The 57,671-nt window shown below is 70.0% G+C and carries 45 protein-coding genes (1 of these 45 running past the window's edge); 18 read left to right on the forward strand and 27 right to left on the reverse strand.

Annotation, left to right across the window (positions count from 1 at the left end):
• The 5 genes from J2847_RS30160 to oxlT (J2847_RS30180) form a co-directional block, all read right to left on the reverse strand.
• A partial coding sequence (locus tag J2847_RS30160) for a Rossmann-fold NAD(P)-binding domain-containing protein (protein ID WP_459208600.1) occupies positions 1-449 on the reverse strand: 449 nt, incomplete at its 3' end.
• Positions 450-636: 187 nt separating this feature from the next.
• The gene (locus tag J2847_RS30165; protein WP_085554488.1) at positions 637-1,086 is read right to left on the reverse strand and encodes a CBS domain-containing protein; all 450 of its coding nucleotides are present in this window, start codon (positions 1,084-1,086) and stop codon (positions 637-639) included.
• A gap of 52 nt (positions 1,087-1,138) precedes the next feature.
• A complete protein-coding gene (locus tag J2847_RS30170; RefSeq protein WP_209782435.1) occupies positions 1,139-2,167 on the reverse strand; it encodes a 2-dehydropantoate 2-reductase in 1,029 nt (342 codons plus the stop codon).
• A 186-nt stretch (positions 2,168-2,353) separates the two neighbouring features.
• Positions 2,354-3,088, reverse strand: coding sequence for a sulfite exporter TauE/SafE family protein (locus tag J2847_RS30175; RefSeq protein WP_325169516.1), 735 nt, complete (start codon positions 3,086-3,088; stop codon positions 2,354-2,356).
• 281 nt (positions 3,089-3,369) lie between these two features.
• Positions 3,370-4,674, reverse strand: coding sequence for an oxalate/formate MFS antiporter (oxlT, locus tag J2847_RS30180; RefSeq protein ID WP_085554485.1), 1,305 nt, complete (start codon positions 4,672-4,674; stop codon positions 3,370-3,372).
• 489 nt (positions 4,675-5,163) lie between these two features.
• On the opposite strand from oxlT (J2847_RS30180), the gene J2847_RS30185 reads away from it, so the two are divergent.
• Positions 5,164-5,604 carry a GNAT family N-acetyltransferase gene (locus tag J2847_RS30185; RefSeq protein ID WP_209782437.1) on the forward strand — a complete coding sequence of 147 codons (441 nt, stop codon included), beginning with the start codon at positions 5,164-5,166 and terminating at the stop codon, positions 5,602-5,604.
• A 93-nt stretch (positions 5,605-5,697) separates the two neighbouring features.
• Here the strand turns inward: J2847_RS30185 and J2847_RS30190 are convergent, their stop codons facing one another.
• A complete protein-coding gene (locus tag J2847_RS30190) occupies positions 5,698-5,895 on the reverse strand; it encodes a hypothetical protein (RefSeq protein WP_209782438.1) in 198 nt (65 codons plus the stop codon).
• Between the two features lie 383 nt (positions 5,896-6,278).
• Between J2847_RS30190 and J2847_RS30195 the strand changes: the two genes are divergently transcribed.
• Both J2847_RS30195 and J2847_RS30200 read left to right on the forward strand, forming a co-directional pair.
• Complete coding sequence (locus J2847_RS30195; protein ID WP_209782439.1) at positions 6,279-6,737, forward strand: CBS domain-containing protein; 459 nt, start codon at positions 6,279-6,281, stop codon at positions 6,735-6,737.
• Positions 6,738-6,833: 96 nt separating this feature from the next.
• Entirely contained in the window at positions 6,834-7,763 is a 930-nt protein-coding gene (locus J2847_RS30200) for a histone deacetylase family protein (protein ID WP_209782440.1), read from the forward strand.
• A 155-nt stretch (positions 7,764-7,918) separates the two neighbouring features.
• Here the strand turns inward: J2847_RS30200 and J2847_RS30205 are convergent, their stop codons facing one another.
• Together J2847_RS30205 and J2847_RS30210 are read right to left on the reverse strand one after the other, a co-directional pair.
• Entirely contained in the window at positions 7,919-9,667 is a 1,749-nt protein-coding gene (locus J2847_RS30205) for a pyruvate, phosphate dikinase (protein ID WP_209782441.1), read from the reverse strand.
• 132 nt (positions 9,668-9,799) lie between these two features.
• A complete protein-coding gene (locus J2847_RS30210; protein WP_233474888.1) occupies positions 9,800-10,570 on the reverse strand; it encodes an NUDIX hydrolase in 771 nt (256 codons plus the stop codon).
• A 210-nt stretch (positions 10,571-10,780) separates the two neighbouring features.
• Between J2847_RS30210 and pyk the strand changes: the two genes are divergently transcribed.
• Positions 10,781-12,253, forward strand: coding sequence for a pyruvate kinase (gene pyk, locus J2847_RS30215; RefSeq protein WP_209782443.1), 1,473 nt, complete (start codon positions 10,781-10,783; stop codon positions 12,251-12,253).
• A 22-nt stretch (positions 12,254-12,275) separates the two neighbouring features.
• Here pyk and J2847_RS30220 read toward each other — a convergent pair whose 3' ends face one another.
• Positions 12,276-12,965, reverse strand: coding sequence for a GntR family transcriptional regulator (locus tag J2847_RS30220; protein ID WP_209782444.1), 690 nt, complete (start codon positions 12,963-12,965; stop codon positions 12,276-12,278).
• Positions 12,966-13,098: 133 nt separating this feature from the next.
• The gene (locus J2847_RS30225; protein ID WP_209782445.1) at positions 13,099-13,737 is read right to left on the reverse strand and encodes a thiamine phosphate synthase; all 639 of its coding nucleotides are present in this window, start codon (positions 13,735-13,737) and stop codon (positions 13,099-13,101) included.
• 405 nt (positions 13,738-14,142) lie between these two features.
• Between J2847_RS30225 and oxlT (J2847_RS30230) the strand changes: the two genes are divergently transcribed.
• The gene (oxlT, locus tag J2847_RS30230) at positions 14,143-15,438 is read left to right on the forward strand and encodes an oxalate/formate MFS antiporter (RefSeq protein ID WP_209782446.1); all 1,296 of its coding nucleotides are present in this window, start codon (positions 14,143-14,145) and stop codon (positions 15,436-15,438) included.
• 58 nt (positions 15,439-15,496) lie between these two features.
• Complete coding sequence (locus tag J2847_RS30235) at positions 15,497-17,188, forward strand: methyl-accepting chemotaxis protein (RefSeq protein WP_209782447.1); 1,692 nt, start codon at positions 15,497-15,499, stop codon at positions 17,186-17,188.
• A gap of 12 nt (positions 17,189-17,200) precedes the next feature.
• Here the strand turns inward: J2847_RS30235 and J2847_RS30240 are convergent, their stop codons facing one another.
• Positions 17,201-18,100 (reverse strand): LysR family transcriptional regulator, encoded by a 900-nt coding sequence (locus J2847_RS30240; protein ID WP_209782448.1) that lies wholly within the window; start codon positions 18,098-18,100, stop codon positions 17,201-17,203.
• Positions 18,101-18,241: 141 nt separating this feature from the next.
• Here J2847_RS30240 and J2847_RS30245 point away from each other — a divergent pair, with 141 nt between their 5' ends.
• From J2847_RS30245 to J2847_RS30255, 3 genes are all read left to right on the forward strand, one after another.
• Positions 18,242-18,862 carry a glutathione S-transferase family protein gene (locus J2847_RS30245; protein ID WP_209782449.1) on the forward strand — a complete coding sequence of 207 codons (621 nt, stop codon included), beginning with the start codon at positions 18,242-18,244 and terminating at the stop codon, positions 18,860-18,862.
• Positions 18,863-18,890: 28 nt separating this feature from the next.
• Positions 18,891-19,808 carry a pyridoxamine 5'-phosphate oxidase family protein gene (locus J2847_RS30250; RefSeq protein WP_209782450.1) on the forward strand — a complete coding sequence of 306 codons (918 nt, stop codon included), beginning with the start codon at positions 18,891-18,893 and terminating at the stop codon, positions 19,806-19,808.
• A 105-nt stretch (positions 19,809-19,913) separates the two neighbouring features.
• Positions 19,914-20,795, forward strand: a complete 882-nt coding sequence (locus tag J2847_RS30255) for a 5'-nucleotidase, lipoprotein e(P4) family (RefSeq protein ID WP_209782451.1) — start codon at positions 19,914-19,916, stop codon at positions 20,793-20,795.
• A 149-nt stretch (positions 20,796-20,944) separates the two neighbouring features.
• Here J2847_RS30255 and J2847_RS30260 read toward each other — a convergent pair whose 3' ends face one another.
• Positions 20,945-21,097, reverse strand: a complete 153-nt coding sequence (locus J2847_RS30260) for a hypothetical protein (protein WP_209782452.1) — start codon at positions 21,095-21,097, stop codon at positions 20,945-20,947.
• A gap of 380 nt (positions 21,098-21,477) precedes the next feature.
• Positions 21,478-22,152 carry a GntR family transcriptional regulator gene (locus tag J2847_RS30265; protein WP_209782453.1) on the reverse strand — a complete coding sequence of 225 codons (675 nt, stop codon included), beginning with the start codon at positions 22,150-22,152 and terminating at the stop codon, positions 21,478-21,480.
• Positions 22,153-22,405: 253 nt separating this feature from the next.
• Between J2847_RS30265 and J2847_RS30270 the strand changes: the two genes are divergently transcribed.
• From J2847_RS30270 to J2847_RS30290, 5 genes are all read left to right on the forward strand, one after another.
• Positions 22,406-23,827, forward strand: coding sequence for an FAD-binding oxidoreductase (locus tag J2847_RS30270; protein WP_209782454.1), 1,422 nt, complete (start codon positions 22,406-22,408; stop codon positions 23,825-23,827).
• A gap of 76 nt (positions 23,828-23,903) precedes the next feature.
• Complete coding sequence (locus tag J2847_RS30275; protein ID WP_209782455.1) at positions 23,904-24,962, forward strand: TRAP transporter substrate-binding protein; 1,059 nt, start codon at positions 23,904-23,906, stop codon at positions 24,960-24,962.
• A gap of 43 nt (positions 24,963-25,005) precedes the next feature.
• Positions 25,006-26,889, forward strand: a complete 1,884-nt coding sequence (locus tag J2847_RS30280) for a TRAP transporter large permease (RefSeq protein ID WP_209782456.1) — start codon at positions 25,006-25,008, stop codon at positions 26,887-26,889.
• A complete protein-coding gene (locus J2847_RS30285; protein WP_209782457.1) occupies positions 26,886-27,266 on the forward strand; it encodes an antibiotic biosynthesis monooxygenase in 381 nt (126 codons plus the stop codon). The genes J2847_RS30280 and J2847_RS30285 overlap by 4 nt, the downstream gene beginning before the upstream one ends.
• Positions 27,267-27,317: 51 nt before the next feature.
• The gene (locus J2847_RS30290) at positions 27,318-28,178 is read left to right on the forward strand and encodes an isocitrate lyase/PEP mutase family protein (protein ID WP_209782458.1); all 861 of its coding nucleotides are present in this window, start codon (positions 27,318-27,320) and stop codon (positions 28,176-28,178) included.
• 402 nt (positions 28,179-28,580) lie between these two features.
• Here J2847_RS30290 and urtE read toward each other — a convergent pair whose 3' ends face one another.
• From urtE to urtA, 5 genes are all read right to left on the reverse strand, one after another.
• Complete coding sequence (gene urtE, locus J2847_RS30295) at positions 28,581-29,276, reverse strand: urea ABC transporter ATP-binding subunit UrtE (protein WP_209782459.1); 696 nt, start codon at positions 29,274-29,276, stop codon at positions 28,581-28,583.
• Between the two features lie 145 nt (positions 29,277-29,421).
• A complete protein-coding gene (urtD, locus tag J2847_RS30300; protein ID WP_209782460.1) occupies positions 29,422-30,168 on the reverse strand; it encodes an urea ABC transporter ATP-binding protein UrtD in 747 nt (248 codons plus the stop codon).
• Positions 30,169-30,171: 3 nt separating this feature from the next.
• On the reverse strand, positions 30,172-31,326 hold the full coding sequence (gene urtC, locus J2847_RS30305; RefSeq protein WP_209782461.1) for an urea ABC transporter permease subunit UrtC: 1,155 nt from the start codon (positions 31,324-31,326) through the stop codon (positions 30,172-30,174).
• A gap of 3 nt (positions 31,327-31,329) precedes the next feature.
• Entirely contained in the window at positions 31,330-32,955 is a 1,626-nt protein-coding gene (gene urtB / locus J2847_RS30310; RefSeq protein WP_209782462.1) for an urea ABC transporter permease subunit UrtB, read from the reverse strand.
• Positions 32,956-33,286: 331 nt separating this feature from the next.
• The gene (urtA, locus tag J2847_RS30315; protein WP_085554465.1) at positions 33,287-34,594 is read right to left on the reverse strand and encodes an urea ABC transporter substrate-binding protein; all 1,308 of its coding nucleotides are present in this window, start codon (positions 34,592-34,594) and stop codon (positions 33,287-33,289) included.
• Between the two features lie 351 nt (positions 34,595-34,945).
• Here urtA and J2847_RS30320 point away from each other — a divergent pair, with 351 nt between their 5' ends.
• The gene (locus J2847_RS30320) at positions 34,946-36,469 is read left to right on the forward strand and encodes a L,D-transpeptidase family protein (RefSeq protein ID WP_209782463.1); all 1,524 of its coding nucleotides are present in this window, start codon (positions 34,946-34,948) and stop codon (positions 36,467-36,469) included.
• 19 nt (positions 36,470-36,488) lie between these two features.
• On the opposite strand, the gene J2847_RS30325 is transcribed toward J2847_RS30320, so the two are convergent.
• The 3 genes from J2847_RS30325 to J2847_RS30335 all read right to left on the reverse strand — a co-directional run bounded on the left by J2847_RS30325 (position 36,489) and on the right by J2847_RS30335 (position 41,682).
• On the reverse strand, positions 36,489-37,394 hold the full coding sequence (locus tag J2847_RS30325) for an SMP-30/gluconolactonase/LRE family protein (RefSeq protein ID WP_209782464.1): 906 nt from the start codon (positions 37,392-37,394) through the stop codon (positions 36,489-36,491).
• Between the two features lie 80 nt (positions 37,395-37,474).
• Entirely contained in the window at positions 37,475-38,611 is a 1,137-nt protein-coding gene (gene nagA, locus J2847_RS30330; RefSeq protein WP_209782465.1) for an N-acetylglucosamine-6-phosphate deacetylase, read from the reverse strand.
• On the reverse strand, positions 38,608-41,682 hold the full coding sequence (locus J2847_RS30335; protein WP_233474889.1) for a response regulator: 3,075 nt from the start codon (positions 41,680-41,682) through the stop codon (positions 38,608-38,610). The genes nagA and J2847_RS30335 overlap by 4 nt, the downstream gene beginning before the upstream one ends.
• Positions 41,683-41,998: 316 nt before the next feature.
• Here J2847_RS30335 and J2847_RS30340 point away from each other — a divergent pair, with 316 nt between their 5' ends.
• Together J2847_RS30340 and J2847_RS30345 are read left to right on the forward strand one after the other, a co-directional pair.
• Positions 41,999-43,852 (forward strand): hybrid sensor histidine kinase/response regulator, encoded by a 1,854-nt coding sequence (locus J2847_RS30340; protein WP_209782466.1) that lies wholly within the window; start codon positions 41,999-42,001, stop codon positions 43,850-43,852.
• A 151-nt stretch (positions 43,853-44,003) separates the two neighbouring features.
• Positions 44,004-44,603, forward strand: coding sequence for a glycine-rich domain-containing protein (locus J2847_RS30345; protein WP_209782467.1), 600 nt, complete (start codon positions 44,004-44,006; stop codon positions 44,601-44,603).
• A 127-nt stretch (positions 44,604-44,730) separates the two neighbouring features.
• Here J2847_RS30345 and J2847_RS30350 read toward each other — a convergent pair whose 3' ends face one another.
• The 4 genes from J2847_RS30350 to J2847_RS30365 form a co-directional block, all read right to left on the reverse strand.
• Positions 44,731-46,278 carry an ABC transporter substrate-binding protein gene (locus J2847_RS30350; protein WP_209782468.1) on the reverse strand — a complete coding sequence of 516 codons (1,548 nt, stop codon included), beginning with the start codon at positions 46,276-46,278 and terminating at the stop codon, positions 44,731-44,733.
• 168 nt (positions 46,279-46,446) lie between these two features.
• On the reverse strand, positions 46,447-47,304 hold the full coding sequence (locus J2847_RS30355; RefSeq protein ID WP_209782469.1) for a ParB/RepB/Spo0J family partition protein: 858 nt from the start codon (positions 47,302-47,304) through the stop codon (positions 46,447-46,449).
• A complete protein-coding gene (locus tag J2847_RS30360; RefSeq protein ID WP_085554691.1) occupies positions 47,294-48,316 on the reverse strand; it encodes an AAA family ATPase in 1,023 nt (340 codons plus the stop codon). The genes J2847_RS30355 and J2847_RS30360 overlap by 11 nt, the downstream gene beginning before the upstream one ends.
• A gap of 91 nt (positions 48,317-48,407) precedes the next feature.
• Complete coding sequence (locus J2847_RS30365; protein WP_209782470.1) at positions 48,408-49,370, reverse strand: replication initiator protein A; 963 nt, start codon at positions 49,368-49,370, stop codon at positions 48,408-48,410.
• Positions 49,371-50,420: 1,050 nt separating this feature from the next.
• Between J2847_RS30365 and J2847_RS30370 the strand changes: the two genes are divergently transcribed.
• A complete protein-coding gene (locus J2847_RS30370) occupies positions 50,421-51,212 on the forward strand; it encodes a MarR family transcriptional regulator (RefSeq protein WP_209782471.1) in 792 nt (263 codons plus the stop codon).
• A gap of 637 nt (positions 51,213-51,849) precedes the next feature.
• Here J2847_RS30370 and J2847_RS30375 read toward each other — a convergent pair.
• On the reverse strand, positions 51,850-56,679 hold the full coding sequence (locus J2847_RS30375; RefSeq protein WP_209782472.1) for an NAD-glutamate dehydrogenase: 4,830 nt from the start codon (positions 56,677-56,679) through the stop codon (positions 51,850-51,852).
• 99 nt (positions 56,680-56,778) lie between these two features.
• A protein-coding gene (locus tag J2847_RS30380; RefSeq protein ID WP_209782473.1) for a LysR family transcriptional regulator crosses the window boundary here: on the reverse strand, positions 56,779-57,671 show its 3' portion. It continues 10 nt past the right edge of the window; 893 of the gene's 903 nt are visible here — the last part of the coding sequence; its start codon lies off the right edge, out of view; it ends in the stop codon at positions 56,779-56,781.

Below are 57,671 nucleotides of genomic sequence, written 5' to 3' on the forward strand. Positions count from 1 at the left end.
ACCGCCTTGTAGCCGGCGAGGTTCGCCTGGCTCGACAGCACGTCCATGACCTGGGCGCGGGTGATGCGCGGCATGAACTCCATGGCGAAGGCGTTCACGCCGGCCTCGGCGTAGGCCTTCACATGCTCGCGGCTGTTGTGCGGGTTCAGGATCGCGAACAGCAGCGCGCCCTTGCGGATCAGGGCGAGTTCGTCGGCCCCGCCCTCCCCGTCGATCAGCGGGCGCTGGACCTTCAGCACGATGTCGGCGCCGGCGAGCGTCGCCGCCGGGTCCGGCGCGATGTCGGCGCCGGCCGCCGCGAAGGCGGCGTCGGGGATGCTGGAACCGAGGCCGGCCCCGCTCTCCACCACAACCTCCAACCCGAGAGTTTTGAATTTCTTGACGGTGTCGGGAGACGCGGCGACGCGGAGTTCGCCCGCGCGGCGCTCCCTGGGTATGGCGATCTTCATGTCGGTTTGGCTTTCGAAAGCCGCCACCGGGCGGCGGTGCGGCCGCACGTGCCCCACCCCGGCCCTCCCCCGCTTGCGCCAGGGGAGGGGGACAGAGCTTTGCGAGGATGCGGCGGCAGTCCCCTCCCCCGCCCGGCGGGGGAGGGTCAGGGTGGGGGCACGTGCCGTCGAGCGCTGCCCCTCTCTCTCACTGGTTGGCGGCGACCGGGTAGTTCCAGGCCTCGCTGGGCGGCAGCGTCGCGTCTTCCAGCTGGCGGCGGATCAGGTCGCGGACGCTGACCACGCCGACCAGGGTGGTCCCCTCCAGCACCGGCACATGGCGGATGCCGTGCTCGTCCATCAGGCTCAGCACATGGCGCACCGTGTCCGACGGGTGGCAGCAGAAGGGGTCGCGCGTCATCAGCGCCGTCACCGGCTGTTTCAGGACGTCCGGCCCACGGTCGACCAGACCGCGCACGACGTCGCGTTCGGAGATCACGCCGACCACCGTGTTGCCCTCGGTCCGGCAGACGTCCTTGACCACCAGGGCGCCGGTGTTCTCCGTCTTCATCAGACGCAGGGCCGTGTCCACCGTCTCGTTGACGCGCACCATGCCGATGCGCGTGCCCTTCTTGCGGAGAATGTCCTCGACTCTCATGACACCCCTCCCCTTCCCGCTGATCTCTTGATGTGTGTGAGCGGCCTCCGCCTTATTGCGCGGCCACGGACGGCACGAGTTCCTTCGCGTCGGCCGGCTGCGGCCGGGTGTAGAGGCCGGCGACCTCGCCGCGCTGCCGCACCAGGGCCAGCACAACGTCGATGGTCGGGGTCGGCACCTCGACCATGCGGCCCATCTCCTGGACGACCGACAGCAGGGCGTCGATCTCCATCGGACGGCCACGCTCCAGATCCTGGAGCATCGAGGTCTTGTGGGCGCCGACGGCCCCGGCGCCGTTGATGCGGCGCTCGACGTCGACGCGGAAATGCACGCCCAACCGGTCGCCGATCCGCTTGGCCTCCAGCATCATCGCCTTGGCGACGGCGCGGGTCTCCGGATCGCCGCAGATCACCTCCAGCGTCGCATGGGTCAGCGCGCTGATCGGGTTGAAGCACAGGTTGCCCCACAGCTTCAGCCAGATCTCGTCGCGGATGCGGTCGAGCACGGGCGCGCGCAGGCCGCCGGCCTCCATCATTTTCGACAGCGCGACCACGCGGTCCGACATGGAACCGTCCGGTTCGCCGAGCGAGAACTTGTCGCCGTAGATGTGCTGGATGACGCCGGGCGCCACCACCTCGGTCGCCGGGTAGACGACGCAGCCGATGGCGCGCTGCGGCCCGAAGCCGTTCCACTGCGCCCCGCCGGGATCGACCGAATCCAGGATGCGCCCGTCGAAATCGCCGCCGGTGCCGTAGAAATACCAATAGGGGATGCCGTTGACGGCGGTGACGACGGCGGTGTCCGGCCCCAGCAGGGGCTGGATCGCCGGCACGACGCCGGGGACCGAATGGGCCTTCAGCCCGATGATCACATAGTCCTGCGGTCCCAGCTCCGCCGGGTTGTCGGTGCAGCGGGGATGGACGGTCGTCTTCTCCTCCCCCACGATCAAGGTCACGCCGTTCTCGCGCATCGCCGCGAGATGGGCGCCGCGCGCCACCAGGCTGACTTCCGCCCCGGCCTGGTGCAGCCGCACGCCGAGATAGCCGCCGATGGCGCCGGATCCGTAAATGCAGATTTTCATGCCCGATCCCTCTCCCCCGTTATCGGCCCTTTTGGCCAGGCAGCCTTTGCAGCGGCGGCCAACAGTCTGTTGCTCAAACTGTGCGTGGAGTTTGGTATACCACATACCGTATGTCAACGCAGAAAGTGGGGGCACCGCCGAGAATGCGTGGCGGGGACGCTCACCAAAGGGGTGGAAACCGGCGGGCTACGCTCCTTTCGTGAAGAAGTAGACGGTCAGCGCGACGCCGATCGCCACGACGCCGGTCTTCAGCCGCTTGGGATCGATCCGCTTGGCCCCCAGCGCCCCGGCGTAGCCGCCGGCCACCGCCGCCACCGCCATCGCCAGGGTTTCCGGCCAGGACACCGCCCCGGAGATGGCGAAGGCGGCCACCGCCGCCCCGTTCATCAGCATCGCCAGCAGGATGCGCAGGCCGTTCATGGCGTGGATGTCGCGCAGCCCGAACAGCGTCAGCGCCGCCAGCATCAGGAAGCCGATGCCGCCGCCGAAATAGCCGCCATAGATGGAGATGAGGAACTGCACCACCAGCACGCCGCGCCCGCCGAGCCGCAGCCGCGCCACCATGCCCGGCGCGTAATGGCCGATGGCGAAGACCGAGGTGGCGAACAGCAGCAGCCATGGGACGAAATCGGCGAACAGCGCGTTGGGCGTCACCAGCAGCAGCAGGGCGCCGACCAGCCCGCCGATCAGGCTGAGCGCCGCGAACTGCGGCAGGTTCACCTCGCTGGCCGCGCCGATGTCGCGCCGGTAGGCCCAGCTGCTGGCGGCTTGTCCGGGGAACAGCGCCACCGTGCTCGACGCGTTGGCGCTGACCGGCGGCACCCCGGCGAACAGCAGCGCCGGAAAGGTGATGAAGGCGCCGCCTCCGGCGACCGCGTTCAAGGCCCCCGACGCGAAGCCCGCCATCATCAGAAGACCCATGCCGAGCATCCATTCCCTCCCGTGAAATGTTGCGCCGCCAAATTCCGGGCGCTTCCGGGCCCCGAATTTGGGCGTTGACCGCCCGAACCGTATTCCGTATACAGAATATCAAGAAGACGAAGCGGCTCTCGAAACTCGAACGGTCCACCGGGGGACGTCCAGAACGCCAAACGACCGACGCCATGGCCGGGGCAACGGCCACAACGTCGGTGCGTTTGCTGGCAGACCCTTCTGGGGACCTTGCCCGGTCAGTCTCCCCGACGCGACCGGGCCCGATTCCTTCAGTCGGCGCCCTCGGTGGCCAGCTTGCCATGGACCGGAGCGGATTCGGCGATCTGCCGGGCGCGCATCGGCTTCAGCACGAACAGGGCGAGGAAGGCGGCGATGGCGTTGACCGCGGCGGCGAAGAAGAACACCGCCTGCCAGCTTCCCGTGGAGGCCACGGCGACGTTGGCGAAGGGCACGACCAGCGACGCGGTTCCCTTGGCGGTGTAGAGCAGGCCGGCGTTGGTCGTCGCGAACTTGGAGCCGAAGCTGTCGCCGCAGCAGGCCGGGAACAGGCTGTAGATCTCGCCCCAGGCGAAGAAGACCAGGCCGGTCAGGATCACGAAGGCGACCGGGTTGTGACCCCACTGGTTCAGCGCCAGGATGCCGACGCATTCGATGGCGAAGGCGATGAACATGGTGTTCTCGCGCCCGATGTTGTCCGACACCCAGCCGAAGAAGGGGCGGGTCAGGCCGTTCAGCACGCGGTCGATCGACAGCGCGAAGGTCAGGGCCGGCAGGGTCAGGCCCATGATGCTGACGGGAACGCCGTCGAGGTGGAAGTCCTTGGCGATGGGACCGAGCTGCGCGGTCGCCATCAGGCCGCCCGCCGCCACCATGGCGAACATCAGATACATCACCCAGAAGGTCGGGGTCTTCAGCATCTCCTGCGGGGTGTAGTTGCGGCGGGTCTGCACGAGGCCCGACTTGTCGACCTTGGGCAGCTGGTCGGCGCGCGGCTCGGCCAGGAACCAGGCGAGCAGGAAGACGATGCCGCCCTGGCCGAGACCGAAGGTCATGAAGGTGGCTTCATAGCCGGACGAGGCGATCATGTTGGCGATCGGCACGACGGTGAGCGCCGAGCCGGCGCCGAAGCCGGCCGCCGTGATGCCGGCCGCCAGACCGCGCCGATCCGGGAACCACTTCAGCGCGTTGCCGACGCAGGTGCCGTAGACGCCGCCCGCCCCGATGCCGCCGATCGCCGCGCCCAGATAGAGCATCGCCAGCGAATCCGCGACGGAATTGATGGCCCAGGCCAGCGCGCAGAGGGCGCCGCCGACGACCACGACGATGCGCGGCCCGAACTTGTCGACGAACCAGCCCTCGACCGGCACCAGCCAGGTCTCGGTGACGACGAAGATGGTGAAGGCGACCTGAATCGCCGCGCGGCCCCACTGGTGCTTTTCTTCGATCGGGGTGACGAACAGGGTCCAGCCATATTGGAGATTGGCGATCATCGACATGCAGATGACGCCGATGACCAGCTGCATCCAGCGGCCACCGAGAGGCCCGTTCTGGGCCCCGGTTTGGGACTGGCTCATTCTTCTGTTTCTCCTTTGAAGCGTGCTCTCTTCCAGGTCGGGCGTTGTTTTTGTTCGATGTTCCTGCTTTGGCACTTTTGTTCGAAGGCGGAGGAAGCGCGGCGGAATGCGGCGCCGCGGCCTCCACAGCCCCTTCTTGGGGTGTTTCGAAACCCGGCCAGACGTGAATTTCTGAGCTTCATATCTGGAATTATCAATATGGTATACCAGATGCCGACCCCTTGTAAACCGATTAGTGGCATCACCAACTGTTTTAACCCCCATCAGTCGGAAGCCCCCTTTTCCGCCTTGATGGATGGCCGCGCTCTGGCATATGGTATGCCAGAGCGCAGCCAAGAGCGGAGTCCGGACCGTCGTCCAGACCCGAGCCGCGCTCCGAGCCCCTGGCCCCGCGACCACGGCCACCCGTTTCCCCGCTGTGGATCACGGGCCCCCGGGCGGTTCCTTTCCATCCCCACCGACACGCCTCAAAAGAAGGAGACGAGCGCCATGGAGCAGCAAACCGTCGAGATCGTCCTGGCACGGGACGACGCCGACATCGCGGCCAGCTTTCCGGTCATGAAGGAATTGCGGACCCATCTGGCCGACGCCGACGTCTACCGCGCCCAGGTGCGCCGGCAGATGGACGACGGCTACACGCTGGCCCTGGTGCGCATCGACGGCGAGGTCGCCGGCTGCGGCGGCTTCCGCGTTCACGAGACGCTGTCGCGCGGGCGCTACATGTATGTCGAGGATCTGGTGACCGCCTCGCAGAAGCGGTCCTACGGGCTGGGCGACAAGCTGTTCGACTGGTTGGCCGCCGAGGCGCGCGAGCGCGGCTGCGCCCAGTTGGAGATCGTCTCGGGCGTCCAGCGCGGCGAGGCGCACCGCTTCTACCACCGCAAGCGGATGACCATCAAAGCCTTCCAGCTCGTGCTGCCGCTGACCTGAACGGGACGGCACGCGAACCGGCCAAACCAAAAAGGCGGCCCCCTGCGGGGCCGCCTTTTCCCATGCCGGCCGGACGCCGGATATCGAGCCGGATCAGAAGGCGCGGGGGAAGCTGGCCCAGGTCGGACCAGGAACCTCGTCCTCGCCTTCCACCGGGTTGGCCCGGCGCAGGCGGCTGGCGGTGAAGTCGCCGGCGGCGGCCTCGGCGGCGCCGACCCGTGCGGCCAGGATGTGGTGGACGGTTCCGGCGAAGACGGACAGGACAAGCGAGAGAGCCAGCATTTCCAACATGTTCGTCGCTCCAGTGCCTCGGTGGTCAGAATGTTTTCTTCTTGTGCCGTCTCCCTTATGACGCACCGCACCATATGGGACAAGAGCTTTGGCATACCAAGCACCAGATGCCCGATATGCAGCTTGCGCATTCCGCAACGCCGTTAGGCATGCGCCACAAACATACCGTATCGCGGAATATCTTTAAAATCCCTGTTTGCCCGACGATGCCCGCAGCGCGATACGCCGGCTGCAAAATTGTTTGATTGGCGTACTGTATTTGGTATACCATCATTCTCGGTCAACGGGTCCCGATGGCGCGGCCACCGCCCCGCGCGACCGTCCCCGCCATCGGCGCCGAGACGCGCCGGCATCCAAGGGCCAACCTCCAGGGAGGGCACGCCATGAAGGTCGAACACATCCTGCGCACCAAGGAGTCCCGTGTCGTCGCCGTCCGCACCAGCGCGACCGTCGCCGAGGCGATCGGCCTGATGAAGGCGGAGAACATCAGCGCCCTGGTCGTCAAGGAGGTCTGCCGGACCGAGGGCAACACGCTGGCCGGCGTGCTGTCCGAGCGCGACATCGTCCACGCCCTGCTGGAGCGCGGCTCCGGCCTGCTCACGATGCCGGTCTCCCACCTGATGACCCGCGCCCCGGTCACCTGCGCGCCGCAGGACAGCCTGCATCACGCGCTGCACCTGATGGACCGCCACCACATCCGCCACCTGCCGGTGCTCGACGACGGGCATCTGGTCGGCGTCGTCAGCGCCCGCGACTTCACCCGCCTCCAACTGGAGGAACTGAGCGCCGTCGCGGATCCACGGCCGGCCAACGCCCCCGCCACGGCGCATCCGATCCACTGATTGGGTCCGCCGGCTGTTTCGTTCCGCCGACCGATCCCGCGCCGCCGCCATGCCCGACCGCAGGCGGCGGCGCGTTCCCATGGGAGATTGCGCTCCGTGACGACCCTGATCTTCACCCACCCCGACTGCCTCGCCCATGACACCGGCCCCGGTCATCCCGAGGGGCCGCACCGGCTGGCCGTGATCTGGGAGGTTCTCGACCGCGACGAATTCAAGGGGCTGGAGCGCCGCCCGGCGCCCGAGGCCACGACCGGCCAGCTCGCCCGCGTGCATGACCGCGCCTATGTCGACGCCGTGCTCGCCGCCATGCCCGTCCAGGGCTACCACCGGCTGGACGGCGACACGCTGCTGTCGCCGGGGTCGCGCGGCGCCATCCTGCGCGCCGCCGGGTCGGTCTGCGCGGCGGTCGACGCGGTGATGGCCGGCGAGGCCACCAACGCCTTCTGCGCCGTCCGCCCCTGCGGCCACCACGCCGAGCCGGCCCGCGCCATGGGATTCTGCGTCTTCAACAACGTCGCCGTCGGCGCGCTGCACGCCCGCGAGCGCCACGGGCTGTCGCGCGTCGCCGTGGTCGACTTCGACGTGCATCACGGCAACGGAACCCAGGCGATGTTCGCCCAGGACGCCGGCCTGTTCTTCGCCTCGACCCACCAGTCGCCGCTCTACCCCGGCACCGGGGCGTCGTGGGAGCGCGGGGTCGCCGACAACATCCTCAACCTGCCGCTGGATCCCTACAGCGGTTCGGCCGAGTTCCGCCAGGCGGTCGAGCGCGTCATCCTGCCGGCGCTGGAGGCCTTCGCGCCGGAGCTTCTGCTGATCTCCGCCGGCTTCGACGCCCACGCCCGCGACCCGCTGGCCCAGCTCGGCCTGACCGGCGCCGATTTCGAATGGGTGACGCGCAAGCTGGTCGAGGTCGCCGAGCGCCAATGCGGCAACCGCGTCGTCTCCGTCCTCGAGGGCGGTTACGACGAAACCGGACTGGCGGAGGGCTGCGCCGCCCATCTGCGGGCATTGACGCGCGCCTGATTCCGTTCCCCCTCCTTTTCCGTCATGGCCGGGCTTGTCCCGGCCTTCCACGGGCCATCCACGGGCGCGCTTCAAGGTCGTGCGCGGATGCCCGACACAAGGCCGGGCATTGACGATGTTTGGAGAAGATCAGGGAATAGCCGGCAAACGGGCTGTCAGGCGGCCGTCCACTCCAGCAGGCGGGCGACCGCGCCGTCCGGCGCGGTCCGCACCAGCGGAGCGGCGCCGAGCAGCACGATCCCGCTCGACCCGTCGATGGTGAGCAGGTCGCCGGCGCGCACCGTCACGCCGCCGACGGTCATGACGCCTTGCTCCGGGTCGATGCGCAAGGCACGGGCGCCGGCGACGCAGGGCCGCCCCATGCCGCGCGCCACGGTGGCCGCGTGGCTGGTGAAGCCGCCGCGCGCGGTGAGGATGCCCACGGCCGCCTGCATGCCGCGGATGTCGTCCGGCGCGGTTTCCGGCCGGCACAGCAGCACCGGCACGCCGGTGCCCGCCAAACGCTCCGCGTCCTCGCTGGTGAAGGCGGCATGGCCGGTCACCGCCCCCGGCGAGGCCGCCAGCCCGACCGCCAGCGCGTCCGCCGCCGCGTCTTCCGCCACCGCCGGGCGCAGCAGCTCGTCGAGCGCGCGGGGATCGACCCGCCGCACCGCCTCGGCGCGGGTGATGATCCCGGCCTCGGCCAGATCGACGGCGATGCGCACCGAGGCGGCCGAGGACCGCTTGCCCGCGCGGGTCTGGAGAATGAACAGCCGGCCGGATTCGACCGTGAACTCGATGTCCTGCATGTCGCCGAAGGCGCGCTCCAGACGGTCGGCGACGGCGCGCAGCTCGGCGAAGACCGCGGGCATGCGACGCTCCATCGAGCGGTCGGCCGCCGCCCGCGCCGTCTCCTGCCCGGCCGCCAGCGGATCGGGGTTGCGGCCGCCCGCCACCACGTCCTCGCCCTGCGCGTTGGCGAGGAACTCGCCGCACAGGCCCGGCTCGCCGGTCGAGGGGTCGCGGGTGAACAGCACGCCGGAGCCCGAGCGGTCGTCGCGGTTGCCGAACACCATCGCCTGCACCGTCACCGCCGTGCCGCCCTCGTCGGACAGCCCGTGCAGCGCGCGGAAGGCGATGGCGCGCGGGTTCATCCAGGAGCGGAACACAGCGCCGATGGCGGCGCGCAGCTGCTCGGCCGGATCCTGGGGGAAGGGCGTGCCGCAGGACTCCTCGACCGCCCGCCGGTAGAGCGGCAGCAGGGCGCGCCAGTCCTCCGCCGTCAGGTCGGCGTCACGGGTCAGGCCGCGCGCCGCCTTGTGGGCATCGAGCAGGTCGTCGAAGCGGTGGGCCGGCACGCCCAGCACCACCGGCGCGTAGGTCTGGATCAGCCGGCGGTAGCAGTCGTAGGCGAAGCGCGCGTCGCCGTGGCGGTCCGCCAGCCCCTCCACCGTCGCGTCGTTCAGGCCGATGTTGAGCACGGTGTCCATCATGCCGGGCATCGACGCCCTGGCGCCCGAGCGCACGGCCAGCAGCAGCGGCGCCTCCCGCCCGCCGAAGCGCGCCCCGGCCCGCGACTCCAGCGCCGCCAGCGCCGCGTCGATGCGCCGCTCCAGCGCCGCCGGCGGGCGGTCGCCGGCGGCGCGCACGCGCTGCCCGGCGTCGGTGGTGATGGTGAAGCCCGGCGGCACCGGAATCCCCAGCCGCGCCATGGCCATCAACCCGGCGCCCTTGCCGCCCAGCCGCTCGGGATCGGCGGGCCCGCCCGCGGCCCCCGCGCCGAACTCGGCGATCCAGGAGGCGGCGTCGGCGGTGGCGGCGTCCGGTGCGACCGGTTTGAGAAGCGTGGACCCGAACGCAACGACGGAGGCCGCGACGGAACAAGCCGAAGCGCTGATGACCCTCACATCCAAGCCCGTGTCCATGATTGCATCCCTCTCACTGCCACCCGGATCGTCCGGATTGCCACACCGAAGCCTGTCGGCAACGGCCGCACTGCACAACAGCACTTTCTGGCAATTTTCACAATGCGGAAAGTGTGTCAAACTTTCGCATTCTTACCCAAGTGTGACCTTTTCAACCGGGGTGTCGACCGGATCGAACCCGCATCCAACCGGAATGCGGAACACCGCTCCGGCCGGCGTCTCCACCAGTCGGGGCTCGATCGGGCGCAAGTCGGCGCGCTCCGCCTCGCCGAGGGCCGCCGCCACGCCGGGGCAGTCCGCCAGCCGCGTCAGGATCATGCGGGTGACGAAGACCAGACGGCGGCATCCGGCCGCCGCCTCGTCCAGCGCGCGGCGCGGCGTGGTCCACAGGCCGGCGACCGCCTCGCCGCCGTCGACCAGCGGCTCCTGCCCTGGCGGGGCGGGGGCGAGAAGGAACAGCGTGTCGTAGCGCCGAGCCTGGGTGTCGGGCGTCACCCAGCGGGTGAAGGGCACCGCAAGATGCGGTGCCGGGAGCAGCCCGGACCCGGCCAGCGCCCCGGAAAAGGGTGTTCCCGCCGCCAGGGCGGCGCGCAGGGCCGCCAGCCGGCCGGGATCGGGCGGAGCCTCGGCCAGCAGCATCCCGCACTCCTCGAACGCCTCGCGGAGCGCGGCGACACGCCACGGCAGGTCGTCGGGAGCGGCCCCCGGCCACAGGGCGCGCCAGGACGGCGCATGGTCCCCCGGCTCCAGCCCGCCACCGGGAAAGACGGTGGCGCCGGGGGCGAAACGCAGCGCGCCGTGCCGCTCGATCATGAAGCATTCCAGCCCGTCGACGCCGTCGCGCAGCGGGATCAGGGCCGCGGCCGGGCGCGGCGTGGCGGGTTCGGCGGGGAAAACATTCATGCATGCCAGTGTGGACCGGACCGGACCGGCCTGTCCATACGGCAGCGTCCGGATACCGCCGTCCTGCCACCATACGGAAAAGCCCCGCGCTGCGGTTGACCGGCTTGGCCCGGCGAACCCAGCATCCCGCCGACACCGCATTCGCCGCCCCCGCCCGCTCCAGCGACACGAGAGCCGGAGGCCGGGGTGGCCAAGGAAGGCTCAACCGCCATGCCGTTCCACCGCAGCACCAAGATCGTCGCCACCCTCGGCCCGGCCAGCTCGACCGAGGCGCAGATCGTCGCCCTCGCCGAGGCGGGCGTGAACGTGTTCCGTCTCAACGCCAGCCACGGCACCCAACCCGAGCATGCCGAGCGCTACGCCCGCATCCGCGCCGCCGAGGAACGGCTGGGCCGCCCGATCGGCGTGCTGCTCGACCTCCAGGGGCCGAAGCTGCGGGTCGGGACCTTCGGCTACGGGCCGGTCGATCTCGTCATCGGCGACCGCTTCCGCCTCGACCTCGACCGCCGGCCGGGCGACCGGAGCCGCGTCGCCCTGCCCCACCCGGAGGTCTTCGCCAGCCTGGAGCCCGGCCACGACCTTCTGCTGAACGACGGACGCATCCGCCTGCGCGTGCTGGCCTGCGGCGCCGACTTCGCCGAGACCGAGGTGCTGGCCGGCGGCGCCCTGTCCGACCGCAAGGGCGTCAACGTCCCCGGCACGGCGCTGGCCCTGACCGCCCTGTCGGAGAAGGACCGCAGCGACCTCGCCTTCGGGCTGGAGCTGGGGGTGGACTGGATCGGGCTGAGCTTCGTCCAGCGTCCGGAGGACATCGAGGAGGCGCGCGCGCTGATCGGCGACCGCGCCCAGGTGATGACCAAGATCGAGAAGCCGGCGGCATTGCCGACGCTCGACCGCATCATCGAACTGTCCGACGCGGTGATGGTGGCGCGCGGCGACCTCGGCGTCGAGCTGCCGCCGGAGGACGTGCCCGGCCTTCAGAAGAAGATGATCCGGATGAGCCGCGCCATGGGCAAGCCGGTGATCGTCGCCACCCAGATGCTGGAATCGATGATCGGCGAGCCGACCCCGACCCGCGCCGAGGCGTCGGACGTCGCCAACGCCGTCTATGACGGGGCCGACGCGGTGATGCTGTCGGCCGAGTCGGCGTCGGGCCGCTACCCGGTGGAGGCGGTGGCGATGATGAACCGCATCATCCGCCGGGTGGAGAAGGATCCGCTCTACCGCCGCATCATGGACGCCGACCACCCCAAGCCGGAGGCGACGGCGCCCGACGCGCTGACCGCCGCCGCCCGCCAGATCGCCGAGACGATCTCCGCCGCCGGCATCGTCACCTTCACCACCACCGGCTCGACCACGCTGCGCGCCTCGCGCGAGCGGCCGACCGTGCCGATCCTCGGCCTCAGCGCCCGGCGCGAGACGGCGCGGCGGCTGTCGCTGGCCTGGGGCGTCCACGCGGTGTGGACCGACGACGTGCAGAATTTCCCGGAGATGGTCGGCCGCGCCGCCAGCGCCGCGACCGCCGCCGGGATCGGCGAGACCGGCCAGCCGCTGGTCGTCACCGCCGGCGTCCCCTTCGGCACGCCGGGCATGACCAACAGCCTGCGCGTCGTGACCATCGACGCGGAGGACGATGCGCCGCCGGCCGCCGTGGAGACGGCACGGCAGGCGGAGACGGTGTGAGAAACCGTCCGGGGGCGGCCGCTCAGGTCAGGAAGTCGCAGTGCTTCTCGACATGGGCGGCCAGCCCGATGGTGTGCTCGCGGACCAGGCGCTCGGCAAGGTCGGCGTTGCGCTCCTCCAGGGCGGTGATGATCGCCTTGTGGTCGTGGATCGAACGCTCGGCCCGGTTCTCCTGGCCGATGGTCAGCTTGCGGATCGCCCGCATGTGGATGAACAGGTTGTCGGTGACGTCCTGGATCAGCTTCGAGCCGCTGAGCTGGATGATGCTCTTGTGGAAGGCGATGTTGGCGTCGGAATATTCGCTGACATGGTCCTTCGGGCTGCGCTTCTCGAAGTTGCCGAACAGGTCCCACAGCTTGTGGATCTCGGCGGCCGGGGCGTGCTCCGCCGCCATGCGCGCCGCCATGCTCTCCAGCGCCGCCCAGACCTGGATCATCTCGATGATCTCGGTCTTGGTCTTGCGGATGACGAAGATGCCGCGGCGCGGCTGGAGGCGGATGAAACCCTCCTGCTCCAGCAGGGTCAGCGCCTCGCGGATCGGCGTGCGGCTGACGCCGAGCTTGTCGCTGAGCTGCCGCTCGTCCAGGCGGATCTCCTCGTTGTGGTCGTAGATGTCCATCTCCGTGATCGCCTGCTTCAGCGCGTGATAGACCTGACTGCGGAAGGTCGTCCCGGTGTCGAGCGGCTGCACGTTGAGCGATGGAACGGTCATGGTCCTCGGTGTCCTTCAGGTCCCGCCGCGACCGGTCGCGTCGCGGCACGCCGATCTGGGGTGCGTCGGCTTCTCGTATCTCACATACCAGATGCATCCAATGCCCTGAAAAGTCCAGGACTATCCGGCCGATTCACCCCGTCGGGGAGGGGACGGGCAGGCTTGCCAGCAGCCCGGCCACCGCCGGCGGATCGCGCATCGCCAGCCCCATCGCGGCGACGCCGGCGGCCCCCGCCTCCCGGCAGGCGATGGCGGCGGCGGGGCTTTCCACCCCGCCCAGCGCGATGACCGGAAGCCCCGCCCCGGCGGCCATGCGCCGCAGCCCGTCCGCCTCCAGCCAGGGGCCGTAGCCCGGCTTGCTGGCCGAGGGAAAGATCGGCGACAGGGTGGCATAATCGGCCCCGCCGGCCGCCGCGCGGGCCAGTCCGGCGGCGTCATGGGCCGAGACGCCGACCAGCGCCCCCGGCCCCAGCAGCGCCCGCGCCGCCGCGAGCGCGTCCGGAATGTCGCCACCATCCGGCAGATGCACCCCCGCCGCCCCGGCGGCCAGCGCCAGCGCCGGATCGCCGTGCAGCGTGACCAGCGCCGACCATCGTCGCGCCCGACCGACCAGCGCGCGGGCGAGGTCCAGGCGGACGGAGTCGGGCAGATCCTTGTCGCGCAACGACAGCCAGCGCACCCCGAGCTCGAAGAGGTCGCCGGCCAGTTCCGGCAAAGGGCGGATGGCCTGCTTGCGGTCGGTGATGACGAGGAGCGGGGGGAAGGGCGGCATGCCTCATCATGCCCCGCCTCCGCGTGCGCCGCCGCAATTTTCCGGAATGTGGAAAGGCTTTTTGGACAATTTGCCTCACGAACAATCTCAGCCGACCCTGTCGAACGGCAGACAGCCACCGCCACCGCATCTCCTCTTCGCACAGGACCCATCGCTTGCTGTTGACACAATCCGTAATACGGATGATCGTGAGGGCGGGCATGGGGCATCTGGCATGCCAGTCGCGTCGGCCAGCCTGTGATGGCGGGCATCCTGGCACCGGCGCGCCTGACGATTGGCAAGCGAAACCGCCGCTCCATCCCGTTTTACCCAGGCCGACACAAAAGCCGAGGCAACAGCCGTCAAGGCGGCGGTCCGGGCGTCCGAACAGAGAAAAACATTCGGGTGCATGCGGGAGGAGACAGAATGCTGCTGGGAGGAGCGCGCACCGCCGGACCAATCGGCGGGCGGTGGATGCAATTGCTGATCGGCGTCGTCTGCATGTCGATGATCGCCAATCTCCAATATGGCTGGACCCTGTTCGTCGAGCCGATCGACGCCAAGACCGGCTGGGGCCGCACGGCGATCCAGGTCGCCTTCACCATCTTCGTCGTCACCGAGACCTGGCTGGTGCCGGTCGAGGGCTGGTTCGTCGACCGGTTCGGGCCGCGCATCGTCGTGCTGCTGGGGGCGGTGCTCTGCGCGCTGTCCTGGATGCTGAACGCGATGGCCGATTCGCTGGTCCTGCTCTACATCGCCGCCGCGATCGGCGGCATCGGGGCGGGCGGCGTCTACGGCACCTGCGTCGGCAACGCGCTGAAATGGTTTCCCGACCGGCGCGGTCTGGCGGCCGGCATCACCGCGGCCGGCTTCGGCGCCGGCTCGGCGCTCACCGTCGTGCCGATCGCCACCATGATCGCGTCCTCGGGCTACGAGGCGACCTTCATGGCCTTCGGCGTCGGCCAGGGGCTGGTGGTCTTCGTGCTGGCCTGGTTCATGGTCGCCCCGCCGAAGGAGAGCGCCACGGCCGCCACGGCGGCGGCCCCGGTCCGCCGCCACTACGCCCCGCAGGAGATGCTGAGGACCCCGGTCTTCTGGGTGATGTACCTGATGTTCACCATGGTGGCGGCGGGCGGCCTGCTGGTGACCGCGCAGCTCGGCCCCATCGCGGCCGACTACAATCTGGAGAAGACGCCGGTCAGCCTGCTCGGCCTGACCTTGCCGGCCCTGACCTTCGCGCTGTCGATCGACCGTGTGCTGAACGGGCTGACCCGCCCCTTCTTCGGCTGGGTGTCCGACCACATCGGGCGCGAGAACACCATGTTCATCGCCTTTTCCATCGAGGCGGTGGGCGTCATGGCGCTGTCGGCCTACGGCAGCGACCCGGTGGCCTTCGTGCTGCTGACCGGTCTGGTCTTCTTCGCCTGGGGCGAGATCTACAGCCTGTTCCCGGCCTGCTGCGGCGACACCTTCGGCTCGAAGTTCGCCGCGACCAACGCCGGGCTGCTCTACACCGCCAAGGGCACGGCCGCGCTGCTGGTGCCGCTCGGCAACGTCATGGTGGCGGCGACGGGAAGCTGGCAGACGGTGTTCCACACGGTCGCCATCGTCAACGCGCTGGCCGCCTTCCTCGCCCTGTTCGTCCTGAAACCGATGCGGACCCGCACCGTCGCCGCCGCGACGCGCAGCGCCCCGCGCCTGACGACACGCCTCGCCGACTGAAGGGCCGACCGAGGAACGTGACGGGCTCCGGGGACACCGCAAATCCCGGAGCCCCGTCATGAACCGCCTGTTCCAGCGCCTGCGGATCGGCGCCAAGATCCACGTCCTGGTCGGGCTGATGACCATCGTCGCGGCGCTGGTCGGCCTCGTCGGCATCGACACGCTGCTGGCCCACGACGCGCTGGTCGCCGACATGCGGCTGGCCTCGTCGCGCGCGGTGATGGGAGAGCGGGTCAACGGGCTGATGCTGTCGGTGGTGATGGATTCGCGCGGCATCTACATGGCCCGCGACCGCGCCGAGGCGGAGAAGTTCGCCCGGCCGCTGCTCGATGGCCTGGGCGCGCTCGACGCGGCGATGGCGCGCTGGCGCGGCTTCCTGCCGCCCGGCCGCCGCGGCGAGCTGGACGCCGCCGACGCCCGCGCCCGCGAGTTCATCCGCTTCCGCTCCGAACTCGTCCGGCTGGCCCGCGAGGACACTCTGGCGGCGGCGCGTGCCTACGGCGACAACGACGCCAACCGGACCAACCGCAAGGCGCTGAACGACCTCGTCCAGGGGCTGGCCGCCCGCAACGCGGCGGAGGTCGGGGAGCTCAACGCCGCCATGGACGCCCACACCCGCCAGCGCCTGGGCGTCATGCTGGCGATCCTGGCCGGCGGCACGCTGGGCGGCACGGCGCTGGCCTCGGCGGTCGGCCGCCTCACCATCGCCCGGCCATTGCGGCGGATGACCGGCGCCATGACGGCGCTGGCCGCCGGTGACACCGCCAGCGCCTGCCCGACGCACGACAGCCGCGACGAGATCGGCGACATGGGGCGCGCGCTCCAGGTCTTCCGCCGCAACGCCCTGGACCGCGAGCGGCTGGCCGCCGAGCACGCCGCCGCCGAGGCCGCCCGCGACCGCCGCGCCCTGGCGGTGGAGGCGCTGACCGGCGCCTTCGCCGGAACCGCCACCCGCGTCTTCGGCACGGTGGTCGATTCGGCGACGGCGCTCGACGGCACCGCGCGCAGCCTGACCCAGCTGGCCGACCGGACCAACCGGCAGGCCGCGACCTGCGCCGCGACCGCGCGGCAGACCTCCGTCAACGTCGAGAGCATGGCGGCGGCCACCGACCAGATGGCGGCGACGGTGCGCGCGATCGCCGATCAGGTCGTGCAGTCCACCGCCATCGCCGGCGAGGGCAAGCGGCAGGCGGAGAACACCGGCCTGACGGTGCGGGCGCTGGCCGAGGCCGCGAGCCGCATCGGCGAGGTGGTGACGCTGATCCACGACATCGCCAGCCAGACCAACCTGCTGGCGCTCAACGCCACCATCGAGGCGGCCCGCGCCGGCGAGGCCGGCAAGGGCTTCGCGGTGGTCGCCGGCGAGGTGAAGGCGCTGGCCAGCCAGACCGCTCGGGCCACCGACGAGATCGCCGCCCAGATCGCCGCCATGCGCGACGCGACCGGCGGGGCGGTGCAGGCCATCGCCGCCATCGGAGCGACCATCGAGGCGATGCACGCGGTGGCCGGATCGATCGCCGCGGCGGTCGACCAGCAGACCGCCGCGGCCGGCGAGGTTTCCCGCAACGTGCGGCAGGCGGCGACCGGCACGCGGCACGTCTCGGCCAGCCTCGCCGAGGTCACCCGCGCCTCGCACGACACCGGGGCCGCCGCCGCCCAGGTGCTGGACGCCGGAGAGACGCTGTCGCGCCACGCCCGCGAGTTCCAGGCGGAGATGGACCGCTTCCTCGCCGGCATCCGCGCCGCGTAGGACCTCTGGCGCCTAACCGCGCAGCACCGCCAGCGCCGACAGCCCCTCCACCGCGTGGTCGAGGAAGGCGCGCACCCGCCCCGGCATGAAGCGCGCCGTCGGCACCACCACCTGCACCGGCAGCGGCGGCGGCTCGCTCTCCGGCATCAGCCGCACCAGCGTGCCGGCCGCCAGATCCTCCGCCACCTGGTAGGACAGCGGGCGGGCGATCCCCTGCCCCTCGCGCGCCGCCAGCAGCGCCGGCTCGATGTGGCTGACCGCAAGGCGCGGGGACAGCCGCACCACCCGCTCGCGCCCATCCAGCGTGAAGCGCCATTCCGCCGGAACCGGGCGCGGCACGCTGACGATGACGTCGTGCCCGGCCAGATCCTCCGGTGTTTCGGGAACGCCGCGTTCGGCGAGGTAGGCCGGGCTGGCGACCAGATAGCGGCCGACCTGCCCGACGCGGCGGGCGACCATTCCGGAATCCGGCAGGTTTCCGATGCGGATGGCGACGTCCAACTCCTGCTCGATCAGGTCGAGGTTGCCGTCGGACAGCACCAGTTCGACCCGGACGTCGCGGTAGAGGCGCATGAAGCCGATGACCAGCGGCGTCACATGCTTGCGCCCGAACATCACCGGCGCCGTCACCCGCAGCCGGCCGTGCAGCGGGCGCTCGGTTCCGGCGGCGAGCAGCGCCTCGTCGTAATCGGCGAGCAGCCGGCGCGCCTGCTCGGCCAGCCGTCGTCCGGCCTCGGTGGGGGCGAGGCTGCGCGTCGTCCGCTCGATCAGGCGGACGCCGAGCCGCTCCTCCAGCGCGGTCAGGCCGCGCGTCACCGCCGCCGCCGAGCGGCCCAGCCGCTTCGCCGCTCCGGCGAGGCTGCCGGCGTCGAGGATGGCGACGAACAGCGCAAGCTCGTCCAGGCGGTCCATGATCCTCCCGGCGATCCTTCCGGCTTCCGCAAGAGTTCCTTGCGATGAGAGCGCATTCCCCATGGGCGACGCAAGTGGTTCCCTGCAATCGCCAACCGGCACCCAAGCCCTCAACGGCCAAGCCCCCAACGGGAGACTCCGATGACCGAATCCGGGATCACGCTCTACGGCATGTCACTGTCCGGCCACGCGCACCGCGCGGAAGCCTTTCTGAACATCCTCGGCCTGCCGCACCGCTACGTGGAGTGCTACGACCAGCTCCGCAGCGACTCCTTCCTCGCGCTGAACCCGCTGGGGCAATTGCCGGTCCTGGTCGACGGCGACGTCGTGGTGCCGGATTCCAACGCCATCCTGGTCTATCTCGCCGCCCGCTACGACGAGACCGGGCAGTGGAACCCGGGCGATCCGCCGACCGCCGCGCGCGTCCAGCGCTGGCTGTCGGTCGCCGCCGGCGACATCCGCTTCGGGCCGGCGCGGGCGCGCATCCTCACCCTGTGGGGCGGGCCGGAATCGATGGCCGACGCCCAGGCCGCCGCCACCCGAATCCTGCGCTTCATGGAGCAGCATCTGGAAACGCGGGACTGGCTGGCCGCCGACCGGGCGACCATCGCCGACATCGCCTGCTACGCCTATGTGGCGCGGGCGCCGGAAGGGCATGTGGCGCTCGATCCCTACCCGGCGGTGCGCCGCTGGCTGGAGCGGGTGGAGGCGCTGCCGCGCTTCACCGCCATGCCGCGCACCCCCATTCCCCAACCCGCCTGACCGGCGACAAGCCACGAGGAGGACGGCCATGCACCCGGATCCGCTCGACGATCCCTTCCATCCCGGCGAACGGGAAGCCCAGGCGCGGGCCGGCTTCCGCGTGCCGTCCGCCCCGATCCGCGACGTGCTGATCCCGCAGCACCGCGACTTCTACCCGCTGCTGCCCTTTCTGCTGGTCGCCGCGGCCGACGCGCAGGGCGCGCCCTCGGCCGGGATCCTGACCGGCCCGCCGGGGTTCGTCACCTCCCCCGATCCGCGCATCCTCCGGATCCGGCCGGAGCATGGGGCGTGGGACGGCTGGCCGGGCGGCCCCGCCCCCGGCGCGGCGGTCGGCGCGCTGGGCATCGATCTGGCAACCCGGCGCCGCAACCGGGTCAACGGCACGGTGATCGCGGCGGACGGGGGCGGCTTCGACCTGATGGTCGAGCAGAGCTTCGGCAACTGCCCGCAATACATCCAGGGGCGGCTGGTGGAGACGGCGGCCCCGGTCGCGGCCCCGCGCGAGCCGCTGGGCGGCCTGGACGCCGACGCCCGCCGCGCCATCGCCGAGGCCGACACGGTCTTCGTCGCCTCCTCGTCCACACCAGGGGTGGAGGGCGGTTTCGACGTGTCGCACCGGGGCGGGCCGGCGGGCTTCATCCGCATCGACGGCGACCGGCTGACCGTTCCCGACTATTCCGGCAACCGCTACTTCAACACGCTGGGGAACTTCCTGGTGAATCCGCAGGCCGGACTTCTGATCGTCGACTTCGCGACCGGCGACGCGCTGCATCTGACCGGCCGCGTGGGCATCGACTGGGAGCCCCCCGGCGACCTGCCGGGCGCCCAGCGCTCCTGGAGCCTGACGGTGGAGCGCGGGTGGCGGCAGCGCGCCGCCATCCCGCTGCGCTGGAGCTTCCGCGACCAGTCCCCGGCGACGTTGCGCATCATCGCCGGGGCGGCATGAGCCTACCGGCATGACTGCGGGGACGCATCGCCAAGCGGCGGAAAATATGCTTCGATGACACTTTCGTTACAGCCATCCGTCACATCCATCGAAGAGGTTCCGCCGATGATCCGATCCGCTGGTGCCGGGCGTTTGCCGATGCGCCTGTCCGGTGCGCTTGCCCTGTCCCTCCTGACCGCCTCCGCCCTGTCTCCCGCTCTCGCCGCCGACCCGGTGCCGCAGAACGACCTGCTGAACGCCGAGCTGTGGATGCAACGCTCGGTCGAGTACAAGGCGAACGCGCTGGCGGTCTACGCGCTGGGCCGGATCCAGCTCGACAAGGCGCTGGCCGACAGGAACTGGACGGCGGCGACCGAGCAGACCGGCGCCTACCAGGATCTGCCGCCGGCCGTGGTGCTGGATCTGGACGAGACGGCGATGGACAACTCGGCTTATCAGGTCGGGCTGGTCACCACCAACGGCGAGTTCTCGCCGAAGACCTGGGACGCCTGGGTCAAGGCCGAGAAGGCGACCGCCGTTCCCGGCGCCGTCGAGTTCACCCAATACGCCGAGTCGAAGGGCGTGAAGGTCTTCTACGTCACCAACCGCAACGCCGACCAGGAGGAGCCGACCCGACGCAACGCGCAGGCGCTGGGCTTCCCGATGGGCGGCAACGTCGACACCTTCCTGATGTCGAAGGAGAAGCCCGACTGGGGCTCGGCCAAGAGCACGCGCCGTGCCTTCATCGCCAAGGACTACCGCATCGTCCTGCTGTTCGGCGACAATTACGGCGACTTCTCCGACGCCTACAACGGCAGCGAGGCCGACCGGCTGAAGGCGTTCGAGGCGGACAAGGAGCGTTTCGGCCGCGACTGGCTGATGCTGGCCAACCCCGGCTACGGCTCTTTCGAGAGCACGCCCTACCAGCACAATTTCAAGCTGTCGGCCGACGAGAAACGGGCGAAGAAGATCGGCGCGCTGGAGCCCTGGGTGGCCCCCACCCAGTAACGCCCTCCACCGGAGAGCCACGGAATCCGGCCGGCCGCCGCACCGTCCTTCCCGGTGTGGCGGTCGGGGGGAGTCGCGTCGCCGCGCGCGTGGCGGCGCGCCAACGGCCTGTCCGGCCCGTTCCGAGAGCCGGCGGCCAGACGGGGCGCTCAGAAGATCAGGCGGACCGCCTGGACGATGGCGACCCACGGGGCGCCGATCGCCACCACCCACACCGCGGCGCGGGCCAGACCATGCATCTTGCGGACCTGCGGCTCGGCGGCAACGGCGGCGTCGAAGGAGGTGGCGTTGAAGGACGACATGGCGGGTGGCTCCGGGTTCGAGGTGATGATCGTGTTGAGGCGATCATGCGGCCCGGATCGTTAACGCCTCTTAAAGATTGGCTCCCGCACCACCGGCGATTGAGTCGTACCCCGGTCGGACGGGCGTCGCTTTCTCCTGAGATGTTTCATTGAAAATCTTCAACGCCAAACAGCTCTGATCGCATAACAAGAATGCCGTTGCGACCTCCAGAAAACTCACTGATGTCAAAGGTCTAAAGTCCAGGAAAGCTTTGAATTGCAAAATTCCGGGCGCGTAGCCTCTCCCTTGCATGACGGCGCCGGTCCATATTTGCAGTTCCCGTACCTCACGTTCCAGCGCCTTGATCCGCTCCTGCTCGTCCGCTCGCAGCGATTGGCGGCTACCGCTGCATCTCGACCAGAGCATCCGCATAGGCGGCCTGGGCGCGCAGGATGTGCTGGGACAGCAGTTGCCTGAGCAGCGCCGAATCCCGCTTCTCAAACGCCTCGATCATGCTGCGGTGCTCGCCGAACGACAAATCCTGCTGGCCGCTGTGCGGAACCGAGAGATGCGCGCGCAACGCCGCCACCCGGCCGGAGATCGTCCGGTAGGCGTTCGCCAGATGCACGTTGCCGCAATGGTTGACGAAGCTCTCATGGAAAACGGTGTCGGCGCGGGCGTAGGCCTTCGTGTCGCCGGCCTCGCGCGCAACCCGCATCATGTCAAGGGCGGCGGCCATGTCGTCCCGCGTCTCCGCCAGCGCCCTCTCCATGCAGCGCTCCAGCGCGCTGGTCTCCAGCAGCAGGCGGAAGGAGGCGAGCTGCTCGACATCCTCCAGCGTCGGCTGGAAGACGAAGGTCCCCTTCTTGGGCACGATCACCACCAGCCCCTGCTGCTCCAGCCGGGTCAGCGCCTCGCGCATCGGGGTGCGGCTGACGCCGAGCGACAGCCCCACCGCATCCTCCGACAGGGCCTGGCCGAAGGACAGCTCGGCGTTGACGATGGCATCGCGCAGCCGCTCCTCGACGATCGTCGACAGGGCCTTGGGAAGCTCGATCTGCAAGCGCGGTATCATTGTCTGTTCCACGGTCCGCCGGTTGCGTGCGTCCTGTCAGGCCCTCATCCGGCGGTCGCCGAACCGCCGGGCCATTATCCAGAGCCAGATCCAGAGATAGTCCCTCCGTCTTCGAAGAGCAATATCTTCCATCTTGGACACTGTATCCAAGGTACAACGTCTTGCACACAGTCATGGGCCGTGATAGAGGGTGTCACCAGCAAACGAGCCGGCCGGGCGCCGGACACACGGAATCATGCGAGGGAAGACGCCGATGGAGATCGTTGCCACCCAGAGGATCCCGGACGTCGAGAGCGGCAGGAGAGTGCCGGACGCGATGCTGGCGGATCTGCGGCAGCTTCTGGGCGCGCGCCTGGCCCTTGGCCTGGCGGAGCGCGAACAGCATGGGCGGGGCGAATCCTACCACGCCACCCAGGCTCCCGACGCCGTCTGCTACGCGGAGAGCACGGAGGAGGTGTCGGCGATCCTGCGTCTCTGCTCCGCTTACGGCGTTCCGGTCGTGCCCTTCGGGGCGGGCACCTCGCTGGAGGGTCATGTCTCCGCCGTGCGCGGCGGCGTCTGCGTCGACCTCAGCCGCATGACGCGCATCATCGCCGTGCGGGCCGAGGATCTGGACGTGACGGTCCAGGCCGGGGTGACGCGCCTCCAGCTGAACGAGGAGCTGCGCGCCACCGGCCTGTTCTTCCCGATCGATCCCGGCGGGGAAAGCACCTTGGGCGGCATGGCGGCGACACGGGCGTCCGGCACCAACGCGGTGCGCTACGGCACCATGCGCGAGAACGTGCTGTCGATGACCGTGGTGACCGCCGACGGCGAGGTCATCCGCACCGGCAGCCGCGCCCGCAAATCCTCGGCCGGCTACGACCTGACGCGGCTGTTCGTCGGCTCGGAAGGCACGCTCGGCATCATCACCGAGCTGACCGTCCGGCTTTACGGCATCCCGGAGACCATCTCGGCCGCCGTCGTGCCCTTCGAGACGGTGGAGGCCGCCGTCGCCTCGGTCGTGTCGGTCATCCAGTGCGGCATCCCGGTCGCCCGCGTCGAGTTGATGGACACGCGCACCGTGCAGGCGACCAACCGCTACTGCGGCCTGTCCTACCGCGAGACGCCGACCCTGTTCTTCGAGTTCCACGGCTCGCCCGGCACCGTCGCCGAGCAGATCGCGATGACGAGGGAGCTGACGGCCGACCACGGCGCGCTGGACTTCGAATCGGCCAGCGATCCCGACACCCGCGCGACCCTGTGGCGGGCCCGGCACGCCGTCCATTACGCGGTCCAGGCCATGCGCCCCAACGCGAAGGTGTGGAGCACGGACGTCTGCGTCCCGATATCGGGCCTGACCCGCTGCATCGCCGAGACCCAGGCGGACATCGCGTCGGCCTCCTTCTTCATCTCGATCGTCGGCCATGTCGGCGACGGAAACTTCCACCTCGGCCTCGTCATCGACCCGTCGGATCCGGCGGAGCTGGAGGAGGCGGACGGCATCAACGACCGGCTGATCCGCCGCGCCATCGGCATGGACGGGACCTGCACCGGCGAACACGGCATCGGCTCGGGCAAGATCAAGTTCATGGAGCTCGAGCACGGCCGCGCCGTCCGCGTCATGCAGGCGGTCAAGGCGGCGCTCGACCCGGCCAACATCCTGAATCCCGGCAAGGTCCTGCCGGCGGCCTGACCGGCCGGCTCCCCCCCCGGAAGCGCAACGCCTTCACAACAAGAACGGCCGACGCCGTCAATTCGAGGAAACATCCATGCAGAACACCCCGATTTCCCGCCGCCGCCTGATCGCCGGCGCCGCCACCCTCGGGACCGGCCTCACCCTGGGCGCCGGAATCGCCGGCCTGGGCATCGCCGGCTCCGGCCGCGCGCAGGCCGCGGCGCCGATCACGCTGCGCGTGTCCTCCTCCGCCCCGCCGGACCGGTTCGGCGCCCATTACCTGTGGTTCAAGCCGTTCCAGGAAGAACTGGCCAAGCGCGTCGGCGACCAGATCAAGCTGGAATATTTCCCCAACGGCCAGCTCGGCCGCGAGGCCGACGTCGTCAACCAGGTGAAGGGCGGCTCGGTCGACATGATCCTGACCGGCGCCTCGATCTGGGCCACCATCGTGCCGGAGTTCGGGCTGCTGGACCTGGGCTTCCTGTTCAACAGCTACGACCATTGCGCCCGCGCGCTCGACACCGGGGTCGGCGCCGCCTACGACGCGATGCTCCAGGAGCGGGCCGGCGTCACCATCCTCGGCTGGGGATTCCAGGTGGGCGCCCGCAGCATCTACACCAACAAGGAGGTCACCACGCTGCCGCAGCTCAAGGGCAACAAGCTGCGGGTGTTGCCGACCAAGGCCTTCATCGACACCTTCAACATCATCGGCGCCACCCCGACGCCGATGCCGATCAACGAGGTCTACACGGCGCTCCAGACCGGCGTCGTCGACGGCTTCGAGCATGATCCGGGCACGGTCCTGTCCTACAAGTGGTACGAGGTGTCGCGCCATTGCCTCCAGACCCGGCACATCTACACGCCGCTGCTGGCCTACATCGGCAAGCGCGGGCTGGCGAAGATCCCGGCCGCGCTGATGCCCCAGTTCCAGCAGGCCGCCGCGGCCGCGACCGCCGCCTGCCGGGCCGAGGTGCCGAAGGTCGAGGAGGAGGCGATGGCCCAGCTTCGCGAGAAGGGCCTGACCTTCCTGGAGGTGAAGCCGGACGAGATGCAGGACCTGAAGCGCCGCATGAGCGAGGAACTCTACACCGCCTACCTGAAGCAGTATCCCGTCACGGCCCCGCTGTTCGAGAAGATCAAGGCCAGCGCTTGATGCCCCCGGCGCTCCTCCCCCCTTCCGAAGCGAGGTGACAGTCATGGACATAGCGTTGCCCCCGCGCGGGGACTACGGCGACACGGCGCTGACCGAGCGCGTGGTCGCCCGGCTCATCACGACGGTCGAATATCTCGGCGCCGCCATCCTCGCGCTGGACATGGTCATCGTGGCCGCCTCCGTCGTCGCGCGCTACTACTTCCACGCCCCCTTCGACTGGGCGGAGGAGATCGCCAGCGGCCTGATGTCGACGATGATCTTCCTGGGGGCGGCCAGCGGCCTCGGCCGCACCCAGCATGTCGGCATCGACGTCGTGGTGAACCTGCTGCCCCCGCGCTGGCGGCCCTTCGTGGCGTCGGTCGCCGCCTGGGGCACCGCGCTGATGGCCGGCATGCTGCTCCACTCGACCTACGCGTTGATGCTCGACACCCATGGGCAGACGACGCCGATCGGCCTGCCGCAATGGTGGTTCCACCTGCCGGTGCTGCTGGGCGTCGCCGTCATGACGGTGTTCGCGGTCAACAATTGCTTCAAGGCGGAGCCGGCCGCGCGCTGGTCGGCGCTGGCCGTCTGCCTGACCGTCGCCGCCGGCATCCTCGGCTGGAACCTGATGCTGCCCGACAACGCCGTGCCGCCGATCCTGCTGCTGTGCGTCACCGCCGTCGGCGGGCTGGCGCTCGGCGTGCCGGTGGCCTTCGCGCTCGGGCTCGGGTCGATGTCCTATTTCCTGATGGATCCGTCGCTGTCGATGCTGATCTGGGCGCAGCAGGTGTCCTCGGGCGCCCACCATTTCGTGCTGCTGGCCATTCCCTTCTTCGTGCTCGCCGGCCTCACCATGGAGGTGAACGGCATGTCGTCGCGGCTGATCGAGCTTCTGCTGCGCATGATCGGGCGGTTCCGGGGCGGGCTGAACCTGATCGTCATCTTCGCCACCATGCTGTTCTCCGGCGTGTCGGGGTCGAAGCTGGCCGACATCGCGGCGGTCGGCAGCGTCATCATGCCGGCGATCCGCAAGACCGGGCAGGACGAGAACGAGACCGCCGGCCTGCTCGCCTGCACGGCGGTGATGGCGGAGACGATCCCGCCCTGCGTCAACCTCATCATCTTCGCCTTCGTGTCCAACATCTCGATCGGGGGCCTGTTCATGGCCGGGGTGATCCCGGCCGTGCTGATGGCGCTGTGCCTGGCCGGCGTCGCGATCTACGCCGGCACCCGCGTCGATCTCGACCGGGTCTTCGTCGAGGTTCCGCGCCGTCCGCTGCTGCCGCTGATCGGCGGCGCCGCCGTGACGCTGGCGATGATCCTGATGATCGGACGGGGCGTCACCACCGGCATCGCCACCTCGACCGAGATCTCGGCCTTCGCCGCGATCTACGCCTTCCTGGTCGGCGGGCTGATGTTCCGCGAGCTGACGCTGAAGATGACGGTCGCCCTGTTCGTGCGGGCGGCCGCGATGACCGGCAGCATCCTGTTCATCGTCGCCGTCGCCTCCAGCCTGTCCTACGCGCTGACGATCGAGCGCATCCCCGACCAGATCTCCACCGCGATGATCGCGCTCGGCCAGCAGTTCGGGCCGCTCAGCTTCGTCCTGGTGTCGATCGTCATCATGTTCGGCTTCGGCATGATCCTGGAGGGCGCGCCCGCGCTGATCCTGTTCGGGCCGCTGCTGACCCCGATCGCCGGGGCGATGGGCATCAACCCGCTGCAATTCGGCGTCATCATGGTGATCGCGATGGGGCTCGGCTTCTTCGCCCCGCCCATCGGGGTCGGGCTGTTCGTCACCAACGCGCTGACCGGGACGCAGATGAAGAACGTCGTGCGGCCGATGGTGAAGTATCTGGCGGTGCTGGTGGCGGCCCTGCTGGTCCTGGTCCTGGTGCCCGACTTCTCGCTGTGGCTTCCCCGCCATCTGGGGATGATCCGATGACGGCGGCATCGGAGGAGCCCACCCCGGTCCTGCGCTGCGCCTTCTTCCGGGGCCGGGTGTCGCCGGGGCGCGAGGCCGAGTTCGAGGCCCTGTTGGCCGAGCGGCTGGTGCCGCTGTGGCGCCGCTTTCCGGGCGCGCTGGAGGTGCGGCTGCTGCGCCCGCTGGACGCCGACGACCACGCGCCGCCGCTCGCCCTGGTGCTCTCCGTCCGCTACCCGAGCCTCCGGGTCATGCGGGAGGCCTTGGCCTCGGACATCCGCGAACGGACGCGGGAACCGACGCGGGACCTGCTGGCGATGTTCGAGGGCGAGGTGTTCCACGCCACCTTCGCCGTCGACGAGCACGGCACCGTCCCGTACGGCCCTGACACGCCATGAAAACCGGGCCGGCGCGTCCGCGCGCCGGCCGCACAGAGCGAGACCAAAGCGATGACTTCCGGCACGGCACTGAAACAGCTCCTCGGTCGCGGCGCGATCGTCATGGCGCCCGGCGCCCAGGACGCCCTGACGGCCCGCCTCGTCCAGGCGGCGGGCTTTCCGGCTCTCTACATGACGGGTTTCGGCGCCACCGCCGTCCGGCTGGGAACCCCGGATCTCGGGCTGATGACCCAGACGGAGATGACGACCCACGCCCGCGACATGACGCGCGCCGTCACGATCCCGGTCATCGCCGACGCCGACACCGGCTACGGCGGCCCCGCCAACATCGAGCGCACGGTCCGGGAATACATCCAGGCCGGGGTGGCCGCCGTCCATTTCGAGGACCAGAGGTCCCCGAAGCGCTGCGGCCAACTGGCCGGCGTCAAGCTGATCTCCGCCGAGGAGAACGTCCGCCGGCTGAAATGCGCGCTCGCCGCGCGCGGCGGCGACGATCTGCTGATCATCGGCCGCACCGACGCGATGGCGGCGGCGGGTCCGGAGGAGGCGATCCGCCGCGCCAGGCTCTACCAGGACGCCGGAGTCGACCTCGTCTTCGTGGACGGCATCAAGACGATCGCCGAGGTCGAGGCCGTCGCCCGGTCGGTCGAGGGGCCGAAGGTCGTCAGCATCGTCGACGGCAACGAAACGACGGCGCTGACGGCCGCCGACCTTCAGGAGATGGGCTTCTCCGTCGTCTTCTACGCGGTGTCGGCCCTGTTCTCGGCCACCCGCGCCATCGCCGAGACGCTGGCGGTGCTGCGCGCCGAAGGGACGCCGAAGTCGCGGGAGTCCGCCATGATGACCTACGCCGACTTCAGCGCCCTGGTCGATCTGGGACGCTTCAAGACGCTGGACGACGATTTCGGCTGAAGGCGCATCCCAGCGTTGGGATCGTTGCCCGCGATCGCGCAGGCGCCTACGCCGACGGCATCCGCCGAGGCCGATCGACCGCCGTTCAGGTCGCCGACCGCTGGCATCTTCTGCACAATCTCACCGATGCGCTGCGTGAGATTCTTACCGGTCTGAGATGAGATGATTTGGGCTTCGATCCGCGGAATTCATCAAGGCCAGCGGCCATGGGCTGCGAAAACAGGCCGAACGCATGGATGCATCCCATCGGCCCTCCCGCGAAAGCGTTCGGCTGCAAGGAAATTGTGAGCGGCAACAATCGCGCGGATGCCCTTGGTTCGTCGCGACGACCTTGGTTGAGAACACGAGAAAATTTTCAGGAGAATGCGACAGCGGGGGCGGCGCCCCTTCCCCCCTTCGGGCTCACACCGTCAGGTAACGGCGGACATCCTCGTCGTTCAGCGAGGCGCGGGCGCCCGACAGCATGACCTCGCCGCGCTCCAGCACCACCCAGTCGTCGGCCAGATCGCGGGCGAAGTCGAAATACTGCTCGACCAGCACGATCGCCATCGTCCCCTTGTCGCGCAGGTAGGAAATCGCCCGGCCGATGTCCTTGATGATGGAGGGCTGGATGCCCTCGGTCGGCTCGTCCAACACCAGCAGGCGCGGGCGCGTCACCAGGGCGCGGCCGATGGCGAGCTGCTGCTGCTGCCCGCCCGACAGGTCGCCGCCCCGCCGCTCCAGCATGGATTTCAGCACCGGGAACAGCTCGAACACTTCGTCCGGGATCGAACGCTGGGCGCGCGGCAGCGGCGCGTAGCCGGTCAGCAGATTTTCGCGCACCGTCAGCAGCGGGAAGATCTCGCGCCCCTGCGGCACATAGGCGATGCCGCGCCGCGCCCGGTCGGCGGGGGCGAGCTTCGTGATGTCCGCCCCGTCCCAGCCGATGGCGCCGCCGCTGACCGGCTTCAGCCCGACGATGGCGCGCAGCAGGCTGGATTTGCCGACGCCGTTGCGGCCGACCAGACAGGTGACCTTGCCGATCTCGGCCTTCATGGAAACACTGCGCAGGGCCTGGGCGGCGCCGTAATGCAGGTCGAGGGAGCGAACGTCCAGCATGGTGTGCGTTTCCTTTTGCGAATACCGGCGCCTGGCTTTCCCCTTTCCATCCCGTCATGCCCGACCGGCACCCACGCGCGAATCCGCAGGTGCGCCCGTGGATGACCGGGACAAGCCCGGTCATGACGACGGAAAGAGGCAGGCCTCAACGGCCCAGATAGGTGTCGATGACTTGGCTGTTGGCGCTGACCGCGTCCAGCGAGCCCTCGGCCAGCACCGAGCCCTCGGCCAGCACCGTCACCTTGACCCCCAGCGCGCGGACGAAGCTCATGTCGTGCTCGACCACGATCACCGAATGCTTGCCGGCGATGCCGCACAGCAGCTCGGCGGTCTGCTCGGTCTCGGCGTCGGTCATGCCGGCGACCGGCTCGTCGACCAGCAGCAGCTTGGGCTCCTGGGCCAGCAGCATGCCGATCTCCAGCCACTGCTTCTCGCCGTGCGACAGGCTGCCGGCCAGACGGTCGCGCTTGGGCGACAGGCGGGTGATCTCCAGGATCTCCTCGATCCGCGCCTTGTCGTCGCGGCCGATGGCGTAGGTCAGCGTCTTCAGCGGGCGGCGCGGCGCCTTCAGCGCCAGTTCCAGATTGTCCCACACGGTGTGCGGCTCGAAGACGGTCGGGCGCTGGAACTTGCGGCCGATGCCGAGGTTGGCGATGGAGGCCTCGCGCAGCCGGGTCAGGTCGGTGGCGCCCTCGAACAGGATGGTGCCGTGGTCGGGGCGGGTCTTGCCGGTGATGACGTCCATCATCGTCGTCTTGCCGGCGCCGTTCGGGCCGATGATGGCGCGCATCTCGCCCGGCATCATCACCAGCGACAGGTTGTTCAGCGCCCGGAAGCCGTCGAAGCTGACCGACACGCCGTCGAGGTAGAGAAGAGTGTCCTCGGCGCTCATCGCTCACATCCCCTTCTGGTCGGCGGTCTTGCCGCCGGGCACGGACTTGTTGCCCGCCCTGTTGCCCGGCAGCTTGGCGGCGAGCTGCGCGCCCAGGCCCAACAGGCCCTTGGGCAGGAACAGCGTGACGGCGACGAACAGGCCGCCCAGCGCGAACAGCCACAGCTCGGGCAGGGCGCCGGTGAAGTAGCTCTTGCCGAAATTCACCAGCACCGCGCCGAGGATGGCGCCGGCCAGCGTGCCGCGTCCGCCGACGGCGACCCAGATCACCGCCTCGATCGAGCTGGCCGGGGCGAACTCGGACGGGTTGATGATGCCGACCTGCGGGACGTAGAGGGCGCCCGCCACGCCGGCCATGCAGGCCGACAGGGTCCAGGCGAACAGCTTGTAGGATTCGGTGTCGTAGCCAAGGAAGCGAACCCGGCCTTCGGTATCACGGACGGCCACCAGCACCTTGCCGAGCTTCGACGCGATGATGCCCGAGGCGATCATGTAGGACAAGGCGAGCGCCACGACGGTGGCCACGAACAGCCCGACGCGGGTCCCCGGAGCCTGGATGTCGGCGCCGAGGATTTCCTTGAAGTCGGTCAGGCCGTTGTTGCCGCCGAAGCCCATGTCGTTGCGGAAGAAGGCGAGCAGCAGGGCGAAGGTCAGCGCCTGGGTGATGATCGACAGATAGACGCCGGTGACGCGGCTGCGGAAGGCGAACCAGCCGAAGGCGAAGGCCAAGGCACCCGGCACCGCCAGCACCATCAGGGCGGCGAACCAGAACTGGTCGAAGCCCAGCCAGTACCAGGGCAACTCGGTCCAGTTCAGGAAGACCATGAAGTCGGGCAGCACCGGATTGCCGTAGACGCCGCGCGGGCCGATCTGCCGCATCAGGTACATGCCCATGGCGTAGCCGCCGAGCGCGAAGAAGGCGGCGTGCCCGAGCGACAGGATGCCGACATAGCCCCAGACCAGATCGAGCGCCAGCGCCAGCAGCGCGAAGCACAGATACTTGCCGAGCAGCGAGACGGTGAAGACCGACATGTGGAAGGGCGAGTCCGCCGGCACCAGCAGCGTCATCACCGGGACCAGCACCGCCAGCAGCGCCAGGATGGTCAACACCACCCCGGCCTTGCGGTCCAGCCCCATCAGGAAAAAGCGCGTCAGCATCGATCAGGCCTCCACCGCCCGGCCCTTCAGCGCGAAGAGACCGCGCGGACGCCGCTGGATGAACAGGATGATGAAAATCAGCACGAGGATCTTGCCGAGCACCGCGCCGGCGTAGGGCTCCAGGAACTTGTTGAGCGTGCCCAGCGTCAGCGCGCCGACAAGCGTGCCCCACAGGTTCCCCACCCCGCCGAACACCACGACCATGAAGCTGTCGATGATGTAGCCCTGGCCGAGGTTGGGGCTGACGTTGTCGATCTGGCTCAGCGCCACCCCGGCCAGCCCGGCGATGCCGGATCCCAGCCCGAAGGTCAGCGCGTCGACCCTGGCGGTGCGGATGCCCATGGCGTTGGCCATCGGGCGGTTCTGGGTGACGGCGCGGATCGACAGGCCGAACCACGTCCGCTTCAGCGCGACCAGCAGGGTGGCGAACACCGCGAAGGCGAAGATGACGATCCACAGCCGGCCGTAGGTGATGGTCAGCCCGCCCAGTTCGAAGGCGCCGGACATCCAGCTCGGCGCCCCGACCTCGCGGTTGCTTGGCCCGAAGATCGAGCGCACCGCCTGCTGGAGCGCCAGCGACAGGCCCCAGGTGGCGAGCAGCGTCTCCAGCGGACGGCCGTAGAGCCAGCGGATGACGCTGCGCTCGATGGCGATGCCGACGCCGCCGGCCACCAGGAAGGCGGCGGGCAGCGCCACCAGGATCGACAGGTCGAACAGGCCCGGCGCATGGGCGCGGAACAGCTCCTGCACCAGGAAGGTGGTGTAGGCGCCGATCATCACCATCTCGCCATGGGCCATGTTGATGACGCCCATCACGCCGAAGGTCACCGCCAGCCCGATGGCGGCCAGCAGCAGCACCGAACCGAGCGACAGCCCGTACCAGAGATTTTGCAGCGCCGCCCAGAAGGCCAGTTTCTGCTCGACCGACGCGACGGCCGCGGCGGCGGCGCTCTTGGCGGCGTCCGAGGCGCCGGAGGCGGCGACCATGGTCAGCAGCGCCAGCGCGTCGCGGTCGCCGCGCCCGGCGAGCGTGGCGACGGCCGCCTGGGTGTCGGGATCGGACGCCCCGGCGGTGAGGATGACGGCGGCGCGCGCCTGTTCCATGGCGCGGCGGACACCGGAATCCGTCTCTTTCGCGAGGGCGGCGTTCAGCGTGTCGAGCGCCGAGGCGTCGCGGCTCTTGAACACCGCGTCGGCGGCGGAGCGGCGGACGGCGGCGTCGGGGCTCATCAGGGTGAGCGCGCCCAACGAGGCGCTGATGGCGCGGCGCAGCGCGTTGTTGACCTTGACCTTGTCGACGGCGCCGGAGGCGGCCGGACCAAGATCGGCGCCGCTCAGCGGGTCGGTCAGGGCGAAATCGGCCCCGGCCTTGCGCGCGACGACGACGGCGCCATCGGCCTTGCGGACATAGAGGTCGCCGGCCTGGAGGGCCTCGATCACCGGAACGGCGGCCGGGTCGCCGGCCTCGGACAGTTGCGCCAGCGCCTTTTCGGTTCCGGCGTAGCCGCCGGTGCCCAAAGCCTGGACCAGGGGCCGGAGATCGGCGGCCAGCGCGGCGGTCGACGTGGCGGCCACCACGCACACGGCCATCAGCCAGCAGGCCATGAACCAGCGGAGAGCGCGTCGCATCGCGGGATCCTTCGGGCTTAAGGGAGGCTTGCGGGGAAGAGTTCTGGAAAAGGAAAACGCTTGCCTCTTCCCTGCTTCACGCCCGCTGCCTTGGCCCTCTCCCCCCCGGGGAGAGGGTTGGGTGAGGGGGGACGCGTCGCGTGCCGTGAACCGGAAGCCAACGGCTGAGCCATTGCTTTTTCCGGCCTACCGGCCGTAACGCCCCCTCACCGGCCCTTCGGGCCACCCTCTCCCCGGGGGAGGAGAGGGTTAAGGCAGCAGGTTGAGAACAGTCAGGAGGAAGGCAAGCGTTGCAACCAGTCGGACGGTCAGACGGTCAGGAACGCGACCCTCACGACCCCTTGCCGCCGCACTTGCCGGTCTTCACGTTGAAGTTGCCGCAGGACATCGGCTTGCGCCAGTCGGCGATCAGGTCCTTGCTGTCCGGCAGGAAGTCCGACCATTCGTCGCCGGGGACCAGGCCGGGGGTCTTGGAGACGGTCTCGAACTGGCCGTTCTCCTGCACTTCGCCGATCAGCACCGGCTTGGTGATGTGGTGGTTCGGCAGCATCGCCGAATAGCCGCCCGACAGGTTGGGCACCGAGACGCCGACCATGCTGTCGATCACCGCGTCCGAATTGGTCGTGCCGGCCGCCTCGACCGCCTTCACCCACATGTTGAAGCCGATGTAGTGGGCCTCCATCGGGTCGTTGGTCACGCGCTTGTCGTTCTTGGTGAAGGCCTTCCACGCCTTGATGAACTCGGCGTTGGCGGGGGTCTCCACCGACTGGAAGTAGTTCCAGGCTGCCAGATGGCCCAACAGCGGCTTGGTGTCGATGCCGGCCAATTCCTCCTCGCCGACCGAGAAGGCGACGACCGGGATGTCCTGCGCCTTGACGCCCTGGTTGCCGAGCTCCTTGTAGAAGGGAACGTTGGCGTCGCCGTTGATGGTCGAGACGACGGCGGTCTTCTTGCCGGCCGAACCGAACTTCTTGATGTCGGCGACGATCGACTGCCAGTCGGAATGCCCGAACGGCGTGTAGTTGATCTTGATGTCCTCGTCCTTGACGCCCTTGCCCTTCAGGTAGGCCTCGAGGATCTTGTTGGTCGTGCGCGGGTAGACATAGTCGGTGCCGGCCAGCACCCAGCGCTGGACCTTCTCCTTCTGCATCAGGTAGTCGACCGCCGGGATCGCCTGCTGGTTCGGGGCGGCGCCGGTGTAGAAGACGTTGCGCGAGGATTCCTCGCCCTCATACTGCACCGGGTAGAACAGCAGGCCGTTCAGTTCCTCGAAGACCGGCAGCACCGACTTGCGGCTGACCGAGGTCCAGCAGCCGAACACGGCGGCGACCTTGTCCTTGGTCAGCAGCTCGCGCGCCTTCTCGGCGAACAGCGGCCAGTTGGAGGCCGGATCGACCACCACCGGCTCCAGCTTCTTGCCGAGAACGCCGCCCTTCTTGTTCTGCTCCTCGATCAGCATCAGCATGACGTCCTTCAAGGTCGTCTCGCTGATCGCCATCGTGCCGGACAGGGAGTGCAGGATGCCGACCTTGATCGTGTCCTGCGCCATCGCCGGCGCCGCCATCCCGGCCATGGCGCCCATCGCCAGACCGGCCAGCGCGCCGACGCCGAACACCGAAGTCACCTGTTTCGTCCGCATGAAGTAGCCCCCTATCAGTGCGCCCCGGTTGCTCCGGGGCTTGCCCACATCGTCGAGGGAAAGGCTATCGCGACTGCGAACGGGCGTATCTACGTCAAATGCCCCATGCGCCCGGCGCAGCTCCATCATGCGCAATCGCGCAAAAGATTTTTCCTGGAAATGGAATAATGCCGGACGCGGAGCGTCGTATCCGCGAAATCCCGTGCCGGCGGGGACCGTTTCGTTGCGATGCAGTCCCGCAACAGCGCGAGAAACAGTGCAGCCGACACCAAATGTCGCTTGCGCCGGCCACGCTCGTGGTCAAAGGATACGCCGGTTGTCTTGTCTCGTTCACGATACGGTCCACGCATCATGCTTTCAGCCAGCCGCCAGACCATCACCCGTTGCACCGCGCTCGGAATCGCCGGCTTCCTGCTCGGCGTGCTGACGGGCGGGCCGGCGTCGGCTGGAACGTCGGGAGCCACGACCTCCACCACCGCTCCGGCCGCCGCCCCGGCGCGCGTCGCGGCGCCGTCGGCACCGCCGCTGGTCGCCGCCTGGGCCGCCCGCATCGAACAGCGCGCGACCGAGATCCAGAACGCCCCCAAGGTCACCGCCACCCGCATCGGCTACGGCGCGGTGGTGAAGAAGGGCGACGGCGGCGTGATCGAGGCCGTGCTGCCGGCGCTGGAGCTTCCCGACGCCACCGGGGCCGAAGCCCTGCCCGGCCTGCCGCCGGTCGAGGCGGCCCCGCCGGTGGTGATCCGCGTGCGCTCGCCGCTGGCCGACCGCGTCGGCAAGGTGGCGCGCCGGCTGATCGAGCTGGGGCATCTGCCCGCCGACCAATGGACCGACAGCTTCGAGGATCCGCTGGAGAACGCCGTGCGCGCCTTCCAGATCGTGGAGGGGCTGCAACCCGACGGCAAGGTCGGCGAGGTGACGCGCCAGGCGCTCGACCGCACCCCGGCCCAGACGGTGGCGATGCTGCGCCGCGCCGTGGCGACGATGCGGGCGCAGGCCGCCTCCATCCCCGAGACCGCGGTGCTGGTCAACCTGCCGGCGCAGACCGTGACCTACATCGAGCGCGGCCGTCCCGCCTTCACCATGCGGGCGGTGGTCGGCCGGCCGTCGCGCAAGACGCCGCTGCTCCAGGACAAGATCACCAGCGTCACCATCAACCCGACCTGGACCGTGCCGCCGACCGTGCTGACTGAGGACAAGCTGCCGGTGCTGCGCAAGAAGGGCAACACCGGCATCAAGAACGCCGTCGTCTATCTCGACGGCGTCGAGGTGGTGACGCAGAACGTCAACTGGTGGTCGGTCGATCCCGGCCGCATCCGCATCGTGCAGAAGCCGGGCGACGACAACGCGCTCGGCCGCTTCCGCTTCAACCTGACCAACGGCGACGGCATCTTCCTGCACGGCACCAACGACCCCCGGCTGTTCAGCCGCGACCTGCGCGCCGCCAGCTCCGGCTGCGTCCGGCTGGAGGACGCCCGGCTGATGGCCGACACCCTGCTGACCGCCGCCAAGATGTCGGACGCCGCCGTCACCAAGCAGCTCGACACCGGCGACACCAAGACCGTCCGCCTGCCGAACGCCATCCCGGTGCGCTTCGTCTACTGGAACGCCTCGGTCGACGGCGCCGGCACCGTGCGCGTCCATCCGGACATCTACGAGGATCCGCCCGCCGTGCCCGGCGCGACGCCGGCCCCCAGCCAGTCGGCGCCGCAGACGCAGCCGGTCGCCAGCCCGCGTCCGGTGAGCAAGCCGGCGCCGCTGCCGATCCCCGCCCAATCCCCGCCGGCCCAGTCGATGCCGGGCCACACCAGCGCCCTGTCGCCGGCCTCGGTTCGCAGCCTGCCGGTTCCGCCGCCCGCCCCGACGCGGATGTGAGAAGGCGCCCCGCGCCTGCTCAGACGTCCGGATCGACCAGCGGTTCGGGCAGGCCGGGCGCGTCGACCGCCAGGGCGAAGATCCCGCCCGACTGCGGAAAGCGCTCCAGTTCCTCCACCGGACGGCCGGCGCTGGCGGTGGTCAGGTACAGCGTGCGCAGATCCGGCCCGCCGAACGCCACCATGGTCGGACAGCGGGCCGGCACCGGATGCTCCGACAGCAGCGCCCCGGTCGGGGCGTAGCGCCTCACCCGTCCGCCCTCGTAGAGCGCCGTCCAGTAGCAGCCCTCGGAATCCACGGCGGCGCCGTCGGGGCGTCCCCGATCATCCCCCGTCGGCTCCAGCCGGACGAAGACCTCTCGGTCGGACACCTCCCCGGTCGCCGGGTCGTAGCGGTAGCGGTAGACCGTGAAGGTCGGGGTGTCGGAGTGGTAGAGCGTCCGCCCGTCCGGGCTGAAGGCCAGCCCGTTCGAGGTCAGGATGCCACCGGCCAGCGCCGCCAGCCCGCGCCGGTCGAGGCGGTAGAGATGCGCCTTGCCACCGGCCTTCGGCTCGTCCAGCGTCCCGGCAAGGAAGCGTCCGGCCGGGTCGGCGCGCCCGTCGTTGAAGCGGCTGGCCGCGTGATCCTCCGGGTTGGCGGCGAGCAGCGCCAGCGGCCTGCCCTCGCCATCCAGTTCCCACAGGCCGGAGCGCATCCCGGCGACGAAGCCGCCGCCCTTGCGCAACCCCACGCAGCCGATGTCCTCCGGCACCGCCCAGGCCCGGTTGGTCCCGGCCGCCGGGTCGAAGCGGTTCAGCGCCCGCCCCTTGATGTCGACCCAATAGAGCGCCTGCTCCGCCACCGACCACACCGGGCTCTCGCCCAGCTTGGCCCGCGCGTCGAGGACACAGGAAAAGGGCTGGCCGGTGGTCACGACGGTGGTCATGGGACGAACGCCTCGGCAGTCGGTGGGGGGACAGCTTCGCGGGGATGCGGCCGACAATCAACCGCTCGATGAGGCGTTCCTCACACCCAGGTCCGCAGAACCTCCAGATCCGCCCCCAGCAGCACCAGCGCCGCCCGATGCCCTGGTGCCAGCCGGCCATAGCGGTCCTCCAGCCCCAGGAAGGCCGCCGGGTAGAGGGAAGCCATCCGCAGCGCTTCCTCCAGTTCCACGCCCAGCAGGGCCACCGCGTTGCGCACCGCGCCGATCATGTCGATGTCGGCGCCGGCCAGCGTGCCGTCCCCGGTTTCCAGCCGGCCGTCCCGGCGGTGGATGGTCCGGCCGTACAGCGTGAAGCCGGTCGCGTCGGTGCCGACCGGCGGCATGGCGTCGGTCACCAGGAAGACCCGCCCGGCCGGCTTGGCGGCCAGCGTCGCCCGCAGCAGCGCCGGGTGCACATGCACGCCGTCGGCGATGATCCCGCACCACAGGCGCGGGTCGCTCATCCCGGCCAGCGCCAGCCCCGGCGCCCGGTTGACGATCGGCGGCATGGCGTTGAACAGGTGCGTCACCCCGCGCAGCCCCCGTCCGGCCGCCTCCTCCACCCGCTCGACCCCGGCGGCGGAATGGCCGGCCGACAGGATCACGCCGCCGGCCGAGAGCCGCGCCAGCGTCTCGTCCTCCACCCGCTCGGGCGCCAGCGTCACCAGCACCCGCGCGTCGGGCGCCCCCGCCGCCAGACCGGTCAGGAAGGCGACGTCGGCCGCGTCGGGAACGCGGATGAAGCGCGGCTCATGCACCCCCGGCCGCTCCGGGCTGAGGAAGGGGCCCTCCAGATGGACGCCCAGCACGCCGCTTCCCGGAATCGCCGCGGCGGCCAGCGCGGCGCGGGCCGCCTGCTCGGTCCGCGCGCGGTCGTCGGTGATGAAGGTCGGCAGCAGCCCGACCGTGCCCGAGCGCCGCAGCGCCGCCGCGATGGCGAGCGCCGCCTCGACCGTCGGCCGGTCGTTGAACAGCACCCCGCCCGCCCCGTTCACCTGCGCGTCGATGAAGCCCGGCGCGAGCAGCGCCTCGTCCGGCAGCCGCAGGATCTCCGCATCGGGTTCCCGCCCCGAGGGCAGCAGATCGAGGATCCGCCCCTCCCCGATCAGCAGCCCATGCCCGTCCAGGATCGCGTCGCCGGTGAACAGCCGGCTCCCCACCAGAAACCGCCGCGTCATACCGTCGGCCTCCCCTTACCCGCCAATCCGGCCTCCATCCCCGCCCCCGATCCCGCCCCCGATCCCGTCGTCGTCGTCGCCGGCCGGTCGGGAGCGGGCACGGCACAGCGGGCGATCTCCGCGACCAGCAGCCTGCGGTCGATGGGTTTCGGCACATAGCCGCTCATCCCGGCCGCGCGGCAACGGGCGACGTCCTCGGGGAAGGTGTTGGCGGTCATCGCCACGATGGGGATGCGGTTGGCCGGCGGCGCCATGTCGCGGATGGTCCGCGTCGCCACCAGCCCGTCCATCACCGGCATGTTGACATCCATCAGGATCAGGTCGAAGGGGTGGCGGCGCACCGCCGCGACCGCCGCGGCGCCGTCCTCCACCGCGACCACCCGGTGGCCGAGCTGCTTCAGGATGGTGACGATCAGCAGGCGGTTCATCTCGACGTCCTCGGCGACGAGGATGCGCAGCGCCTCCGCCGGGGCCTCCGCCGAGGACTCCGCTGGGGACTCCGTGGCGGCCGGCGGTCCGGGCAGCGGTCCGGGCGGCGGCGGGGCGGCCGGGCGTTCCGGAACGGGCATCGCCACGGCTTCGCCCAGCGGGCGCAGCCCGTCGAGCCGCTGCTGCAACTCCGCCGGGTCGTAGGGCTTGGCGATCTGGTCGTAGCCGGCCTGGGCCACGTCGTCGGCGACCACCGCGTGCGCGGCGAAGCCGGAGGCGAGCAGCACCGGCAGGCCGGGGCGGAGCCGCCGCGCCTCGCGCGCCAGCTCCGCCCCGTTCATGCCCGGCGGCATCACGATGTCGGTGAACAGAAGGTCGAGCGGCTCGGGGCTGCGCAGCACCACCAGCGCCTCGTTGGCGTTGACGGCGCCGACCGCCCGGTGGCCCCAGCCGCGCAGCAACGCCAGCCCGGTCTCGCGGATGGTCTGGTCGTCCTCGACCATCAGGATCGACAGCGGAGCCTGCGCCCGCTCCAGCGGAGCGTTGGAAGTGCGGCCCCGCTCGTCGGCGACCCGGCCGGCGGGAAAACGGACGGCGGCGGTGGTGCCCTGCCCGACCGTGCTGGACAGCGCCAGCGTGCCGCCATGCAGCTCGACCAGCCGGCGGGTCAGAGGCAGTCCCAGCCCGGTGCCCTCGATCGGCCGGGTCGCGTCGTTCTCCACCCGTCCGAAGGCCTGGAGCACGCGGCCCAGATCCTGTTCGGCGATGCCCATGCCGTTGTCGCGCACCTCCAGCCGCAGGCCGCCGCCCGGCTCCAGCGCCGTCTCCACCGACACCCGGCCGCCGGCCGGCGTGTATTTCACGGCGTTGGTCAGCAGGTTCAGCAGGATCTGGCGGATGCGCTTGTCGTCGCCGCGCAGGTAGCGGGCCTTGGGATCGACCGACGCCGACAGCGCGATGCCGGCCCGCCCGGCGCGCGGCGTCAGCAGCCGGACGGCGAAGGTCGCCGCCTGCTCCAGGTCGACGGTCTCCTCCTCCAGCACGAGCTGCCCGGCCTCGGCGCGGACATTGTCGAGGATCTCGTTGATCAGCTCCAGCAGATGCTGGCCGCTGTCGCGGATGTTCGCCGCGAAATCCTTGTAGAAGGGGTTGGCGATCGGTCCCTCGGACTCCCGCGCGATCAGGTCGGCGAAGCCGATCACCGCGTTCATCGGCGTGCGCAGCTCGTGGCTCAGGCTGGCCAGGAACTCGCCCTTCGAGCGGTTCGCCGCCTCGGCCGCCTGCCGGGCGTCGTGCAACTCGGCCTCCATCGCCTTGCGGGCGGTGACGTCGCGCTCGACGCTGACGAACTCCAGCGGCGCCCCCCAATCGTCGGCGACCAGCCGCAAGGCGCTCTCGATCCACACCCAATGGCCGTCGGCGTGGCGCATGCGGTAGGTGGACTTCATCGTCGGGCTGGTCGGCGTCATCCGGCCCAGCCCGTCGGCCACCGCCGCGCGGTCGTCGGGGTGGATGCGCTCGACCAGCGGGCGGCCGACCATCTCCGACGGCTCGCAGCCCAGGCTGTCGCGCACCGCCTCCGAACAGAAGCGGCGGACGCCGTCCAGCCCGATCCGGCTGATGACGTCGGAGACGCTGCGCGCCAGCAGACGGTAGCGCGCCTCGCTCTCGCGGATCGTCCGCTCGGCCTCGTGGCGGCGGGTGATGTCGCGGGCCCCGACCGACACCATGGCGATGGCGCCGCGCGCGTCGCGAATCGGCACCTGCGACACCTCCCAGAAGCGGGTGACGCCGTTGCGGGTCTCCTTGTCCTCGAAACGGATCGGCCCGCCGGAATCGATGCAGGCCTGAAGATCGGCCGTCAGCTTGGCCGCCGCCTCGGGAGGCAGCACGGCGTCGAGCGGCTTGCCCTGCGCGCCCTCGGCCTCGATGCCGAAGGCCACGAAGGCTGCCGCGTTGCCGCGCTGGAGGGCGAAGGAGCCGTCGGCGACGACGCGGGCGATGAACAGGCTGTCGGCGGAATGGTCGAAGACGGCGCGGAACATCGCCTCGCTCTCCGCCAGCGCGCGCTCGTCGGCGACGCGGCGGTGCTCGCGCGACAGCATGGTGCCCAGCAGCGCGATGCCCAGCACCGTGAATCCGGTCAGCGGCAGGGCGATGGCCCCCAGCGTCGTCCGCACCAGATCCGGGGACGGCAGCAGCAGGAAAGCCGCCAGCGTCAGCGGGCTGACCAGCAGGCCGAGGAGCGCCAGCCGCCACAGGCCGGGCTCCGCCCCCTTCCGCCGCAGGACCGGCGCGGCCAGGGAGGCCACGATTGCGGTCAGCCCCAGCCCGAGCAGCCCGGTCGGCATGCCGGCGCCGCCCAGCCACAGCCGGTAGGCTCCCCCCAGGGCGGCCGAGACCGCCGCCGCCGGCCAGCCGCCGAACAGCCCGGCAAGCGCCACCATGACGTTGCGCAGATCGACGATCACGCCGTCGGCCACGGTGGCGGCGTCCATCATCGACAGCACCGTCGCGGCACCGAACAGCACCCCCGACAGCAGGCGGAACGGCCGGCGTCCGCCGAACCGGCGCAGCAGCAGCCGGTAGGCCAGCAGAACGAGCGCCAGCAGCCCGACACCGTGCGCGAGGGCGACGATCATTCCCATTCCCATGCCCCCCTGCCCGATCGGCCACCCGGTGAAGGACGCCATTGTCCACTGATCCGCAACCCACATCTACCCAGACAATCGCCCAAGAAAAAGAATCAATTATCCGTATTCTCCGTCGCGACGTGACGGTCGCCGGCTCAGTAAACGGCCGGCGGTCGCATGATCGGCGATGCTCGCGCGGAAACACGCCGAAACGCTTGCGGCGGCGCGATGCTTAGGCATGATGAAGGCGCCGTGCCGGTGAAAGCCATACGGTGATATGTTTTTGGCTGGAATCGTCCCCTGTCCCCTTTTCGAAGGCTTCTGAATGTTGCTGGAGGTCCTGTCTCGAAGCCTTGTCGCGCGGACGACGACGGCGGCGGTGCTGCTGGTGTCGGTGCTGATCGCGGTGCCGATGGCGGTGCTGATCCAGGCCGACGTGCGGGCGACGCAGGCCGAGCTGGTGATCCGCGCCGAGCTGGCGACCAAGATCGTGCTGGACGACGCGGCGAGCGCGCTGTGGGACCTCGACCCGGAGGAGGCGGTGACGGCGCTCGCCCCGCTGCGCTCGATCGACGCCTTCGCCGAGGCGGAAATCCTGGGAACCCGCGGCGAGCGCTTCGCCTTCTACCGCAAGCCCGACGCCCGGCCGGTGACCGAGGACTCCTCGACCACCGCCACCGTGCCGCTGGAGCATGCCGACCGCAGCGGCAACCGGCGCGCCATCGGAACCCTGCTGGTGCGGCTGGACGCCACCCAGACCAACACGGCGATCCGCGAGGATGTCCTGCTGCTGACCGCGGTCGGCGCCGGCATCCTGCTGCTGGTCATCATCGGCGTGGTGTGGGCGACGCGCGGCGTCACCGTGCCGATCGCCGGCATGACCCGCGCCATGTCGGATCTGGCGGCCGGCGACGTGTCGGTCGAGGTTCCGGGGCGGCACCGCGACGACGAGATCGGCCGTATGGCGGCCGCGCTGCGCACCTTCCGCCAGAACGCCATCGATCTGCGCGCCGCCAAGGAGCGCGCCGAGCAGGCGGTCGCCTCCAAGGCCAAGTTCATGGCCGCCGCCAGCCACGACCTGCGCCAGCCCGCCCAGTCGCTGCTGATGCTGAGCGCCATCCTGCGCCGCAACGCGACGAGCCCGGAAACCGCCGATTCCGCGCGCAAGATCGAACAGGTGGTGATGACGCTGAAGCAGTTGCTCGACGATCTGCTGGAGGTGTCGCGGCTCGACGCCGGGGGCGTGACGGCGACGATGGGCGTCCACGACATCGGCGACCTGTTCCTGGCGCTCGACGCCCAGTTCGGCCCGGTCGCCCGCAACAAGGGGCTGGCCCTGGCCGTGTCGCCGCTGCACGGCGGCGTCGTCACCGACCGGGTGCTGTTCCTGCGGCTGCTCGGCAACCTGATCGACAACGCCATCCGCTACACGGCGGCCGGCTCGGTCCAGCTCGTCGGGCTGGAAGCCGGCAGCCAGATCGTCGTCGAGGTGCGGGACAGCGGCATCGGCATCCCCGAGGACCGGCTGGAGGCCATTTTCGAGGAGTTCCACCAGATCGGCAACCCGGAGCGCAACCGCGACAACGGCATCGGGCTCGGCCTGTCGATCGTCAAGCGGCTCTCCACCGTGCTGAACCATCCGGTGAAGGTGCGTTCGGTGCTCGGAAAGGGATCGGTCTTCTCGGTCGCCATCCCGCTGGCCGCCGAACCCGCCAAGCCGCCGGAGCTGGAGAGCGTCCGCATCGACGGCGCCGCGTCCGAGACGGCGGCGCCCGCCGACGTCGCCGTGCTGGTGATCGACGACGACAGCTTCGTCCTGAACGGGCTGACCCAGTTCCTCACCGACGCCGGACGCCGGGTGCACGGCGTCTCCACCGTCGCCCGCGCGCTGGACGACCTGCGCGACGGGGTGATCCGCCCGGACATACTGGTCGCCGACTATCACCTGTCGGCGACGGAGAACGGAATCGACTTCATCACCCAGGTGTGGTCCCTGCTGGAAGCCCGCGTCCCCGCCATCCTGATTTCCGGCCGGCTCGACGGGGAGGTGATGCGGCGGGCCGGCGACCTCGGCATTGCCGTGGTCGCCAAGCCGATCCTGCCCGACCGCCTCTCCACACTCATTGGTCAGATGGCCAAGCGGGAAAGACCTCTGTCGGTCATCCAACCTTCGAAGTAGCCTTCCCGATAAGGGCAAACCACTAAGATTGGGTATCTTGTTGATGTCCTGAAAATGGCGCAGGCTCCGCGTGCGCCATTGCTCCAGCATCTGGTGCGGCATCCGGATGCCAAGGCCGGATACCGGCAGGAACAAACACGGAGGACATGTGATGCCCATCCAGGCCAAGACCGACGCGCAGCGGGTTCGCGACATCATCGCAGGGTTCGACTTCGGTTACGTCGTGACCCGCGCCGTCGCGGCCGGCATGAGCGACCGGACGGCCGCCATCGCGCTGGACCAGCTCAAGGATTTCCTGCTGGCCTGCGCCGAGCATCCGGAGATGGACATCGTTCCGCCGTCGGCGGCCTGCGACGACCTCTGGCACGAATTCATCGTCGCCGACACCCGCGCCTACGTCCGTTTCTGCGACGCGGTCTATGGCGAGTATCTGCATCACAACGGCGTCACCGTGGCGGCCGACCGCATGGCCGCCGCCCGTCGCGACAGCGCCCGCCTGTTCGAGGCCCCGGCCAACGCCGACTGCCTGCGGGAAGCCAAGGGCGCGGACTGCCTGCGCGAGGCCAAGGGTGCTGACTGTCTGCGCGAGGCGAAGCCGGCGGATTGCCTCCGTGAGGCCAAGCCCGCCGATTGTCTGCGGGAAACCAAGCCCGCGGATTGCCTGCGCGAGGCCAAGAGCGCCGACTGCCTGCGGGAAGCCAAGCCCGCGGATTGCCTGCGCCAAGCCGAAGGTCCCAGCCACGCCGCTTGACGCCCCACGCCTCCGAGGGGAGGCGGCAAGGGGCCAAACGCAACACACCCCTGCCCGCTCGCGCGGCGCAGGGGTTTTTTTCGCCCCCTGCCCCGCGTCCACCCGTCCCCGATCCGGGCGCCGTCGCTCAGGCGAAGTTCATGCCGCCGAACGGGGTGATGAAATTGTCGCTCAGGGCGTTGCTGCGCAACGCCACGTAATCCGGAACCACAAGCGGGATCAGCGGCAGATCGTCCATGACGATGCGTTCGGCCTCCTTGTAGGCCGCCGCGCGCTGCTCCGAATCCGCCAGGGCCATGGCCTTCTCGACAAGTCCGTCGAACTCGGGACTGGACCAGCCGACCGGGTTGAAGCGGCTGCGGCTGGAGAACAGCTCGTCCAGGAAATTCATCGGATCGGGGTAGGTCGCGGTCCAGCCGAACAGGAAGGCGTCGTAGTCGCGCCGCCGCGAGCGCGCGATGAACTCCTGCCGGGGCGCGATTACCAGCTTGGCCGGGATGCCGTGGTTGTTCCACTGCGACACGTAATAGACGAACTCCCGCCGGTATTCCGGCAGGACGTTGACGGTGAAGGGCTCGATGCCGCGCCCGTCCGGATGGCCGGCTTCGGCGAGCAGCGCCTTGGCGGCGTCCGGGTCGTAGGCCAGGGACTCCAGCCGCTCGTTGGCGAGCAGGGCCGGCGGCACGACGCCGTTGTGGACCCGCGCCACCCCCCGGAAGAAGCGCTCGGCCATCGCCTCGCGGTCGATCAGCAGCGACATCGCCCGGCGGACGCGGACATCGCCGAACGCCCTCACACGGCGCGGGTCGAGCGCCACCGCCCGCATCTGCATGCGCGGGCATGAGATCAGCGCCCGCTTGAAACCCGGATCGTCGATGACCGCGCGCAGCGCGTCGGTGTCGACGAAGGAGAAATCGATCTGGCTGTCGTTGAACAGCGTGATGCCGTCGTTGCCGATGCCGGTCGCCAGGAAGGACACGCGCTCGAAGGGCAGGGCGCCGCCGCGCCAGTGCGAGCTGGCCTCGACATCGACCCGGATCCCTTCCGTGCTTCCGGTCAGCCGGTAGGGGCCGGTTCCCGCCGACATCGTCCGATACCAGGCCGGGCCCGCCTCGGCGATGGCCTGGGTGTCGAGGATGTTGAAGCGGGCGAAGGGGAAGGTGGCGCAGGGCTCGTCGCAGACCACCTCCAGAGTGAGATCGTCGACCACGGTGACGCCGCGCAGGTCGGTGGCGGTCCGTTCGCGCAGCTCGCGAAAGCCCTGGACCTTCGACAGCGCGAGCACGGCGAAGTTCGCTCCCTCGGTCGCCAGAGCCGCTTCGAAGGTGCGCTTGACGTCGCGCGCGGTGAAGGGACGCCCGGTGTGGAAGCGGACGCCATCGCGCAGGCGCAGCCGCCAGCGGGTCGCCTGGGCCTCGGCGTCCCAGGACAGCGCCAGACCGGGCAGGACCCGGCCGTTCGGGTCGATGCTGGTCAGGCTTTCATACATGGAGCCGAGGATTTGACGCGCCACCAGATCGTTGACGGTCAGCGGGTTGAGCGAGGCGGGCAGGGACTTGATGCCGATCCGCAGGGCGCCGGCCACGGCGGCGTTCGCCACCGCCGACGGTCCGGCCCACAGCGCGGCGGCCGTTCCCAGCAGACCGAGGAAGTGGCGTCGATGGACAGCCGGCATGTCAGAAGACCATGACCCGTGGACGGAACCATCCTGATGTAGCACGAACGGCCGGCGCGGTCACCTCACCCGCCCACCCGAGACCGGCTTTCGAGATCGAAACACAACTTCTTGTTTAAGAAAAACACCAAAACAACCCTCGCGCGCTTTCGACTTCGAAAGCGGCGGTCACCCTTCCAGAAGGCCGTCGATCCGGTCCCGCAGGGCCCGCAGCCGGTCGCGATGCTCCTTCTGGAGCGCGTCGCCGACGCTGCCGATGGCCGCCAGATCCTTGTCGATGCGATTGATCGCCTTGCCCAGCACTTGCAGCGGCTCCGCCGCCGCGCGGCTCGCCGAGGGGCGTGCCGCGCGCACGGCGCTGACCGTCAGCCCGCCGGTGCGGGCCGATTGCCAGAGCGCCCGGATCTGCGCGGGATCCTCGACGAAGGCCAGCTCGACCAGGGCGGAGCGCGACACCGCGTCCGGGTTCGTCCGGTAATCGGCCAGAATGTCCTCGGGCAGGGTGAGCACCTTCAGGCGCTTCGACACCTCGGCTTCCGAACAGCCGACGGCACCGGCGACCTCGGCCTGGGTGTAGCCATGGGCCTCGATCAGTTGGGTCAGGCCGCGCGCCAGATCGATGGCGTCGAGATCGACACGCTGGACGTTCTCGATCAGCGCGATCTCCTCGGGTCGGCCCTTGGTGATGATCGCCGCGATGGTCGGGCGGCCGAGCAGACGGTGCGCCCGCAACCGACGCTCGCCGGCGATCAGCCGGTAGCGTCCCTTCTCCGCACCCTCCTGGACCAGCACCGGCTGTTGCAGGCCGTGCCGCGCGATGGAATCGGCGAGCGAGCGCAGGGACTCGTCGTCGAACACCGTGCGCGGCTGATCCGGGTTGTCGTCGATCGCCGCCAGATCGGCCTCGACCAGCCGGGGCAGCACGCCGCTCAACCCGAACAGGCGGTCGGTTTCGGGGGCGGAGCCGGTGTCCTTGGCCTGGAGCACCGTCGCGACGGTCTGGCGGGTCAGCTTCTTAGGCGGCATCGACGGTCTCCCGCAGGCGTCCGGTGGCGGTCAGCAGGGCGGTGGCGATGGCGGCGTAGCTCTCCACGCCGGGGGCGCCGATGTCGGCGTCGAGCGTGATGACGTTGGCCCCCGCCGCCTGGGCGTAGATGGTGGCGCGCGGCACCGGCGGGAACACCCGTCGCTCGGCCCCCCACAGCCGGTTGATGTCCTCCAGCGAGGATTTGTCCTGGGTCTGGCGCGGGTTGACCATGGTCGGCAGGATGCCGAGGATCTCCAGGCGCGGGTTCAGGCGCCGCTGGATCTTGGCCACCGTGTCGAGGAAGGCGCTGACGCCGAGGATGGCGTGCGGCTCGGCCTGGCAGGGCACCAGCACGTAATCGGCGGCGGTCAGCGCGTTGATGGTGACGGCACCGAGGTTGGGGGCGCAGTCGATGACGATCACGTCGTAGTCGGCGCGCACCCCGTCCAGCAGCTCGGCCAGCGCGGTCTGCGCGTTGGTCAGGTTGCCGGGAAGCTCGGTGTCGGCGCTGGCCAGGGCGATGCTCGACGGCACCACGTCCAGACCGGCGACGCCGGTCGGGCGGATGACCGCGGAGAGCGGCGCCTTGCCCATCAGCGCGTGGTACAGCACCCGCCCGGCCTCGGTCAGCGCCACCACGTCGGCCTGCGGCACGCCGACATGGACGGTGGCATTGCCCTGCGGGTCGGCGTCGACCAGCAGCACCCGGTTGCCGGCCCGCGCCAGCAGGAAGGCGAGGTTGATCGAGGTCGCGGTCTTCGCCGTGCCGCCCTTCTGCAAACCGATGGCGATGATCGTGCCGGCGCGCGGCGCCTCGGTCGCCGGACGCTCCAGCGCCAGCAGCAGCAGGCGGCCGAGCACGTCGCGGGGCATGGCCTCCTTGCCGGTTTCCCACTTGCTCAGGCGCTGCTTGTCGTATTTGCGGCCGGTCAGCTCATTGACGAACGCCGCCATCTGCGTCTGGGTCAGGCCGCGCCGTTCCCGCAACGCCTTCAATTCCTCGCCCGTCACCGAAACCTCCGCCGCACCGCTCAAGTCGGTCGGACACTAGCAAGTCGTCGCCACTGCGGCAACGGGTGTCTACCGGCGGCGTTTCCGTTCGTCACACGGTCTCGTCATACTCGACCTTCGGCGCGTCGATCCAGGAGGGCGCCGGGCCATGGTCCTTGCGCCAGAACAGCACCGGCAGATCGGCGTTCAGCACGCGGCCGAGCACGGCCCCCCGCGCCTTCATCACCTCCTTGTACTCGGCCGCCTCGACGATGCGGACGCCGTAGCCGGGGATGCGGCCGGCTTCCAGAACCGGATTCAGCGCGTTCTTGAACTTGCGCAGGTCGTTGTCCGAGCCGACCCGCTTGCGCAGCGGCTCCAGCGCCATCCAGAAGGCGTTGCCGCGCGCAAGATGCGCCCGCGCGATCTCGTAGAGCCGCTTCTCCACCGGCTTCAGGCCGAAATACTCGTCGTCGTAGCTCAGCAGATTGTGGCCCAGCGCCGCCCGCGCCACCCAGCCGGACAGCGTCAGCTTCAGGCCGCGCACCGCGCGCTCGCCGTCCTTCTTGCGCTGGTACAGCAGCTTGTAATCGGAAATCCACGAGAAGGCGCCCGTCTCGCCCTCGCCGCCGGTCTCCAGGTTGGTCTTGATCTGGGTGCCCTGAAGCCGCTCCAGCGCACCCTCGATCTTGTCGTAGGCGCTGCCGCCGGCGGTCTTGCCGACGATGCGCTGGAGGTCGCTGGTGGTGAAGTGCAGTTCGCCCGCCTTGGCCGCCGCCTTGCCCTGTTCCATCTTCTCGCGCAGCAGCGAGATGGCGTAGAGCAGCACCGCCTTGTCCCAGATCGTCGCGACGCCGACATTCTTGGGCGCCCGCACCTCGATGCGCACCTTGCCGTCGTCGTAGGTCGGCAACGCCTCCACCTTGTCCTTGGACAGGCCGAACAGGCTGTAGACCATCATGTGGCGGTCGTTCTGCACGTCGCCGGTCAAGGGCGAGTCCAGCCGCAACGCCAATTGCAGCGGCCGGTCGAGAAGTTCCGCGTGGGTGGCCGCGTGGTTGGTGGTCTGGGTCATGCCGTCTCTCCGCTCGGCCACGGGCGCGGCGACGGGTGCCCGCCTGTGCCCATGGTTCAGATCATAATCGGACAGCCTGCCGCCCTGTTCCACTGCCGAAGCCCAAACGTCGCCGTTCTGCCGAAAGATTCCCGGGGCCGGACCGGCTCCCCATTCCGATCCCCCGCAAGCAACGTCGCCGTTCTGCCAGTTTTTGGACGACCGCGTCCGCGACGGCCGGGCACCGGCCGGCCGGCATGCCCGTTCGGACCGCACCGGAAGCGTCTCCGTTCTGCCGTCCAACGATCCGCCCAATCCCGGCACTCATTGGTAAGTCACTGACAAACATAGGTTTTTATTGCAGAAACGTCTCTAGAGACCAGCAAAGCCGACGCAAAACCCTTCGGCACTGGCAGAACGGCGACGTTCCCCGCGCGGCCGGCCGCCCCGATTCTCGGGCGATTCCGGCAGCCCGACTCACCCGCCGCCCGGATTCGGCCGCCATCATTCGGCAGAACGGCGACGTTTGCCTCCCCCGAACGGCGAAAGCCGGCTCCGGCGCTCAAAGAATCTTTCGGCGGAACGGCGACACCAGCGGCCGGATCTTTCGGCGGAACGGCGACGTTCGCGATCCGGCCTTGCCGATGAATCCCGATCAAAGCGTTGATTCCCCTGGAATCGCCGACGCCGGACGCCGGCGGATCCGGGACGGGACGCTTTTCGTTAAGACCGTGGACAGGATCGCAACGCCACGTACACATTTCCCACAAGGGGCGGACAACGCCCTTTTTCGGGATTTTTCGCGCCCCGGCCCAGGCCCGCGGCGCCGCAACGGAGACGACGATGAGCTAGTGGAGCAACGCACGCTCCGAAAACACAAAAGGCCCGGATTGCTCCGGGCCCTTCGTGTCGGACGGAGGAGACCGAGGGACACCCGACCACCCCACATCTGGCTGTTTGGCGACTCCATGATGTCAGGGCAGGTGCGGAAAGCCAAGCGGATTCGCGAGAGTCCGTCGACGCCATCCCTTTGTCTCCGTCTCTTCGGATTGGAACGACAAAGGGCTTGTCATGAAGCCGTACATCGAGATGTACCGGCGCTGGACGACCGTGCCCGGTGTCCAGGCCGCCGATATCGCTGTCCTGTCGGCGCTCTACGCGCACGCCGGCGGGGATGGAATCTGCACGGCCACCCAGGGCGAACTCGCCGAGGAGCTGCGGCAGAGCCGTGCCTGGATCAACGCGATCCTGAAGACGCTCCAGGAGCCGCCGGTGGCCCTGGTCGCGGCGCGCAGCCGCCGTGGCTACCGGGGATTCCTCTACGAGCTGACCGGCGCCGCCGATGGAATCTCCGGCACGTCCTGTCAGCCGGCTGACAGCGGCGGTCTTCCCGCTGACTCCCCTAAAGGAACTGGGAATCCTGAATCCTCCTCCTTCCACGGGAGGGGAGCGGGAATGTCGGACGAAGCCTTGCCGACCGATTGGGCCCCGACCGCCGAGGACATCGCCTGGGCCGGGGTCGAACGTCCGGACGTCGACCCCGCCGGCGTGACCGCCAAGTTCGTGGCGTGGTGCCGCAAGGCCCATGGCCGCAACGGCTACCTCCCGGCCGACCCCAGCGCCGCGTGGCGCCGCTGGATCGCCCGCGAACTGGTCGCCCCCGCCACACCGCCCTCCTCGCCCCGCCGGGATGCCCGTCATGAACGCCGTTTCCACCGCCCCGCCGATGCCTCCGCCGCCCTGCCCCCCGTCACCGGCCCCGCCCATCTCCATCGGGGAGCCGAGCGGAACGGAGCCGGGCTGGCTGCCCGCAATCGCGACACCCTCGCTGCCCTGCGCGCTCGTCTCGCTGGCCCGGCTTGAGGTCGCCGATCTGCGGTTCGAACTCCAGGATCGTGCGGTGGCGGAGATCGCCGCCCTGGCCGACCGGGTGGACGCCGCCATCGACGGGCTGGCGCCTTGCATCGGGTTGGACAATGTGCTGACCGGGTTGGAGAAGCTGGCCGAACGCTTCGCCCTGGAACTGCCGGACGCCGACCTTCTGGAGGCCGACGTGGTGGCGATGGCGGAATGGCCGGCGGAGCGCTGGGTGGCGGCCTTCCGCGCCGTCTGGGCCGGATTCCGCAGCGGCTGGAGCCGCTTTCCGACGCTGGGCGATTTCCGCGCGGCGCTCGACGCGGCGCCGATGCCGGCCGCGTCCCGCCGGGTGGGGGATCTGCGCCGCCTGTCCGCGCGCCTGCGGCAGGAGCAGGCTCTGCGGCTGCGCACCGAGGAGCAGCGCCGCCGCTCGCGGGAGCGGGAGGAGGAGCGCGCCCGCCGGCAGACCGCCTTGGCGCTGCCCGCGCCGGACAGAAATAGGGCGGATCCGGTCGCCCGAATCCGCCCAAGTCAGGAGAGCTGCAACCGGAGCCCGGACGTGCCGGAAGGGCACCGGCGCTTCAAACCGTCCCCCGGGACGAGCCGGGGAAAGGTCCGAACCGTGAAAGCCGGCGATGCGCGATCAGCCGGCGATGAGGCCGCGCAATTGCCGGTTGGCGACAGCCAGCATGGCCAGATCGATGGCGGGCTGGGCGCGCAGCTCGGCCAGGAGCTGCTCGACCCGCTCGACCACCGGGCGGCGGCGGGCGATCCAGGATTCGACGGCGGCCTCCTCGCCGGCCTCGCTTTCCAGGACGCGGACGGTCAGCGCGCTCTGGTGGGCGAAGAGGTCGTCGACGATGGCGGCGATCGCCTGACGCTGCCAATGGTTGTCGAACTTGGAGCCGCTGGCGCGGTCGCGCAGCCATTCCAGTCCGAAACGCCGGCCCAGCCCGAAATAGACCGAGGCGACGGCGCTGACGTCTCGTCCGGCCCGTTCGGCGATGCGGACCAGATCCGGGGCGGCGGCCAGTACCGGCAGGGCGGCGATCCGGCGGGCCAGATCCTCCGGCACGCCCTGGCCGGTGGCCTCGGTCACGCGGGCGGCGAGCCGGCCGGCCTCCTCGGCGTCGAGCACGCGGTCGAGGCTGGCGGTCAGCGCCTCCACCCCCGGACGGAAGGCGGCGGTCTCGGCCGCCATGTCGAGCGGGTGGGCGGCGTGGGCGAGGAACCAGGCGACCGTGCGCTCCATCAGCCGCACCGTGTCGAGCACCAGCGCCGTCTGGAGGGCGGCGGGAACCCGGTTGTCGAGCGCGTCGATGGCGTCCCACAGCGGGCGCAGGGCGAAGACGTCGCGGACGATGGCGTAGGCGCGGGCGACGTCGGCGGGGCCGAGGCCGGTCTTCTCCATCGTCTCCTTGACGAAGGTCGGGCCGACCCGGTTGACCAGGCTGTTGGTGACCTGGGTCGCCACGATCTCGCGCCGCAGACGGTGCCGGGCGATCGCCTCGCCCTGGCCCTCGCGCAGGGGCTTGGGGAAGTAGCGCAGCAGATCCTCGGCCATCGCCGGGTCGTCCGGCAGGTCGGACGCCAGCAGGTCGTCGTACAGCGTGATCTTGGCGTAGGCCAGCAGCACCGCCAGCTCCGGCCGCGTCAGGCCGCGGCGCTCCGCCATCCGTTCCGAAAGCTCCTCCTCGCTCGGCAGATACTCGATGGCGCGGTTCAGGCGCCCGGCCTTCTCCAGCGACCGGATGAAGCGCGCCTGCGCCTCCAGCGCCGCGGCACCCTGCGCCTGGGCCACGGTCAGCGCGCTGGTCTGCCGGTAATTGTCGGCCAGCACCAGCGCCGCCACCTCGTCGGTCATCGCCGCCATCAACTGGTCGCGCTGCTTGGTGGTCAGATCGCCGCGCCCGACGACGTCGCCGAGCAGAACCTTGATGTTCACCTCATGGTCGGAGGTGTCGACGCCGGCCGAATTGTCGATGGCGTCGGTGTTCAGCCGGACGCCCTTCTGGGCCGCCTCGATGCGGCCGCGCTGGGTGACGCCGAGGTTGGCGCCCTCGCCGACGACCAGCGCCCGCAGGTCGCGGCCGTCGACGCGCAGCGCGTCGTTGGCCTTGTCGCCGGCCTCGGCGTGGCTCTCGTCGGACGATTTGATGTAGGTGCCGATGCCGCCGAACCACAGCAGGTCGACCTGGGCCGTCAGCAGCCGGCGCATCAGCTCGACCGGGGCGATGTGGCTCTGCTCGATGGCGAAGCGGGCGCGCACCTCGGGCGTCAGCTCCACGGTCTTCACCGAACGCTCGACGATCATCGCGCCCTTGGACAGCTTGGAGCGGTCGTAGTCGGCCCAGGACGAGCGGGGCAGGGCGAACAGCCGGTTGCGCTCCTCCCAGCTCGCCGCCGCGTCGGGATCGGGGTCGAGGATGATGTGGCGGTGGTCGAAGGCGGCGAGCAGGCGGATGTGCTTCGACAGCAGCATCCCGTTGCCGAAGACGTCGCCCGACATGTCGCCGACGCCGACGACGGTGAAGTCGGTGGTCTGGATGTCGGTGCCCATCTCGCGGAAATGCCGCTTGACCGATTCCCAGGCGCCGCGCGCGGTGATGCCCATCGCCTTGTGGTCGTAGCCGGCCGAGCCGCCCGACGCGAAGGCGTCGCCGAGCCAGAAGCCGTGGTCGACCGACACCCCGTTGGCGATGTCGGAGAAGGTCGCGGTGCCCTTGTCGGCGGCCACGACGAGATAGGGATCGTCGGTGTCGTGACGCACCACGTCCTTTGGCGGGACCACCGCACCGTCGGCGGCCAGATTGTCGGTGACGTCGAGCAGGCCGCGCATCAGCAGCTTGTAGCACTCGATGCCCTCGGCCTGGACCGCCTCGCGGCTGGCGCCCGGAGGCGGGGGCCGCTTGACGACGAAACCGCCCTTGGATCCCACAGGCACGATGACCGAGTTCTTCACCATCTGGGCCTTCATCAGGCCGAGGATCTCGGTGCGGAAATCCTCGCGCCGGTCGGACCAGCGGATGCCGCCGCGGGCGACCTTGCCGCCGCGCAGATGGACGCCCTCCATGCGCGGGGAATAGACGAAGATCTCGACCCAGGGGCGGGGCAGGGGCAGCTCGTCGATGGCGCCGCTGTCGAACTTGAGGGACAGGTAGGGCTTGGGCTCGCCGTCGGCGGCACTCTGGTAGGCGTTGGTGCGGAGCGTGGCGCGGACCAGCGTGACGAAGCGGCGCAGGATGCGGTCGTCGTCGAGGTTGGTCACGGCGTCGAGCGCCTGGTCGATGGCCTGGAGGATCGGCGCCTCGTCCGACCGGTCCTTCGGATCGAAGCGGGCCTTGAACAGCCGGGCGATCAGGCGGGCGGTCTGCGGGTGGGCGGCGAGCGTCGCCTCCACCGTGTCCTGGGCGTAGGCGAAGCGGGCCTGCTTGAGGAACTTGGCGTAGGCGCGCAGCACCACCACCTCGCGTCCCGTCAGCCCGGCGCGCAGGATCAGCCGGTTGAGCCCGTCATCCTCCATCCGCCCGTCCCACACCGCGGCGAAGGCCTGCTGGAAGGTCTCCTTGACCTGGACGCAATCGACCGGGGTGCCGGTCTGGCTGCGCGCCGAGAAGTCGTGGATCCACACCGGCGGCTCGCCGCCGGCGGAGGTGACGTCGTAGGGCTGTTCGGTGATGACCTTCAGGTCCATGTGCTCCAGCATCGGCAGCACGTCGGACAGCGGCACCGGGCTGCCCTGGTGGTAGATCTTGACGTGAAGCTCGTGCTCCTCCGCCTCCAGCGGGCGGAACAGGGTGATGCCCAGGCGCTTCTGCGCCACCGCCTGCTCGATGCGGCCGATGTCGTGGACGGCGACCTCGGCGGTGAAGTCCTCGCGGTAGCCGGCCGGGAAGGCGTCGGCGTAGCGGCGCAGCAGGGCGTTGCCGGCCTCCTCGCCATGGGCGTCGACCAGCGCGTCGCGCAGCAGGTCGCCCCAGCTCCGCGCCGTCTGGACCAGCCGCATCTCCAGCTCCGGCACGTCCACCACCGGGATGGCGCCGGGCTCGGTGCGGATGATCAGGTGCAGGCGGGCCAGCGTGCTGTCGGAGAGCTGGGTGTGGGTGGCGGCGCAGGTCCCCTTGTAGGCCGCCTCCAGAAGCGCCTGGATCTTGCGGCGCAGGTTGGTGTCGTAGCGGTCGCGCGGCACGAAGACGAGGCAGGAGACGAAGCGCTCGAACGGATCCCGGCGGACGAACAGGGCCAGCCGCTGGCGCTCCTGAAGGTGCAGGATGCCGAGCGCGGTCTCGAACAGCTCCGGGACCGGGGTCTGGAACAGCTCGTCGCGCGGGTGGGTCTCCAGGATGTTCAGCAGCGCCTTGCCGTCATGCCCCTGCGGGTCGAAGCCGGCCATCGCCATCACGTCGGCGACCTTGCGGCGCAGGAAGGGGATCTCGCGCGGGCTGCGGTTGTAGGCGACGGAGGTGAACAGCCCGACCGTCAGCAGGGCGCCGACCACCTTGCCGTCGGCGTCGAAGCGCTTGACCAGGATGGCGTCGAGCGGCACGGCGCGGTGGACGGTGGCCAGCCGGGTGCCCTTGGTCACCAGCAGCGGGCGCGGCTGGTGCAGGAAGGCGCGGATCTCCGCCGGCAGCACGGCGGCGTGGCCGTGCTCGTCGAACACCGTCACCTCGGGATCGCGCAGCACGCCGAGTCCGCTGCCCTCGACCAGCTCCAGCCACGGCTCGTCCGGGCTGCGGCCGGGCGCCGCGTCGTAATGGCGGCTGCCCAGCAGCGTGACGTTGCCGGCATCGACCCAGGTCAGGAAATCGGCGGTCTCCGCCGCGTCGGCCGGGTCGGGCGCGCGGGCGCTGTCGTCGCGGGCGGCGCGGACGCGCTCGCGCATCGGCTCCCAATCCTCGACGGCGGCGCGCACGTCGGCCAGCACGCGCTCCAGCCCGTCGCGCAGGCGTGCCAGCGCCGCCGGGTCGGATTGCGGATCGATCGAGCAGTGCATGAAGGATTCGTCGCGGGCGTCCCCCTCCTTTTCGGAGGCACGGTCATCGCCCGGTTCCAGCAGCTCCTCCAGCCGGCCGCCCGCGTCGCGGACGACGCGGACCACCGGGTGGATCACCAGATGCACGGTGACGCCCTGGCGGTTCAGCTCCGCCGTCACCGAATCGACGAGGAAGGGCATGTCGTCGTTGACGATCTCCACCACCGAGCGGTCGGACTGCCAGCCATGCTCGTCGAGGCGCGGCGAGTAGACGCGCACGCGGGCGACGCCGGGCTGCCGTTGCTGCCCCCACTGCCACATCGCCAGCGCCGCCCCATAGAGCTGCTCCGGAGTCGAGCGCAGGAAATCGTCCGGCGGCACGTTGCCGTAGAAGCGCTGCACGAAGCGTTCCGCCCGTGCGTTCGGTACCCGGCTGCGCACAAGCTCGGCCAGTTGCTTGCGCATGTCGCCCGCCAGATCCTTCGTCGCCGTACGCATGATGGTGCTTTTCTCCCAGACAATGTTTTGTCTGGTAGTACCACCGTAACACTGACAATTCGACGACAAATTAACGGCAGTATATCTGACTAATCCGGATTATGTAGTGGGAAAAGGCGCTTCCGCCGTAAGATCTTCGACCAATCGCCGGGCATGGGCCGACAACCCGTCGAAGCGCCGCGCGCACAGCAGCAGAACGCGCGGCGCCCATGGATCGGACAGCGGGACCACCTGGAGCGCGGAGGATTCCCGCGCCCGCAGCGCCGCCATCTCCGGCACGATGCCGATGCCGACGCCGCGTTCGACCAGCCGGCACAGCGCGACCGGCCCGCGCACGCGCACGCGGAAGGACAGGCTGCGTCCGACCCGCGCGGCGAGGCTGTTGAGATACTCCTGCAAGGCGCTGCCGGAGCTGAGTCCGACGAAGGGCTCGTCGAGCACCTCGGCGAAGGCGACCTCCGTCCGGCCGGCCAGCCGGTGGCCGTGCGGCATCACCAGCACCAGCCGGTCGCTGCGGAAGGGCCGGCTCTCCAGCCCGGCGAGGTCGGCCATGTCGGCGACGACCCCGAGGTCGGCCAGCCCGGCGGCCACCGCCTCGACGATGGCGTGGCTCGGGCGCTCCTCCAGGTCGATGTCGATGTTGGGGTTGGCGGCGAGGAAGCCGGCCAGCGCGTCGGGCAGGAACTCGTTGATCGCCGCCGTGTTGGACAGCAGCCGGACATGGCCCTTCAGGCCCTTGGCGTATTCGTTCAGCTCGCCGCGCATGCGCTCCAGCTGGTGCAGCACCAGCCGGGCGTGGTGGACGACGGCGCGCCCGGCCGGGGTCGGGCGGGCGCCGCGCCGGCCACGCTCCAGCAGGGGGATGCCCAGCGCCTCCTCCATCCCGCGGATGCGCGCGCTGGCCGAGGCGAGCGCCATGGCGCTGCGCTCGGCCCCGGCGGTGATGCTGCCGGTTTCGGCGACGTGCAGGAACAGCCGCAGGTCGGTCAGGT

The sequence above is a fragment of the Azospirillum agricola genome (assembly GCF_017876095.1).
Taxonomy (GTDB): domain Bacteria; phylum Pseudomonadota; class Alphaproteobacteria; order Azospirillales; family Azospirillaceae; genus Azospirillum; species Azospirillum agricola.

Bases quoted from the DNA above. Each gene is read 5' to 3' on its own strand.
- J2847_RS30165 (WP_085554488.1), bottom strand. From the start codon at position 1,086: ATGAGAGTCGAGGACATTCTCCGCAAGAAGGGCACGCGCATCGGCATG.
- J2847_RS30170 (WP_209782435.1), bottom strand. From the start codon at position 2,167: ATGAAAATCTGCATTTACGGATCCGGCGCCATCGGCGGCTATCTCGGC.
- J2847_RS30175 (WP_325169516.1), bottom strand. From the start codon at position 3,088: ATGGGTCTTCTGATGATGGCGGGCTTCGCGTCGGGGGCCTTGAACGCG.
- oxlT (WP_085554485.1), bottom strand. From the start codon at position 4,674: ATGAGCCAGTCCCAAACCGGGGCCCAGAACGGGCCTCTCGGTGGCCGC.
- J2847_RS30185 (WP_209782437.1), top strand. From the start codon at position 5,164: ATGGAGCAGCAAACCGTCGAGATCGTCCTGGCACGGGACGACGCCGAC.
- J2847_RS30190 (WP_209782438.1), bottom strand. From the start codon at position 5,895: ATGTTGGAAATGCTGGCTCTCTCGCTTGTCCTGTCCGTCTTCGCCGGA.
- J2847_RS30195 (WP_209782439.1), top strand. From the start codon at position 6,279: ATGAAGGTCGAACACATCCTGCGCACCAAGGAGTCCCGTGTCGTCGCC.
- J2847_RS30205 (WP_209782441.1), bottom strand. From the start codon at position 9,667: ATGGACACGGGCTTGGATGTGAGGGTCATCAGCGCTTCGGCTTGTTCC.
- J2847_RS30210 (WP_233474888.1), bottom strand. From the start codon at position 10,570: ATGAATGTTTTCCCCGCCGAACCCGCCACGCCGCGCCCGGCCGCGGCC.
- pyk (WP_209782443.1), top strand. From the start codon at position 10,781: ATGCCGTTCCACCGCAGCACCAAGATCGTCGCCACCCTCGGCCCGGCC.
- J2847_RS30220 (WP_209782444.1), bottom strand. From the start codon at position 12,965: ATGACCGTTCCATCGCTCAACGTGCAGCCGCTCGACACCGGGACGACC.
- J2847_RS30225 (WP_209782445.1), bottom strand. From the start codon at position 13,737: ATGCCGCCCTTCCCCCCGCTCCTCGTCATCACCGACCGCAAGCAGGCC.
- oxlT (WP_209782446.1), top strand. From the start codon at position 14,143: ATGCTGCTGGGAGGAGCGCGCACCGCCGGACCAATCGGCGGGCGGTGG.
- J2847_RS30235 (WP_209782447.1), top strand. From the start codon at position 15,497: ATGAACCGCCTGTTCCAGCGCCTGCGGATCGGCGCCAAGATCCACGTC.
- J2847_RS30240 (WP_209782448.1), bottom strand. From the start codon at position 18,100: ATGGACCGCCTGGACGAGCTTGCGCTGTTCGTCGCCATCCTCGACGCC.
- J2847_RS30245 (WP_209782449.1), top strand. From the start codon at position 18,242: ATGACCGAATCCGGGATCACGCTCTACGGCATGTCACTGTCCGGCCAC.
- J2847_RS30250 (WP_209782450.1), top strand. From the start codon at position 18,891: ATGCACCCGGATCCGCTCGACGATCCCTTCCATCCCGGCGAACGGGAA.
- J2847_RS30255 (WP_209782451.1), top strand. From the start codon at position 19,914: ATGATCCGATCCGCTGGTGCCGGGCGTTTGCCGATGCGCCTGTCCGGT.
- J2847_RS30260 (WP_209782452.1), bottom strand. From the start codon at position 21,097: ATGTCGTCCTTCAACGCCACCTCCTTCGACGCCGCCGTTGCCGCCGAG.
- J2847_RS30265 (WP_209782453.1), bottom strand. From the start codon at position 22,152: ATGATACCGCGCTTGCAGATCGAGCTTCCCAAGGCCCTGTCGACGATC.
- J2847_RS30270 (WP_209782454.1), top strand. From the start codon at position 22,406: ATGGAGATCGTTGCCACCCAGAGGATCCCGGACGTCGAGAGCGGCAGG.
- J2847_RS30275 (WP_209782455.1), top strand. From the start codon at position 23,904: ATGCAGAACACCCCGATTTCCCGCCGCCGCCTGATCGCCGGCGCCGCC.
- J2847_RS30280 (WP_209782456.1), top strand. From the start codon at position 25,006: ATGGACATAGCGTTGCCCCCGCGCGGGGACTACGGCGACACGGCGCTG.
- J2847_RS30285 (WP_209782457.1), top strand. From the start codon at position 26,886: ATGACGGCGGCATCGGAGGAGCCCACCCCGGTCCTGCGCTGCGCCTTC.
- J2847_RS30290 (WP_209782458.1), top strand. From the start codon at position 27,318: ATGACTTCCGGCACGGCACTGAAACAGCTCCTCGGTCGCGGCGCGATC.
- urtE (WP_209782459.1), bottom strand. From the start codon at position 29,276: ATGCTGGACGTTCGCTCCCTCGACCTGCATTACGGCGCCGCCCAGGCC.
- urtD (WP_209782460.1), bottom strand. From the start codon at position 30,168: ATGAGCGCCGAGGACACTCTTCTCTACCTCGACGGCGTGTCGGTCAGC.
- urtC (WP_209782461.1), bottom strand. From the start codon at position 31,326: ATGCTGACGCGCTTTTTCCTGATGGGGCTGGACCGCAAGGCCGGGGTG.
- urtB (WP_209782462.1), bottom strand. From the start codon at position 32,955: ATGCGACGCGCTCTCCGCTGGTTCATGGCCTGCTGGCTGATGGCCGTG.
- urtA (WP_085554465.1), bottom strand. From the start codon at position 34,594: ATGCGGACGAAACAGGTGACTTCGGTGTTCGGCGTCGGCGCGCTGGCC.
- J2847_RS30320 (WP_209782463.1), top strand. From the start codon at position 34,946: ATGCTTTCAGCCAGCCGCCAGACCATCACCCGTTGCACCGCGCTCGGA.
- J2847_RS30325 (WP_209782464.1), bottom strand. From the start codon at position 37,394: ATGACCACCGTCGTGACCACCGGCCAGCCCTTTTCCTGTGTCCTCGAC.
- nagA (WP_209782465.1), bottom strand. From the start codon at position 38,611: ATGACGCGGCGGTTTCTGGTGGGGAGCCGGCTGTTCACCGGCGACGCG.
- J2847_RS30335 (WP_233474889.1), bottom strand. From the start codon at position 41,682: ATGATCGTCGCCCTCGCGCACGGTGTCGGGCTGCTGGCGCTCGTTCTG.
- J2847_RS30340 (WP_209782466.1), top strand. From the start codon at position 41,999: ATGTTGCTGGAGGTCCTGTCTCGAAGCCTTGTCGCGCGGACGACGACG.
- J2847_RS30345 (WP_209782467.1), top strand. From the start codon at position 44,004: ATGCCCATCCAGGCCAAGACCGACGCGCAGCGGGTTCGCGACATCATC.
- J2847_RS30350 (WP_209782468.1), bottom strand. From the start codon at position 46,278: ATGCCGGCTGTCCATCGACGCCACTTCCTCGGTCTGCTGGGAACGGCC.
- J2847_RS30355 (WP_209782469.1), bottom strand. From the start codon at position 47,304: ATGCCGCCTAAGAAGCTGACCCGCCAGACCGTCGCGACGGTGCTCCAG.
- J2847_RS30365 (WP_209782470.1), bottom strand. From the start codon at position 49,370: ATGACCCAGACCACCAACCACGCGGCCACCCACGCGGAACTTCTCGAC.
- J2847_RS30370 (WP_209782471.1), top strand. From the start codon at position 50,421: ATGAAGCCGTACATCGAGATGTACCGGCGCTGGACGACCGTGCCCGGT.
- J2847_RS30375 (WP_209782472.1), bottom strand. From the start codon at position 56,679: ATGCGTACGGCGACGAAGGATCTGGCGGGCGACATGCGCAAGCAACTG.